This is a genomic window from Hymenobacter glacialis (assembly GCF_001816165.1).
In the GTDB taxonomy this organism is placed as follows: domain Bacteria; phylum Bacteroidota; class Bacteroidia; order Cytophagales; family Hymenobacteraceae; genus Hymenobacter; species Hymenobacter glacialis.
The window spans coordinates 1-57,671 of sequence record NZ_MDZC01000045.1 but is presented as its reverse complement, the minus strand read 5'-3'; the positions used below and the strand labels follow the sequence as shown (position 1 = coordinate 57,671).

48 protein-coding genes and 1 tRNA gene (1 of these 49 running past the window's edge) are annotated in these 57,671 nt (G+C 61.6%); 20 read left to right on the top strand and 29 right to left on the bottom strand.

All coding sequences use genetic code 11. The annotated features are described in order from the left end of the window. Positions 1-561, bottom strand: partial view of an SMP-30/gluconolactonase/LRE family protein gene (locus BEN48_RS04440; RefSeq protein WP_070733316.1) — the 5' portion only. It extends 297 nt beyond the left edge of the window; the window shows 561 of its 858 coding nt (coding positions 1-561); it begins with the start codon at positions 559-561; the stop codon falls past the left edge of the window. Positions 562-781: 220 nt separating this feature from the next. Here BEN48_RS04440 and BEN48_RS04435 point away from each other — a divergent pair, with 220 nt between their 5' ends. After that, complete coding sequence (locus BEN48_RS04435; protein WP_070733314.1) at positions 782-2,248, top strand: phytoene desaturase family protein; 1,467 nt, start codon at positions 782-784, stop codon at positions 2,246-2,248. 177 nt (positions 2,249-2,425) lie between these two features. Here the strand turns inward: BEN48_RS04435 and BEN48_RS04430 are convergent, their stop codons facing one another. Further along, on the bottom strand, positions 2,426-5,068 hold the full coding sequence (locus BEN48_RS04430; protein ID WP_241502173.1) for an alpha-L-rhamnosidase-related protein: 2,643 nt from the start codon (positions 5,066-5,068) through the stop codon (positions 2,426-2,428). Positions 5,069-5,298: 230 nt separating this feature from the next. Between BEN48_RS04430 and BEN48_RS04425 the strand changes: the two genes are divergently transcribed. Then, positions 5,299-5,727 carry a DUF4174 domain-containing protein gene (locus BEN48_RS04425; protein ID WP_158010098.1) on the top strand — a complete coding sequence of 143 codons (429 nt, stop codon included), beginning with the start codon at positions 5,299-5,301 and terminating at the stop codon, positions 5,725-5,727. 9 nt (positions 5,728-5,736) lie between these two features. Here BEN48_RS04425 and BEN48_RS04420 read toward each other — a convergent pair whose 3' ends face one another. The 3 genes from BEN48_RS04420 to BEN48_RS04410 form a co-directional block, all read right to left on the bottom strand. Continuing rightward, positions 5,737-7,650: a DUF294 nucleotidyltransferase-like domain-containing protein gene (locus BEN48_RS04420; protein ID WP_070733311.1), complete on the bottom strand. Its 1,914-nt coding sequence runs from the start codon at positions 7,648-7,650 to the stop codon at positions 5,737-5,739. 103 nt (positions 7,651-7,753) lie between these two features. Next, on the bottom strand, positions 7,754-8,467 hold the full coding sequence (locus BEN48_RS04415) for a 3'-5' exonuclease (RefSeq protein WP_070733309.1): 714 nt from the start codon (positions 8,465-8,467) through the stop codon (positions 7,754-7,756). 82 nt (positions 8,468-8,549) lie between these two features. Beyond that, positions 8,550-9,578, bottom strand: coding sequence for a LacI family DNA-binding transcriptional regulator (locus BEN48_RS04410; protein WP_070733307.1), 1,029 nt, complete (start codon positions 9,576-9,578; stop codon positions 8,550-8,552). Between the two features lie 327 nt (positions 9,579-9,905). Here BEN48_RS04410 and BEN48_RS04405 point away from each other — a divergent pair, with 327 nt between their 5' ends. After that, entirely contained in the window at positions 9,906-10,778 is an 873-nt protein-coding gene (locus BEN48_RS04405; protein ID WP_070733305.1) for a hypothetical protein, read from the top strand. Between the two features lie 117 nt (positions 10,779-10,895). Here the strand turns inward: BEN48_RS04405 and BEN48_RS04400 are convergent, their stop codons facing one another. Together BEN48_RS04400 and galK are read right to left on the bottom strand one after the other, a co-directional pair. Then, positions 10,896-11,948, bottom strand: coding sequence for a UDP-glucose--hexose-1-phosphate uridylyltransferase (locus tag BEN48_RS04400; RefSeq protein WP_070733303.1), 1,053 nt, complete (start codon positions 11,946-11,948; stop codon positions 10,896-10,898). A gap of 144 nt (positions 11,949-12,092) precedes the next feature. Further along, the gene (galK, locus tag BEN48_RS04395; RefSeq protein WP_070733301.1) at positions 12,093-13,274 is read right to left on the bottom strand and encodes a galactokinase; all 1,182 of its coding nucleotides are present in this window, start codon (positions 13,272-13,274) and stop codon (positions 12,093-12,095) included. A gap of 237 nt (positions 13,275-13,511) precedes the next feature. Here galK and BEN48_RS04390 point away from each other — a divergent pair, with 237 nt between their 5' ends. Both BEN48_RS04390 and BEN48_RS04385 read left to right on the top strand, forming a co-directional pair. Beyond that, the gene (locus BEN48_RS04390; protein ID WP_070733299.1) at positions 13,512-16,100 is read left to right on the top strand and encodes a glycoside hydrolase family protein; all 2,589 of its coding nucleotides are present in this window, start codon (positions 13,512-13,514) and stop codon (positions 16,098-16,100) included. Between the two features lie 75 nt (positions 16,101-16,175). After that, positions 16,176-18,584, top strand: a complete 2,409-nt coding sequence (locus BEN48_RS04385) for a glycoside hydrolase family 2 TIM barrel-domain containing protein (protein ID WP_083320755.1) — start codon at positions 16,176-16,178, stop codon at positions 18,582-18,584. 207 nt (positions 18,585-18,791) lie between these two features. Here BEN48_RS04385 and BEN48_RS04380 read toward each other — a convergent pair whose 3' ends face one another. The 4 genes from BEN48_RS04380 to BEN48_RS18015 form a co-directional block, all read right to left on the bottom strand. Further along, a complete protein-coding gene (locus BEN48_RS04380; RefSeq protein ID WP_070733295.1) occupies positions 18,792-20,327 on the bottom strand; it encodes a sensor histidine kinase in 1,536 nt (511 codons plus the stop codon). Further along, a complete protein-coding gene (locus tag BEN48_RS04375; protein ID WP_070733294.1) occupies positions 20,327-21,541 on the bottom strand; it encodes a PAS domain-containing protein in 1,215 nt (404 codons plus the stop codon). The genes BEN48_RS04380 and BEN48_RS04375 overlap by 1 nt, the downstream gene beginning before the upstream one ends. 253 nt (positions 21,542-21,794) lie before the next feature. Further along, the gene (locus BEN48_RS18020) at positions 21,795-22,979 is read right to left on the bottom strand and encodes a PAS domain-containing protein (RefSeq protein ID WP_083320754.1); all 1,185 of its coding nucleotides are present in this window, start codon (positions 22,977-22,979) and stop codon (positions 21,795-21,797) included. 15 nt (positions 22,980-22,994) lie between these two features. Continuing rightward, entirely contained in the window at positions 22,995-24,827 is a 1,833-nt protein-coding gene (locus BEN48_RS18015; RefSeq protein ID WP_083320753.1) for a CheR family methyltransferase, read from the bottom strand. Between the two features lie 263 nt (positions 24,828-25,090). Here BEN48_RS18015 and BEN48_RS04365 point away from each other — a divergent pair, with 263 nt between their 5' ends. Further along, a complete protein-coding gene (locus BEN48_RS04365) occupies positions 25,091-26,125 on the top strand; it encodes a chemotaxis protein CheB (RefSeq protein ID WP_083320752.1) in 1,035 nt (344 codons plus the stop codon). A 187-nt stretch (positions 26,126-26,312) separates the two neighbouring features. Here BEN48_RS04365 and BEN48_RS04360 read toward each other — a convergent pair whose 3' ends face one another. Together BEN48_RS04360 and BEN48_RS04355 are read right to left on the bottom strand one after the other, a co-directional pair. Next, entirely contained in the window at positions 26,313-26,558 is a 246-nt protein-coding gene (locus tag BEN48_RS04360; RefSeq protein WP_070733290.1) for an antitoxin VbhA family protein, read from the bottom strand. 74 nt (positions 26,559-26,632) lie between these two features. Further along, positions 26,633-26,986: a hypothetical protein gene (locus BEN48_RS04355; protein WP_070733288.1), complete on the bottom strand. Its 354-nt coding sequence runs from the start codon at positions 26,984-26,986 to the stop codon at positions 26,633-26,635. Between the two features lie 440 nt (positions 26,987-27,426). Between BEN48_RS04355 and BEN48_RS04350 the strand changes: the two genes are divergently transcribed. Further along, entirely contained in the window at positions 27,427-27,795 is a 369-nt protein-coding gene (locus tag BEN48_RS04350; RefSeq protein WP_070733286.1) for a DoxX family protein, read from the top strand. A 275-nt stretch (positions 27,796-28,070) separates the two neighbouring features. Next, the gene (locus tag BEN48_RS04345; RefSeq protein ID WP_070733285.1) at positions 28,071-29,852 is read left to right on the top strand and encodes an ABC transporter ATP-binding protein; all 1,782 of its coding nucleotides are present in this window, start codon (positions 28,071-28,073) and stop codon (positions 29,850-29,852) included. A gap of 894 nt (positions 29,853-30,746) precedes the next feature. On the opposite strand, the gene BEN48_RS04340 is transcribed toward BEN48_RS04345, so the two are convergent. Continuing rightward, positions 30,747-31,577, bottom strand: a complete 831-nt coding sequence (locus tag BEN48_RS04340) for a polyphosphate kinase 2 family protein (protein WP_070733283.1) — start codon at positions 31,575-31,577, stop codon at positions 30,747-30,749. Between the two features lie 111 nt (positions 31,578-31,688). Beyond that, on the bottom strand, positions 31,689-32,411 hold the full coding sequence (locus BEN48_RS04335) for a VIT1/CCC1 transporter family protein (RefSeq protein WP_070733281.1): 723 nt from the start codon (positions 32,409-32,411) through the stop codon (positions 31,689-31,691). Positions 32,412-32,536: 125 nt separating this feature from the next. Here BEN48_RS04335 and BEN48_RS04330 point away from each other — a divergent pair, with 125 nt between their 5' ends. Together BEN48_RS04330 and BEN48_RS04325 are read left to right on the top strand one after the other, a co-directional pair. Next, positions 32,537-33,247 (top strand): Dps family protein, encoded by a 711-nt coding sequence (locus BEN48_RS04330; RefSeq protein WP_083320750.1) that lies wholly within the window; start codon positions 32,537-32,539, stop codon positions 33,245-33,247. A gap of 174 nt (positions 33,248-33,421) precedes the next feature. After that, positions 33,422-33,503, top strand: a tRNA-Leu gene (locus BEN48_RS04325). Between the two features lie 184 nt (positions 33,504-33,687). Here the strand turns inward: BEN48_RS04325 and BEN48_RS04320 are convergent. The 5 genes from BEN48_RS04320 to BEN48_RS04300 all read right to left on the bottom strand — a co-directional run bounded on the left by BEN48_RS04320 (position 33,688) and on the right by BEN48_RS04300 (position 40,858). Then, on the bottom strand, positions 33,688-35,277 hold the full coding sequence (locus BEN48_RS04320) for an NFACT RNA binding domain-containing protein (RefSeq protein ID WP_070733279.1): 1,590 nt from the start codon (positions 35,275-35,277) through the stop codon (positions 33,688-33,690). 9 nt (positions 35,278-35,286) lie between these two features. Continuing rightward, on the bottom strand, positions 35,287-35,649 hold the full coding sequence (locus tag BEN48_RS04315) for a cupin domain-containing protein (RefSeq protein WP_070733277.1): 363 nt from the start codon (positions 35,647-35,649) through the stop codon (positions 35,287-35,289). 169 nt (positions 35,650-35,818) lie between these two features. Continuing rightward, a complete protein-coding gene (locus tag BEN48_RS04310; RefSeq protein WP_070733274.1) occupies positions 35,819-36,586 on the bottom strand; it encodes an MBL fold metallo-hydrolase in 768 nt (255 codons plus the stop codon). Between the two features lie 117 nt (positions 36,587-36,703). Continuing rightward, complete coding sequence (locus tag BEN48_RS04305; protein ID WP_070728497.1) at positions 36,704-37,090, bottom strand: response regulator; 387 nt, start codon at positions 37,088-37,090, stop codon at positions 36,704-36,706. Between the two features lie 54 nt (positions 37,091-37,144). Continuing rightward, complete coding sequence (locus BEN48_RS04300; RefSeq protein WP_070733272.1) at positions 37,145-40,858, bottom strand: PAS domain S-box protein; 3,714 nt, start codon at positions 40,856-40,858, stop codon at positions 37,145-37,147. 114 nt (positions 40,859-40,972) lie between these two features. Between BEN48_RS04300 and BEN48_RS04295 the strand changes: the two genes are divergently transcribed. The 4 genes from BEN48_RS04295 to miaA all read left to right on the top strand — a co-directional run bounded on the left by BEN48_RS04295 (position 40,973) and on the right by miaA (position 45,202). Continuing rightward, a complete protein-coding gene (locus BEN48_RS04295; protein WP_125932472.1) occupies positions 40,973-42,133 on the top strand; it encodes a glycosyltransferase in 1,161 nt (386 codons plus the stop codon). A 280-nt stretch (positions 42,134-42,413) separates the two neighbouring features. Then, on the top strand, positions 42,414-43,337 hold the full coding sequence (locus BEN48_RS20030) for an amidase (RefSeq protein WP_317043672.1): 924 nt from the start codon (positions 42,414-42,416) through the stop codon (positions 43,335-43,337). A gap of 22 nt (positions 43,338-43,359) precedes the next feature. After that, complete coding sequence (locus tag BEN48_RS20025) at positions 43,360-44,091, top strand: amidase family protein (RefSeq protein ID WP_317043671.1); 732 nt, start codon at positions 43,360-43,362, stop codon at positions 44,089-44,091. A 199-nt stretch (positions 44,092-44,290) separates the two neighbouring features. Beyond that, on the top strand, positions 44,291-45,202 hold the full coding sequence (gene miaA, locus BEN48_RS04285; protein WP_241502172.1) for a tRNA (adenosine(37)-N6)-dimethylallyltransferase MiaA: 912 nt from the start codon (positions 44,291-44,293) through the stop codon (positions 45,200-45,202). 92 nt (positions 45,203-45,294) lie between these two features. Here the strand turns inward: miaA and BEN48_RS04280 are convergent, their stop codons facing one another. Continuing rightward, positions 45,295-45,945, bottom strand: a complete 651-nt coding sequence (locus BEN48_RS04280) for a hypothetical protein (RefSeq protein WP_125932471.1) — start codon at positions 45,943-45,945, stop codon at positions 45,295-45,297. 113 nt (positions 45,946-46,058) lie between these two features. Further along, positions 46,059-47,030 (bottom strand): 6-phosphofructokinase, encoded by a 972-nt coding sequence (pfkA, locus tag BEN48_RS04275; protein ID WP_070733338.1) that lies wholly within the window; start codon positions 47,028-47,030, stop codon positions 46,059-46,061. A gap of 234 nt (positions 47,031-47,264) precedes the next feature. Here pfkA and BEN48_RS04270 point away from each other — a divergent pair, with 234 nt between their 5' ends. Next, positions 47,265-47,723 carry a tellurite resistance TerB family protein gene (locus BEN48_RS04270; RefSeq protein WP_070733267.1) on the top strand — a complete coding sequence of 153 codons (459 nt, stop codon included), beginning with the start codon at positions 47,265-47,267 and terminating at the stop codon, positions 47,721-47,723. 137 nt (positions 47,724-47,860) lie between these two features. Here the strand turns inward: BEN48_RS04270 and BEN48_RS04265 are convergent, their stop codons facing one another. The 4 genes from BEN48_RS04265 to BEN48_RS04250 form a co-directional block, all read right to left on the bottom strand. After that, on the bottom strand, positions 47,861-49,054 hold the full coding sequence (locus BEN48_RS04265) for an aspartate aminotransferase family protein (protein WP_070733336.1): 1,194 nt from the start codon (positions 49,052-49,054) through the stop codon (positions 47,861-47,863). 193 nt (positions 49,055-49,247) lie between these two features. After that, positions 49,248-49,742: a hypothetical protein gene (locus BEN48_RS04260; RefSeq protein ID WP_125932470.1), complete on the bottom strand. Its 495-nt coding sequence runs from the start codon at positions 49,740-49,742 to the stop codon at positions 49,248-49,250. 18 nt (positions 49,743-49,760) lie between these two features. Continuing rightward, positions 49,761-50,219, bottom strand: a complete 459-nt coding sequence (locus BEN48_RS04255; RefSeq protein ID WP_070733265.1) for a hypothetical protein — start codon at positions 50,217-50,219, stop codon at positions 49,761-49,763. A 313-nt stretch (positions 50,220-50,532) separates the two neighbouring features. Then, positions 50,533-51,081: an RNA polymerase sigma factor gene (locus tag BEN48_RS04250; RefSeq protein WP_070733263.1), complete on the bottom strand. Its 549-nt coding sequence runs from the start codon at positions 51,079-51,081 to the stop codon at positions 50,533-50,535. A gap of 251 nt (positions 51,082-51,332) precedes the next feature. On the opposite strand from BEN48_RS04250, the gene BEN48_RS04245 reads away from it, so the two are divergent. The 5 genes from BEN48_RS04245 to BEN48_RS18610 all read left to right on the top strand — a co-directional run bounded on the left by BEN48_RS04245 (position 51,333) and on the right by BEN48_RS18610 (position 54,421). Continuing rightward, positions 51,333-51,680 carry a DoxX family protein gene (locus BEN48_RS04245; protein ID WP_070733261.1) on the top strand — a complete coding sequence of 116 codons (348 nt, stop codon included), beginning with the start codon at positions 51,333-51,335 and terminating at the stop codon, positions 51,678-51,680. Next, positions 51,680-52,021 (top strand): DoxX family protein, encoded by a 342-nt coding sequence (locus tag BEN48_RS04240; RefSeq protein ID WP_070733259.1) that lies wholly within the window; start codon positions 51,680-51,682, stop codon positions 52,019-52,021. The genes BEN48_RS04245 and BEN48_RS04240 overlap by 1 nt, the downstream gene beginning before the upstream one ends. An 81-nt stretch (positions 52,022-52,102) precedes the next feature. Next, positions 52,103-52,462 (top strand): single-stranded DNA-binding protein, encoded by a 360-nt coding sequence (gene ssb / locus BEN48_RS04235; RefSeq protein WP_070733257.1) that lies wholly within the window; start codon positions 52,103-52,105, stop codon positions 52,460-52,462. Next, positions 52,459-53,544 carry a tyrosine-type recombinase/integrase gene (locus tag BEN48_RS04230; RefSeq protein ID WP_070733255.1) on the top strand — a complete coding sequence of 362 codons (1,086 nt, stop codon included), beginning with the start codon at positions 52,459-52,461 and terminating at the stop codon, positions 53,542-53,544. The genes ssb and BEN48_RS04230 overlap by 4 nt, the downstream gene beginning before the upstream one ends. A gap of 136 nt (positions 53,545-53,680) precedes the next feature. Next, the gene (locus BEN48_RS18610) at positions 53,681-54,421 is read left to right on the top strand and encodes a hypothetical protein (RefSeq protein WP_125932469.1); all 741 of its coding nucleotides are present in this window, start codon (positions 53,681-53,683) and stop codon (positions 54,419-54,421) included. 214 nt (positions 54,422-54,635) lie between these two features. Here the strand turns inward: BEN48_RS18610 and BEN48_RS04220 are convergent, their stop codons facing one another. The 3 genes from BEN48_RS04220 to BEN48_RS04210 form a co-directional block, all read right to left on the bottom strand. Beyond that, positions 54,636-55,592 carry a transketolase family protein gene (locus tag BEN48_RS04220; RefSeq protein ID WP_070733251.1) on the bottom strand — a complete coding sequence of 319 codons (957 nt, stop codon included), beginning with the start codon at positions 55,590-55,592 and terminating at the stop codon, positions 54,636-54,638. Between the two features lie 117 nt (positions 55,593-55,709). After that, positions 55,710-56,072 carry an endonuclease domain-containing protein gene (locus BEN48_RS04215; RefSeq protein WP_070733249.1) on the bottom strand — a complete coding sequence of 121 codons (363 nt, stop codon included), beginning with the start codon at positions 56,070-56,072 and terminating at the stop codon, positions 55,710-55,712. 119 nt (positions 56,073-56,191) lie between these two features. Next, entirely contained in the window at positions 56,192-57,580 is a 1,389-nt protein-coding gene (locus BEN48_RS04210; protein ID WP_070733247.1) for a vWA domain-containing protein, read from the bottom strand. Positions 57,581-57,671: the final 91 nt, after the last annotated feature.

The following is a 57,671-nucleotide window of genomic DNA, read 5'->3' as shown; positions in this document are numbered from 1 at the left end:
CTTGGTCCACTGCTGCCGGCTGCGGTCTTTGCTGAACAGGTGCAGCGTGTCGTTGTGCCAGAAAAACGCTTCGCAGTCGAAGTTGCGGCGGCTGCGGGGCGGCGGGAAAGCCATTTGGTCGGGGTAGCGAAAGGCAACGGTATCGATTACGGGATGGGCCGGGCCCGTCCGCAGCCGGTAGATGGCCAGGTCCTGCCGCTGGTTGGTGTTGTTGCCAAAATCGCCGATGTAGTAATACCCGACCGGGTCCTGGGCCAGGTCCTCCCAATCGGTATTGGGTTGGGGCGCCAGGTCCAGCACGCGCCGGACGGTGCCCGGCAGCGTGACGAGCGTGAGGCGGGCGGGCGTGCCGCCATCGCCGTGCACCCACAGGCCGCCCAGGCTGTCGGCCCGCGCCAGGCCCGAGCTTTCGCGCAGCGCCACCGGCAGCCGCCCCACCCGGTGCACGGCATAGCGGGCCCGGCCAAAATCCCCCCGGCCGTGGTTGGCAGGCGCCCCCAGCAACACCGTGTGCAGAAACACCAGCACCGGAAAAAGGGCATCGCGCAGCAGCTCGGGCATGGGCAGTGGGTTTGGTTGCGTTATAAAATGAAGCACCGGTAGAACGTAAGGCCACCGGAAAGTGACGAGAAATGGCGGGGTTTGCGCCACTATTCGATTTTCGCCCCCTATAATTCTGCTCTCCTTTATCACTTCCGGCCACAACAGACGCTGCGCGCAGTTTCTTTACGTAAACGAGTAGAATACCTGTTTCCTCTCTTCAAACCAGACAGCCCTCAGCTTGACGAAGCGCGATTTTGATGCGGTAGTGGTGGGCTCCGGCCCCAACGGCCTGGCGGCGGCCATTACCCTGCAACAGGCCGGCCTGTCGGTGCTGCTGCTGGAGGGCAAGGACACCGTGGGCGGCGGCCTGCGCACGGCCGAGCTCACGCTGCCCGGCTTCCGGCACGACGTGTGCTCCGCCATTCACCCGCTCGGCGCGGAGTCGCCGTTCTTCACCACGCTTCCGCTGGCAAAGCACGGACTGGAATACCTTTACCCGCCAGTGGCGGCCGCGCACCCCCTGGACAACGGCACGGCCGCCATTCTGGAGCAGTCATTGGCCGCCACAGCCGCCCGGCTGGGCACCGACGCGCCGGCCTACCAGCACTTGTTAGCGCCCGTGGTGCGCGACTGGGAGCGCCTCGCGCCGGCCATTCTGGGCCCGTTGCGGCTGCCCGAGCATCCACTGGTGCTGGCCCGGTTTGGGCTGAAAGGGCTGCTGCCCGCGCAGCTGCTGGCCAACCTTCACCTGAAAACGCCGGAGGCACGCGCGCTGTGGGCCGGCATGGCGGCCCACGCGCAGCTGCCGCTGGCCAATGTGGCCACGTCGGCCATTGCGCTGGTGCTGTTGGCGCTGGGCCACCGGCGCGGCTGGCCGCTTCCCAAAGGCGGCTCGCAGGCCATTGCCACGGCACTCACGGCGCATTTTATTGCGCTGGGCGGCAAGGTCGAAACCGGATTTCAGGTAACGTCCCTGCGGCAGCTGCCCTCGGCGCACGCGGTGCTGCTGGACGTGACGCCCCGGCAGCTGCTCACCATTGCGGGGCAGCAGCTGTCGGGGCTCTACCAGTGGCAGCTGCGGCGGTACCGCTACGGCATGGGCGTGTTTAAGATAGACTGGGCCCTGGCCGCGCCCATTCCCTTCACCAACCCCGACTGCCGGCGGGCGGGCACCGTGCACCTGGGCAACACGCTGGAAGAAATAGCCGCCGCCGAGCAGCAAACCTGGGACGGCCAGCACCCCGAGCGGCCCTTTGTGCTGCTGGCCCAGCAAAGCCTGTTTGATGCCACCCGCGCCCCCGCCGGCCAGCACACGGCCTGGGCCTACTGCCACGTGCCGCACGGCTCCCAGCGCGACATGACCGCCGCCATTGAGCAGCAGGTAGAACGCTACGCACCCGGCTTCCGGGAGCGCATCCTGGCCCGGCACACCCTCAACACCGCCCAAATGCAGGCCTACAACCCCAATTACATTGGCGGCGACATCAACGGCGGCGTGCTGGACATCGGGCAGCTGTTTACCCGCCCGGTGCTGCGCCTCTCGCCCTACCGCACGTCGGCCAAGGGGCTTTACCTGTGCTCCTCCTCTACCCCGCCCGGTGGCGGCGTGCACGGCATGTGCGGCTACCACGCCGCGCGCCGCGCGCTGAAAGACGTTTTCGGCAAGCGCGTAGAGCTGCCCGATATGGTGCCGCTAGTTCAGTAGGCTGGAGGCCGATATTGGCTGGCGCGCGTCTGCGACGCGTGCTGACTGGCTTCGAGCCTGCGGCTCGCCGGTGAACGACGAGCGACCGTGCTTGGAGAACATTCATACCCGAGCCACAGGCTCGAGGCCAGTGGGCACGCGTCGCAGACGCGCGCCAGCCAGTCGCTAGCAACGGTTCTAATGGGCTTTTCTCACCCGCAGGTAGTCAAGCATGGCTTGATTCACTTCGCCGTTCATGTTCGCATTGGCGGGCTCGTAGGCCAGCGTGAGCGAAGTAGTGCCTTTTTCGAGGCGCACGAGTACGGCGTTGGAGAAGCCCCAGTTGGACCACTCGTCTACGCCGCGCTGGGGCAGCACCACGGTGCCGAGCAGCTCCGGGCCACGGCGCAGGGTGCGCATGGCGCATTTGTTATCCGTGTTGATGGGGCCGTTGCCGTTGGCGTAGCGGAAATCAACCGCGTAAAGGCCGCTTTCGGCCACGGTGACGGGGATGGTCAAGGACTTGTTTTTGGTGAGCGTGATTTCGACGAAGCCCTGCCCGGAGTATCCCTTGTAGGGCTGCGTGCTTTTGGCGGCTACAGTTTCGAGCTGCACTTGCCCGCTGGCCGCGGCGACACCGTATTCCAACGGCTCGCTGGCAAAAGACTCGTGGCCCGCCGCGTTCACGGCCACCACCTGGTATGTCACAAAGCCCGACGCAGCGGGAGGCACCGGCAGTTGCAGCTCCGTGGTTTTGCTGAGAAACCGGCCGTTTTTCAGCACCCGGTATTCCGTGGCACCGGCCACGGCGCCCCACTGCAGCACGCCAGAGGCGGCGGGCGAGGCGATGACCGGCGTTTCGGGCGCAAACGCATTGGCTACACGGTTGACGGCCAGCGCCGGGGGCGCCACGCTGCTAAGCAGGATTTTGACCGTGTGGCGGCCGGTGAGGCTGCCCGGAATGGCCGCGCCCGCCAGGGGCTGGCCGTCGAGGGTGATGCTGCTGATGGCGTTGCCGAAGCCCTGCATGTCGACGTCCAGCACGGCCCGGCGGTACTTGAAATTGCTGAGGCGGCGCTGGCCCTGAAACGCCTGCGGCACAAACGGCCGGAACACCAGCCGGTCGGCCTCCCAATCCATACCAAACAACACCTTGTACACCAAACTCAGGCTGCCTGACAAGCTCCAAAGCATGTTGCTCGAGTTGATTTGGGTGCCGGCGTAGTCGCCGTTTTCGGCCACGTAATTCTCCTTGTTGGTGAGGAACAGCGCGGCGGGCCGGTAGATGGCCGCCATGCTCTCCGTCACGGCCTGCTCGTTGCCGGCCCGGGCGGCGGCCAGAGTCCAGAAGCTCTGCACAAAGGGCCACACGGCATTGTTGTGATACGGCGGAATGCCCGTAATCTGCGGATAGATGCAGGGAATGCCGAAGGCCGTGATGGGCGTTTTGGCCACTACTTGCTGCGCCCGCTCGCCCTCGGCTACGCCAAACAGCACGCTCAGCGCCTCGCCCAGCGCCTCGGCTTTGGGCGAGAGCGTGAGGGCGGTGCGGCCGTAGAGGTACTGGCCGTAGTAGCCTTTTTCGGGCTGCCAGAGGTGCTCGTTCATGGCGTCTTTCAGGTCCTGGGCCTGGCGCTTGTAGCGGGCGGCCGCGCCGGGGTCGCCCAGCTTGCCGGCCATCTGGGCCAGCACCACATGGGCCTGGTAGTGCACGGCGTTGGTGCCCAGGCTTTGGGAGAGGTAGATGTCCACGGGCTGCATCCAGCGCGGGTAGGTCTGCTCGCGCCAGTCCAGAAACGACGACTCGCCGCGCAGCAGGCCGGTGGCAGGGTCGTAAGCATTCTGGCGGTCATCGGCCACGGACTTTTTGATGATGGGGTACACTTTGCGCAGCCAGACTTCGTCGCCGGTAGCCTTGTAGATTTCCCACGCCGCCGCGGCCCACACCACGCGGTCGGTGGAGCAGGGGTAGGCACCGCCCGTGCCCGTGTCCTGAATAATGCGCCCATCGGCTGACACCTTCCGCAGCAGGCTATTCATGGCCACGTTGGGCTGCAGGGTGGCCTGCGCCAGCATGATGCTGTAGCTGATGTCGCGCGTCCACACACCGGCCCACTCTTTACCGGTCCGGAAGGTGCTGTCGGGTTCCACGGCGCGGCGGGCCTCCTCCAGGGCCAGGTTGTAGAGCGCATCGGCCAGCGGATAGTCCGAGGTGTACTGCGGCAGGTCGGCGGTATCAACGGTTTGTTTCCATTGGCTAGCGGTGGTTCGGGCGGCCTGGGGCTGGTTGAGCACCAGCGTCACCTCGTAGATGCCGTCGCCGTCGGGGTCCTTTAGCTCCAGCTCGGGCCGGTTCACCAGGCTGTCGAAATCCCAGCTCAGGGGCGCGGTGCCGCCGGCCACGTACACGTGCCGGAAGTCCTGCTGATAGATTTTATCGCCCTTCACCGTGGTGAAATAGCCTTGTTTTTTGAACGCCGCCAGCACCGGCCGCAGGTCCAGGCGCAGCTTTACGGGCGTGTTGGGGGCCAGGTAGGTGTTGGCGGGCACGAGCCGGCTGTTTACGTAGCGCTGGCCGAAGGTGATGAGCGGCACCTCCACGGCACCGCCAGGCGTGGCCGGCAGGGCCTTCAGCACGTGGTTCAGGCCCGGGACTAGCTCATTGTCCTTGCCATTGAGGCTGAATTTGAACTCAACTTCCGGGCTGGCGAAAGAATTAGCGGGGCTTTGGTAGTCGGAAACCAATTCGGTGGCCGAGATGGCCCGGGCCTCGTACTTGCCCTGCACCACCCGGTCACGGTAGAGCGTATAAGCATCAGATTGCCAGATGGGAGTAGTCATAGCAGCAGTGGCGCCGACCGGGGGATTGGCGGTACTGCACGCAGCCAGCAGACTGGTAGTCAGTAGGCAATAGATGGTCAGACGGCAAAAGGACATACGGAACGGAAAAAGACAATGCGGACTTATGGGGTGCAAATAACAGCAGTATTCTGGCTGCTGTGCCGGTCAGCCAGGCACAACATGTGGGGTGCCTTCTTCTCTCAAATGCCTGCCGGTGCCCAAATTTTTGTGTGCAATATTCCCTTACTAAACCGCGTGCTCTCCTACTGCTAAGCCTGCTGCCCCTGCTGGGTGCCCAGCAATACGGGTCCGGCAGCCTCGAGCAGACGCTGCGCCGCCACCACTGGCAAAAAAGAGTGCTGCTGGTGGCCGCCCCCACCCCCGCCCACCCCGATTTCAAGGCGCAGAAAGCCCTGCTGGCTACTCGGGACTTCCTCGTGCTTGACGTGGTTTATACCCGGCTCAGTGACGCCGACAAGCAGTTTCTGGCGCAGAAAACCGGCGTGTCGCCCCGGAGCTTTTCCGCCGTGCTCATTGGCAAAGACGGCGGCGTGAAGCTAAAAAGCGCCCGGCCCATGGCCCCCGCCACGCTCTTCGGCACGGTAGACAAAATGCCCATGCGCCGGCAGGAAATGCGGCGCGGCGTGGTGCAGCACTAGCGGCCACCCTCAGCCCAGGCTTTTGGTGAAGCTCACCTTAATCTTGAGCTGAAAATCGGCAATCACCTTGAATATTTCCTTGAGCGTGACCTGCTCTACTTTGGTCAGGCTTTTGGGGTCGAGGTAGTTATCGGGCGTCGCGTTGTCGTTGATAATCTGGGCAGCCTGCTTTTTCAGGCGCACGCCCATGAGGTAGTAGTAGGACTGCAGCAGCTCCTGCGCCTCGCGCTCCGTGAACACGCCCAGGGCTTTGAGGGCCTCCAGCCGCTCGCCGGTGTTGGTGGCAAAAATGCGGTGCTTGAGGGCGTACATGCGCACCAAATCCACGATGGGCGACATGGTTTTCTTGAGGTTGAAGACCTGCTGGGTGCCGTGGGCAAAGGTGCGGATGTTGTTGAAAAACGTGAGCGGCGGCTCGTACTGCAGCGCGTTCACGGCCATGTAGTGGAAAAACCGGTCCGTCGGCTTTTCCAGCTCCACGGCTAGGAATTCGTGCAGCTCGTCCATGATGGTGGCGTCGCCGTAGAGGTGGCGGCAGTCGAAGGAAGCCGCGAACTGCATGCCGGTTTCGGGGTTCGAATCGGCCATCCACTGCACGTAGTTGCGCTTCCAGTGCGAAAGCGAGTGCGTCCACTTCGGGTTTTTGGCCATAAAGCCGCCCTCGCAGTAGCTGAACCCGATTTCATGCAGGCGGTCACTCACGATTTCGGCGAAGCGCAGGAAGTAGGCGCGCACCAGCTCGCGCTGCTCGTTGGCCTTGTCTTCGTAAATAATGGCGTTGTCCTGGTCCGTGAGCAGGGTTTGCTCCTTGCGGCCCTCGCTGCCCAGCACCATGTACACGAACTTGGCCGGCGGCGGGCCCAGCTCCCCTATCGTGTCCTCAATCACGCGCAGGGCAATGGTATCGGACACGGTGGTGATGACCTGGTTCACGATTTCGGGCTTCACGCCGCGGTTCAGCAGCTGGTACACCATTTCCGGGACCTGCTCCCAGCGGCGCTTCAGCTCCGGCACGGCCTGGGCCTGTTTCACCGACTGGATGAAGATGAACGGCGACTGCGCCTGGTCGTCGGTCAGGAGCTTGTTGCGGCTCAACATGCCCACGTATTCGCCGTCGGTTTCCACCAGCAGGTAACGGGTTTTGGTTCGGAACATCAGCAGAATGGCCTCGTACACAAACGCCCGCGAGCTGATGCTTACCACCGGCGCATCCACAATAGTTTCGACTGGCAGCCGGGCGTCGGCCAGGCCGGCCACCACCTTGTCGCGCAGCGTAATGTCGGTGACGTAGCCAATGATGTGGCCGTTTTCGTCGGCATTGGTAATGAAGTAGCAGCTGGTGCGGGCCGCCGCCATGCGCCGGGCTACTTCGTGAATGGGCGTGTAGGCCGCGCACAGCACCACGGGCCGCATTTCAATGGTTTCGAGGCGCCGCGAAAACAGCTGGTCCGATGCCAGGTAGCTGGAGCCGGCGCTGGTGGCCGGCCGCACAAAGTGGGCGTATTCCTCATTCAGCATGCGCTGCCCGTAGCGCGCCGTGAAGAAGTGAAAGAAGCTTTCGTAGCCCTGGCACAGGGCCAGAAAATCGCGGCGGTGCAGGAAATACACGCGGGTATCGCGCCGGGTCAGCACCGTGCGCAGGGACTTTTTCTTGTTCAGCAGCAGCGAGATGCCGCCGTAGCACTCGCCCCGGCGGCTATGTTCCACCACGCGGCGGTTCTGCTGGCTGTCGTAGAAAAAGGTCTCGTATTCGCCGTCCACGATGATGTCCAGGCCGCGCAGCTTGGTGGTATCCTGGTGGTAAATAATGCTTTCGCGGGGGTGGTGGACTTCCTGCAGTCCTTCGGCTACTTCGGCCAGCACGTCTTCCGGCAAGCGGTCGAAGGGCTTCACGGTGCGGAGAAAATCGAGTGATGCGGACATGGGATGACGGGTAGTAATCGGTATAATGCGGTTGTCTGAACGTCATGCTGAGCGCAGCCGAAGCATGACGTTCAGATTTTGCGTTGTTTTTTGGCTTATTTATTCATCCAATCAATAAAAAAGCCAGCAGCACCAACGCCAGGCCAGCAATGAGCAGCCACGCCCCCACCCCCACCTTTATTCGTCGCTTGCGCAGCTTAGCACTACTGATGCTTTGCAGGCCCTGCAGGGCCACGGTTTTGGGGGTGATGGTGCCCTGGCGCTGCAGCTCGAAGAAGCAGCGGGCCGTGGCGTAGGCGTCGGCTAAGGCATCGTGCTGCCGGGGCTGGGGCTCGTGAAACAAGCGCTGGTGCAGCTCGCTCAGGCGCAGAAAGCCTTGGTTGGCGTGGCGCACCAGCGGGCCCGTGGCCCGCATGGTGCAGAAGGTGGGCAGGTGCTCCAGCGGGTTTTGCAGGCCCGCGCGGTAAAACCCCACGCCCACCATGTGGAAATCGAGCTGCAGGAAGTGCGCCACCACCAGCGGGTGGTACTGCAGCAGGTCGCAGTGCAGGCGCTGCATCACGGCGTGGCGGGGCTTGCCGTGCTCCCGCAAAAAGCCCAGCGTGAGGCCGTGCACGCTGCCCGAAGCCGGGCTCATGTCGTAGTCATTGGGCTGGATGTAGTGGTTCTCGGCCTTCACTTCCTGCCCGTCTTTGGTGTACACTACCCAGGCCAGCTGCGCGATGTGCGGCCAGTTGTCGCGGCTGGAATACGGCTTGTTCCAGTCGCGCGGAATGCCCGAGGTTTCGGTATCGACGAACAGCAGGTATTCTCTCACGGGGCCAGTAGTAGTGAACAGTGAACACGCTAACCCAAATGAACGTCATGCTGAGCTTACCGTTCATTACACAGTTTGGCCCCTACTCCTGCCGACAGCGCGACGACTCGCGCACCACCAGCTGGGGCTGCAGCAAAATTTTACGGGGCGATAGCTGCGTGGGCCGCTCCTGCACCATTTCCAGGAGCAGGCGCACGGCGGCCCCGCCCATCTCCTCGCAGCGCTGGTCGACGGACGTGAGCATGGGTTCGGTGAACGAGGCGAAGGTTTCGTTGCTGAATCCCGTCAGCGCAATATCCTGCGGTATGCGCAGCTGGTGCTGCTTGAGCACCTGCAGGGCCCCCACGGCCGAAAAGTCGCTGGCTGAAAACACGGCATCGGGGCGCTGGGGCAGCTGCAGCAGCTCCGTCATGCTGCGCATGCCGTCTGCCAGGGTCATGTCGCCGAACACCACCAGCTCCTGGTCGAAGGGTACGCCGTGGTCGTGCAGCGCCTGGCAGTAGCCGGCGTAGCGGTTTTTGTAAATATTGAGGTGCTGCGGGCCGCCAAAGTGGGCAATGCGCCGGCAGCCCTGCTCCAGCAGGTGCTGCACCGACTGGTAGCCGCCCTGGTAGTCGTCCAGCACCACCGCGCTCACGTTCACGCCGTCCAGAATGCGGTCGAAAAACACCAGCGGAATGTCGCGCTTGCGCACCTTCTCAAAGTGCTTGAAGTCGTGCGTGGTGCGCGCCAGCGACACCAGAACGCCATCGACCTGCGCGTTCATCAGCGTTTCGATGTTCTTCTGCTCGTGCACGTAGTCTTCGTTCGACTGGCACAGCATCACGTTGTAGCCGGCCTTGTTGGCCACGGCCTCCACGCCCTTTATCACCAGCGCAAAAAAATGACCGTCGATGTGCGGCACAATGACGCCCAGCGTATTGCTGCGGCCCTTGCGCAGGGCGGCCGCCAGGTGGTTGGGCTGGTAGTTGAGCTTTTCGGCCAGCTTCCACACCCGCTTGCTGGTGGCTTCGCTGATGCGGGAATGGCCGCTCAGCGCCCGCGACACGGTGGAAACGGCGAGGTTCAGCTCCTTGGCAATGTCCGAGATGGAAGTGCGTTTCGTGGCCAAAGGAGTAAGGTGAAGCGGGTGTAAGTGCTCAAAAGTACTGGTAACCGAGCGGGTGTGGGCACGGCAGCATGCGTGCTTGTAGGCCGACGTATAGTTGGCAGTATTTGGCCTACAGCTGGCCGCAGTCTAAGCGCAGCGGCGACTGCGCGCCAATCGTGAATCGAGTTTGCAACTCGCCTTGCCGGTAGCATCCCTGCGGGCGAGTTGCAAACTCGCTTTCATTGACGGCACGCAGTCGCCGCTACGCTTAGACTGCGGCCAGCGTGTAGAGCAAAGGGAGTTTACCTTGCCACCTTTAAATTGCCCTTTTGTCTACCTTGAATGTAAATGTATTTATTAATCAATTACGCATCAGCCGCTACGACTGAGTATACCCCTGATGTCTTTCTGTTGGCAGCCTCTTGCTTACCGCCCGACCGACACCAAGAGGCCGTTGCAATCGATGGCCTGCGAATGATTTTTCAGACTCTAGAAGAAGCTTCTATTCGGCTTGACAGCAAGTTGTCAGAGCTGAAAACCAACCCCTTTACAAAGGAGCCTAATATGACAATTTCCCATGAAGAGCAGATTGCTTATACCTCCATCATGGCCGAGGTGTGGATAGTCATTGATAATATCAGGCGAATTGAGCTTTTAATAAAGTTCATTCCCAATGTTGCTACTTCTCTCGCAGGAGCTGAATTCCAAGAGGTTCTCAAGGAAATAAAAGATTTACGGGATTCTTTGCATCACATCAACGAACGGGTAAATAAATACTTCGCGGCTAGAGGGGAATCAATTGTTGGGAATATATTTTGGCGCTATCGCAAAGCTCCAGGCATCACAGAGGAATTAAACTGTTTGATGTCTGGCATCCGACGCATTAACGTTGGCACCATTCACATGGGACAGCCTCAGGAAGAGCGTTTTTTAGAAAGATTGGGTAATTATGACTTGCGGATATCCTACGTTAGGGACCCGTGGAATCCGGTCACTAAAAAACGAACTGGAAAAATTGAGGAAGTCGAAGTCAATCTCGAAAATGCTATTCAGGTTGTTAACCGACTGATACTTTTTGTTCACCATAAGTACATCAAATTCTGCCAAAAGGCCCTTGCAACTCCAGGGTTCAAGACAACTGCCATAATGTTTCCAACAGTTGTTGGTATCGGATTGAGGCAAGAAGCGTGGGATGCAAAAAACCCTCCAGCCGTCAAATAGACTCGATGCAGCGGGATTAGGCTGCGATAGGGAAAGGCTTTCACTTTCATTGGTGGCACAAAGTCGTCGCTGCGCTTAGACTGCGGCCAGCTATACGGCCGGTCTGTGACCACTGCGCTACTCCGCCGCGCCCTTATAATGCACTTCCGACAGTCCGCGCAGGCGCTCGGCGCTGAACTCCGGGGTGATGTCGCGTTGCGGGTCGCCCAGCATTTCGTAGCCCACCATAAATTTGCGCACCGTGGCCGAGCGAAGCAGCGGCGGGTAGAAGTGCATGTGCAGGTGCCACTCCGGGTGCTCCTCGCCGTCGGTGGGGCGCTGGTGCAGGCCGGACGAATACGGAAAGGAGATGTTGAATAGGTTGTCGTAGCGGATGGTGAGGCGGCGCACGATGTCGGCTAGGCCGTCGCGCTCCTCGGCCGTAAGCTGGGCAATGTCCTGCACCGGGCGGCGCGACACCACCAGCGTTTCGAAGGGCCACACCGCCCAGAAAGGTACCAGCACCACGAAATGCTCATTTTCGAGCACCACCCGCTCCTGCTTTTCCAGCTCCAGCTTCAGGTAGTCGCTCAACAGGGTGCGGCCATGCTCCTGGAAGTAGGCCAGCTGCTGCGCGCCTTCCTTGGCGGGCTCGCCGGGCACGGTGCGCTGGGCCCAAATCTGGCCGTGCGGGTGCGGGTTCGAGCAGCCCATCACCGGGCCCTTGTTCTCAAAAATCTGCACGTAGTTGATGTCCGGCCGGGCGCCCAGAGTTTGAAATTCCTCCACCCACAAGTCCACCACGCTGCGAATGGCGGGCACCGTCATTTGGGGCAGGGTGAGGTCGTGGCGCGGCGAGAAACAGATGACGCGGCAGATGCCCGACTCCGCTTCGGCCCGCAGCAGTCCGCCTTCGTTGATGCCGCCGGTGGGCACATCGGCCTGCAGGGCGCCAAAGTCGTTGTTGAAAACGAAGGTGGATTCGTACGCGGGGTTTACCTCGCCGCCCACGCGGCTGTTGCCGGGGCAGAGGTAACACGTGGGGTCGTAGGCGGGGCGGTCATCCGGCCCGGTTTCTTCTTCCTGGCCCTGCCAGGGCCGCTTGGAACGGTGCGGCGACACCAGGACCCATTCGCCCGAAAGGGCATTGAAGCGGCGGTGAGGGTGTTCGGTGGAATCGAAGGAGGACATAGGCAAAGTGTGTTTATTGCGATAAGAGAACGTCATGCTGAGCTGGCGGCTGTCATGCTGAGCCTGCGAAGCATCCTGTCACCGACGAACATTTGTGCTGACCTGATAAGGTCCTTCGCTACGCTCAGGATGACAGACGCCAAATCAGGCCTGCACTACCGCCACCGGTACCACCCCCACCCCGCTCACAATGGTAGTCTGGTAGGTCTCTAGTTTCAGGCCCAGCTGCTGCTGGTAGGCGGCGCTCACGCTGGCAATGAAAGCATCCACGTGCTCGGGTGCCACCAGGTTGATGGTGCAGCCGCCGAAGCCGCCGCCCATCATGCGCGAGCCAAACACGCCGGGGGCTGCCTTGGCGGCTTCTACCAGCACGTCCAGCTCGGCGCAGCTCACTTCGTAGTCGTCGCGCAGGCCGGCGTGGGAGGCGTACATCTCCTGGCCGAAGGCGGCCAGGTTGCCGGCTTCGAGGTGGCGGCAGGCGTTTTCTACGCGGGCGTTTTCCTGCACCACGTAGGCACAGCGGCGGAATACCGTGGGGTCGAGTTCGGCGCGGTGGGCTTCGAGTTGGACCAGGGTGGCGTCGCGCAGGCTGAGCACGGCTGGGTAGTGCCGTTGCAGCGTTGCCACGCCGCGCTCGCACTCCTGGCGGCGGGTGTTGTAGGCCGTGCTGGCCAGGCTGTGCTTCACGCCGGAGTTGCAGAGCACGATGCGGGCCGCCGTGGTGTCAAAGGGAAAATATTCGTAGGCCAACGAGCGGCAGTCGAGCCGCACCACGTGGCCCGCGCGCCCAAACAGGCTGGCAAACTGGTCCATGATGCCGCACTGCACGCCGGCGTAAGTATGCTCGGCTTGCTGGGCCATGCGGGCCAGCTCCAGGGGCTCCAGGCCCGTGCCCAGCAACTGGTTGAGGGCAAACGCCAGCCCGCACTCAAGAGCCGCCGACGACGACATGCCCGCCCCGATGGGAATGGTGGCGCCAAACACACAGTCGAACCCCGGCACCGCAATGCCGCGCTGCTGGAACTGCGCCGCCACGCCCAGCAGGTAGTTGGCCCAGTGGGTGTCGCTGGGGCTGATTTCGGCTGCGTTGACCAGCTCCAGCGTCTCGCCCAGGTCGTGGGCTACCAGCCGGATGCGGCTCCCACCGTTCAGGCCCACGGCGAAGCAGGCTTCTTTGTCGACGGCGGCGGGCAGCACAAAGCCGCCGTTGTAGTCGGTGTGCTCCCCTATCAGGTTCACGCGGCCGGGCGCTCGCACCAGCAGCGGCTCGTAGCCGAAGCGCTGGGTGAAATCAGAGTGAATGGCGGGCAGCAGGGAACCGGACATGGCGACAGTTGAGGTTAGGAACAATGACAAAACCCGGACAAGCAACGCTTATTTAAAAATACGGGATTTTGAGCGAAGCGAGCAGCCTGGGTGTGATGACGGCCGAAAAGTAGCACGTAACTTTGAAAACTGCGCAAACGTTTGCCCTAAAAACCATGAGCGTTTCCGGGCAAGGGCTAATCGACTTTGGCCTGCTACTTTTCGTTTCCTCCATCGCCCGTTAGCTCCCTGCTACTTATGTTGTTTCGCTGTGCCTGCCTGCTGCTTGCTTGCCTGCTTCACCATGCCATTGCGCCGCAATCTTTGCGGGCCCAGCCCAGCAGGCCGGGGCCGGGCGGCAACGTGGTGGTGGACAAAAACGGGGTGCTGCGCTGGGAAAAGGGCCGGCAGGAAGTGGCCCTGTTTGGGGTGAACTACACCACGCCATTTGCCTACTCCTACCGGGCCCTGCAGCGGCGGGGCGTGTCTCACGAGCAGGCCATTGCGCAGGACGTGTACCACCTCTCGCGCCTGGGCGTGGACGCGTTTCGGGTGCACGTGTGGGACGTGGAAATCACGGACACGGCCGGCACCCTGCTGGAAAATGAGCACCTGCGGCTGCTCGATTTCCTGGTGAACCAGCTCAAGCAGCGCGGCATCAAAATCATCCTCACCCCCATTGCCTACTGGAACAACGGCTACCCGGAGAACGACACGGGCACGGGCTTTTCCAGCATCTATTCCAAAACGCAGGCCTACACCAACCCGCGCGCCATTGCGGCGCAGGAGCGCTACCTCAGGCAGTTCCTCAACCACCGCAACCCCTACACCAGGCAACTCAACCGCGAAGACCCCGACATCATTGCCTACGAGGTGTGCAACGAGCCCAAATACAGCCCGCCGCTGGCCCCCATCACCAGCTTTGCCAACCGCATGGCGGCGGTCATTCGGGCCACGGGCTGCCGCAAGCCGATGTTCTACAACATCTCGGAAAACCCCGACGTGTACGAGGCCGTGCTCAACGCTAAGGTCGACGGCCTCACCTACCAGTGGTACCCGCAGGGGCTGGTGAGCAACCACACGCTGCGCGGCAATTTCCTGCCCTACGTAGACCAATACCCCATCCCGTACCGCACCGACAAGCGTTTCACCAGCAAAGCCAAGATGGTGTACGAGTTTGAGTCGGCCGACATTATTCAGCCGGTGATGTACCCCTTCATGGCCCGCAGCTTCCGCGAAGCCGGTTTCCAGTGGGCCACACAGTTTGCCTACGACCCGCTGGCCATTGCCGACGCCAACACCGAGTACCAGACTCACTACCTCAACCTGGCCTACACGCCGGCCAAGGCCCTGAGCCTGCTCATTGCGGGCAAGGTTTTTCGCAACGTGCGGCGCGGGCAGCAGTTCCGGCGCTACCCGCAGGACTCCGTGTTCAACGACTTCCGCGTGAGCTACCGGCAGGGGCTGAGCGAGATGAACACGCCCGAGGAGTTTTACTACACCGCTACCACCGGCACCGTGCCCCGGCAGGCCAGCAAGCTGCGCCACGTGGCGGGCGTGGGGTCGTCGGCGGTGGTGCGCTACGGCGGACTGGGGGCGTATTTCCTCGACCGCCTCGCGCCCGGCGTGTGGCGCCTGGAGGTGATGCCCGACGCCGTGGCCATCCGCGACCCGTTTGAGCGCGCCTCGCTGAGCAAAGCCGTGACCCAGATTTTGTGGAACGAGCAGCCGCTGGAAATCTCCCTGGCCGATTTGGGCCAAAGCTTCACCTTGAAAGGCCTGAACGAGGGCAACACCGCGCAGGCCCAGGCCACCAATGGCCGCGCTACCGTGCGGCCCGGCGTGTACCTGCTGGCCGCGGCGGGCAAGGCCACGGCGGCCTTTACGCCCCAAACCGTATTCAACCACCTCAAGCTGGGCGAGTTTGCGGCCCCGGCGCCCTCCCAGCTGGGCCCGCAGGTGCGGCACACGCCCGCCGCGCAGGCAGCCGCGGGCCAGCCGTTGAGCATCACGGCCACCCTCACCGGCCTGGCCCCCGGCGACAGCGTGTTTCTGGTAGCGCAGCACTACTACGGCCGCACCCGCACGCTGCCCATGAGCATGCCCGCCTACGCCACCGTGGCAGCCACCGTGCCCGCCGACCTGCTTTACGCCGGCCAGCTCCGCTACTGGCTGGTGCTGAAGAAGGGCGCGCAGTCGCTCACGTTTCCGGGGGGCTTTGTCGGGCAGCCGCGCGACTGGGACTACGCCCACCCGGAGCATTACGAAGTACCAATTGTGGCTTCCGGCACACCCCTGCCCCTATTCCGCGCCCACCTCGACCAAGAGCGCATTGAGGCGCGCGGCATTGCCCCTACCGCCTGGACCGACTACGTGACCACGCCCGCCGGCACGCTGGCCCTGCGCCTTGTGCAAGGCCCGCCGCGCTCCGGCCAGCCCGCTCCCACCGGCCCGGCCGCCTCCCTGCGCGCCTATTTCGGTGACGACCTGGCCGGGCGCCAGACGGATTTGGCGGGCTTCCGAGAAGTGGTGGTGCGGGCCCGTAGCAGCCAGCCGGGCGCGCAGGTGAAGGTGGTGCTCGTGACGAAAGACGCCGTGGCCTACTCCGCCCCCCTGCCCGTCAGCGCCGAACTGCAGGACGTGCGCATTCCGCTCAGCGCATTCCAGTCCGAGGCCCTGCTGCTGGTGCCGCGCCCCTACCCCGGCTTCCTGCCGCTGCAATTTCAGCCGGCTGCGAAGCCCGCTTTCAACATCACCGATACTGAGGCGGTGCAGGTGGTGTGGGACGCAGCAACCGCTGTGAGCAGCCCGCTTAGTGTTGATATTGAGTCTATTTCTTTCCAATAATGCTGAAAATTGGGGCTAAGAACGCCTGGTTCTAGTCCAGTCTTTTAGTCGATTTTGCTTCCTAACGCCCGCTAAATGGCTGCACTTTCTTCCCTTCCCACTGTTGCGATGCGTGCCGGCAGTGGCCTGTTGCTGCTGGCCGCGCTGAGCCACTGCACGGTGCCATCAAAGACCGATACTAAGCCAGCAGCGGCGGCCTTGGACTTCAACCAAGACTGGCAGTTTGTGAAGGACGTGGACACCACGGTTACGGCTTCGCTTTTCACCAAAGCGGCGGCGCCGGCTACCTGGGCGGCGGTGTCGTTGCCCCACACGCCCCGCCTGGAGCCCGTGGTGACGGAGCAGCCGCAGTGGCAGGGCATCAGCTTCTACCGCAAGTTTTTCCGGGTGCCGGCGGGTGGGCCCGGCCCCCGCGTGGCCGTAGAATTTGGCGCCGCCATGCACACCGCCGACGTGTACCTGAATGGCCGGAAACTGCAGCGGCACGTGGGCGGCTACCTGCCGTTTACTGTGGATATTTCGCGGCAAACGAAGTACGGGGAGGAAAACTGCCTGCTGGTGCGCCTCGACAACCGCGACAACCCCGTGGTGCCCCCCGGCAAACCACTCAAGGGCCTCGATTTCAACTTCTACGGCGGCCTCTACCGGCCCGCCCAGCTCATTCTCTCCGACCCGCTGCACATTGCCGATGCCGTGCAGGCGGGCCGCACGGCGGGCGGTGGCCTGCTGCTGCACTACGAAAACATCAGCCCCCAGGCGGCCACCCTGCACGTGCAAACCGAGCTGCAGAACGACGCCCCGCAGGCCCAAACGGCCCAAATCCGGACTACGCTACTAAACGAGAAGGGCCAGGAAGTAGGCCGCACCACAGGCGAAGCCGGCAGCATTGCACCGGGCAGTTTTGGGCGGGTGCAGCAGCAGCTCACCATCCGGCAGCCGCAGCTGTGGTCGCCGGACCAGCCCTACCTCTACCGCGTGGTGGTGGAAGTGCTGCGCGATGGCAAAATCATCGACCGTCAGGAAACCACCACTGGCGTGCGCAGCATCCGCTTTGCGGCCAAATCCTTCCTGCTCAACGGCCAGCCGCTGCGCCTGCGCGGCACCAACCGCCACCAGGAATACCCCTATCTGGGCTACGCCATTTCGGACAATGCCCAGTACCGCGACGCCTGGAAAATCAAGGAAGCTGGCTTCAACTTCGTGCGCTGCTCACACTACCCGCCCTCGCCGGCCTTCCTGCAGGCCTGCGACGAGCTGGGGCTGCTGGTGATGGACTCGGTGCCGGGCTGGCAGTTTTTTGGCAACGATGAGTTTGCCAGAAACGCCCTGCAGAACGTGCGCGACATGGTGCGGCGCGACCGCAACCACCCCAGCATTGTGCTGTGGGAAGCGGCCCTGAACGAAACCGACATGCCCAGGCCCTTTATGGACGCCGCCCACCGCGCCGTGCACGAGGAGCTGCCCTTTGCCGAAAACGTGTACACCTGCGGCTGGCTCGACTACGCCTACGACGTGTTTGTGCCGGCCCGGCAGCACCTCAAGGCCCCCGATTATTTCAACACCTACGCCAAAGACAAACCGCTGCTGCTCTGCGAGTACGGCGACTGGGAATACTACGCCCACAATGCCGGCTTCAACCAGGCCACCTTCGCCGGGCTCAAGGAATCGGAGCGCACCTCGCGGCAGCTGCGCGGGCAGGGCGAGCGGGCGCTGGCCCAGCAGGCCCTCAACTTCCAGGAAGCCCACAACGACAACTTCCGTGGGCCGGCCGTGGGCGACGCCAACTGGCTGATGTTTGACTACAAGCGCGGCTATGCCACGGACATTGAGTCGTCGGGCGTCTCCGATATTTTCCGGCTGCCCAAATTCGCCCACTACTTTTATGCCAGCCAGAATGGCCCCGTGGCCGGCCGCAACGGGTTCGGCCAGCCCATGGTGTACATCGCCAGCTACTGGCAGCCCACGTCCGGCAGGCAGGTGGTGGTGTACAGCAACTGCGAGGAAGTGGAGCTGCAGCTCAACGGCCAAACCGTGGCCCGGCAGCGCCCCGACCGAACCACCAGCGCCGACCGGCTGGCCCATGCGCCGTTCACGTTCACGGTGCCGGCCGTGGTGCCGGGCACGCTGCGGGCCGTGGCCTACCAGGCCGGCAAACCTGCCGCCACCACCGAGCGGCGTACGCCCGGCGCGGCTCACCACCTGCAGCTGCGCTACGACCGCAGCGGCCGCGACGCCCGCGCCCACGACGTGCTGTTTGTCTACGCTTCGGTGGTGGATGCGGCAGGCACGGTGCTGCCCGAAGCCACGGCAGCGGTTCGCTTCGCAGCAGCCGGTGGTGCCGAGCTCATCGGCGACAACCCCGTGCGGGCTGAAGCAGGAATCGCCACGATGCTGCTGAAAACCGGGGCGAGCCCGGGCGCAATTCAACTCACCGCTACGGCTGATGGCCTGGCACCCGCCAGCCTGAAAGTCCCCGTTAGATAACCAGCGCGGCCTTATGAAAAAGCATTGCCTCTGCTAAGAGCGTGTTTGGGATTTTGATTTTCGTGTCATGCTGAGCTTGTCAAGCATCTCTCCTGCTTCGTTGAATCATTGATTACTACTGCGGGAGAGATGCTTCGACAAGCTCAGCATGACAGCCAATTTTTAGTATCTATTGCTAATTCAGGAACACGTCTAATAGCTAAGCACTTACTCGGCTATGTCAAAGCTAATGATGGTGCCGCGGCCCAGCTGCGAGTTTATCTGCAGCTGCCCGCCCAGCAGGGCCACGCGGTTGCGCACCCCCGACAGGCCCATGCCCGCCAGGGGCTGGTCGGTGAGGGTGTGCGGGTCGAAGCCGGTGCCGTTGTCTTCCACGCTCACTTCCACGCGGCCGTTTTCGCGGACCACGTGCACCACCACCTCCGTGGCCTTGGCGTGCTTCATGGCGTTGTTCAGCAGCTCCTGCACAATGCGGTACACGGCTATCTCCACCTGCGGCCGCAGGCGTTGGTCCAGGTTATACAGGTGCAGGTTCACCAGCAGGCCCGCCGGCGTAATGCGCTTGCTGAGTTCCTCCAGGGCCGTGCGCAGGCCAAAGTCTTCCAGAATGCCGGGCGTGAGCTTAAAGGAAATGGTGCGGGTGGTCCGGATGGCTTCGTGCAGCAGCTTGAGGGCGGCGGGGGCGGGCGCAGCGCCAACTCCGCTTTCCAGGCTGAGCTTGGTGGCGTAGAGCAGCTGGCCCAGGCCGTTGTGCAAGGCCTCGGCAATGCGCTTGCGCTCGTTTTCCTGGGTGGTGAGAATGGCCGAAAGCAGGTCCTGCTGCTGGCGCAGGCGCAGCTGGGTGGCTTCTTCGGCCATGCGGTCGCGCTCGGTCACGTCGCGGAACATGATAAGCACCCCCGTGATGCTGCCCTCCTGGCGCAGGGGCACATGGTGGGCGTCGTAGTGCCCGATGCTGTGCGCGAAGGCCTGGCCTTGCAGCACCACCTGCTCGCCGGCCAGCACCCGAGCCAGCACCTGCCGGTTTTCGTCGCAGTCGAGCTGGGGCAGGATTTCGGCCATGGACCGGCCCAGCGCGGCCGCCGCCGAGTGGCCGAAATAGCGCGTGGCCTGGCTGTTCCAGGCCGTGATGTTGCCGGCACGGTCAAGGGCCACAATGCCATCTACGCTGTTTTCCAGCAGGCTTTCGGTGAATTCCTTTTCGGCTTCCAGCTGCTTTTTCTGCTGCACGGCCTCGGTCACGTCCACCGACAGTACCACGCCCTGCTCGCGCTGCTCGTCAAAGAAACCGAAGTTCTGAAACGCCAACGGGTGCTCCTCGGTACCTACCTCGGCCATGAAGTTTACAGACTGGCCGCCCAGCACCTGTCGCATGTATTGCCCAAGGGACGCAAACGCCTCAAACACGTTGCGCCCCACCAGCTCGTTGTCCTGCAGGCCCACGGCCCGCAGGCCCGCTCCCACCGCCTCCAGGTAGGTGCCATCGGGCTGGAAGCGGGCCAAGACCATGGGCATGTTGCCGAGCAGGCGTTCGAGCACCAGGGATTTGTAGTGCAGCTCCTCTTCGGCCGCGTACAGGGCCGTCACGTCGCGCAGCACGCCCGCAAAGAACGAGCCTTCCCCCGGCTGCTCCACGCTCCGCCCCGCCGACGACACGTGGTGCACCGAGCCATCGGGCCAGACAATGCGGTAATCGACGGCCAGCGGGGCGCCCGTGGCAATGGCGTCGTTGGTAGCCGCCATCACCGGTCCCGGTCCTCGGAGTGGAAGCGTTCCATCAGCAGCTCCGCTGCCACGGGCTGGGGGCTGTAGGGATGGCCAAAAATGGCCTGGGAGCGCGCATCCCACACCAGCTGGTCGTTAGTTACGTCCCAAGTGAAGACGCCGGTTTCCGACGCATCAAGGGCCAGGCTCAGGCGGGCTTTGCTTTCGCGCAGCTGGGCGGCGGCTTCGCGGTCGGCGGTCACGTCGCGCCACAAAATGTGAATCAGCGGGTGGGCGCCTTCCTGCCCAATGGGCGTGAGCACGGCTTCTACCCATATTTCCTCGCCCGTGATTTTGCGCATACGGGCCGTGCAGCGGCGCGAGCCCGTGCGCAGGGCCTCCTCCAGAGACTCGCGGAAGAGACTGGCCGTGGTGCGGCCATCGGGCTGCACCACCGGCGCGTGCGCGGCCATGCCCCGACCCACAATCTCGCTTTTGTGGGTGGCGCCCAGCAGGCGCAGGGCCGCGTTGTTGCAGTCGATGTAGGCCTGGCCCTGCAGCAGCACCACGGCATCGTTGCTCTCGGCAAAAAGCCGGCGGAAGCGGGCTTCGCTGGCGGCCAGGGCGTCGGTGGCGTTGCGGCGGGTGGTGGTGTCCAGCACGGCTAGGCGGCAGTGGGGCCGGCCAGAAGCGGTTTCGGGGGCGCCTTCCACGCGCAGGCCTTCCATTTGGGCGTAGAAAGGGGTGCCGTCTTCGCGCAGCAGCACCATCTCGGCGCTCACGGTGCGGTCGGTGGTGAAGATGCGGGCCAGGAACTGCCCGAATTCCGGGCGGGTCTCCATTGGCACAAACAGCGCGAAGCGCCGCCCCACCAGGCGCTGGCGCACGCTGCCCAGCATCTGGCTGCCGCACAGGTTAAGCTGGTGAATGAGGCCTCCGTCGGTGAGGGTGAAGTAGCCCACCGGCGCAAAATCGTAGAGGTCAACGTACTGAGCACGCGCGTTCTGGGCCTCGGCCTGGGCCAGCAGCAGCTCTTCGTTCTGCATTTCCAGCTCTATCTGGTGCACCTGCAGCTCCTGCATCAGGCGCTGCACGTCCTGCGGGGTCTGGCTGTCGGCGGCGGCGTGCGTCACGAGGTAGCGCCGCCGCTCCGCCCGCGACTGCAGCGAAGCGAGCGCCGCGTGCACATCGGCCGGGCGCTGGGCGGGGTTGCCCGGCGGCGCGTCCATGTCGGCGTCATAATCCGTGTCCATAGCTTGGTGCAGGGTTAGGCTGCAGCCCGCAGGCCCAGCAAGGGAGCCAGCAGGATTGACAAAGTGGAAGAAAGCTGCCCCACAATGTATGGCTTATAAATTCAAGTGAAGGCCAGCCAATCGGTGCATTTTCGGAGCGACAGGCTACCTAAACCGAGTTGTTTAATTCTTTCAAACCGAATAAACAGCGGCCCAAAGCTCCCTTATTGATTTAAAACATAAACAAATATAATTTTAAATATACAAACAGGTTTTACTCAGGCGTCACGTCCTTTATTCCCAGCAGCAGCTTGCTGCTGAGGGCGCCGGTACTCACTATGCAGCGGCCGTACACCAACAGCTCGCGGTGCCCGGCCTCAGGAAATTCGGCGTTAAAAATGTAGTCGTCGAACGTGGTGGTGGGGTCGCGCAGCACCGCCTCCATGCGCTGGCGCAGGGCCGGCTGCTGCCAGGTGCCGCCGTCGAGGTCGGCCAGGAGCTTGCCCTTGGCCTGGGCGGCATCGAGGCGGAAGAGTTCGGCAAAGGCGTGGCTCACGGCCAGCACCCGCAGCTGGTTGTCGAGCACGAGCAGGGGCTCGCGCACGGTTTCCACCACCACTTCGGCCATGCGGCTGCTTTCCTGCAACTGGCTGGTGAGGATTTTGAGGGCGGTGATGTCGGTGAAGGTGATGACCGCGCCGCTGATGTAGTTGTCGAAGGTGCGGTAGGGCATGATGCGCATGGCGTACCACTCGTTGCTGGTGGTCTGGATGTTGGTTTCGATGCTCACCAGGCGGTCTATCACCAGGCGTACGTCCTGGGCCAGCTTTTCGTGGCGCAGGTTGCTGGCAAAGTGCGTGATGGGCCGGCCCACATCGGCCGGCAGCAGCGCAATAATGCGGGCCACGGGCGGCGTAAACCGCTTTATCACCATGTCGTTGTCCAGGAAGATGGTGGCGATTTCGGTGGCGTCGAGCAGGTTTTTCATGTCGTTGGCCGCCAGGCTCAGCTCCTCGGTTTTGCTCAGGTACTGCATGTTGAGGGTCATGAGTTCCTCGTTGAGGCTCTGCATTTCCTCCTTGTTGGTCATGGCTTCCTCGTTGGTGCTTTGCAGCTCTTCGTTGGCGCTCTGCAGCTCCTCGTTGGTGCTTTTGAGCTCTTCCAGGCTGCTTTCCATCTCCTCAATGGTGGTTTGGAGGCGGTGCTTGGTGTACTGCAGCTCTTTTTGGAGAGCGGCCACGGCGGCGGCGCTGCCCAGCTCGGCGGCGGGTGCGGCCTTGCCCAGGCGCACCTTGCGGGGCGTGGGCTGGTCCTCAAACACCACCAGCAGCAGGCCGGCCAGCTGGTCGGGCTCGTCCAGGCACTTCACCGTCACGCGCAGCAGCTGCACGCCCAGCTCGGTTTTCAGCTTCACGTTTTCGGCCACGGCGTCCTGCCGGGTGGTGGTGGCCTTGTGCACTGCCCCGCTTATCTCTTAGTTCAGCTCCTCGCGCGCCATCTCGAAGATGTTCATGCCGCTCAGGCCGGGGGCGGGCTCCAGGTAGCGCCCGGTGCGCCCGTTCACGTACAGGATTTCGCCTTTGGGGTTGATGACCACCGCGGGCGGCGTGTACTGGCGCAGCAGCACCCGCTGCACCAGCGTGGCAAACAGACCGTCTTTGCGGGAAGAAACTACATTCATGGTACTGGCGGAAGGAGACGCGCTGGCTTGCTGCCGGGCCATCGAAAAAGGGAAGCTGACAATGCGGTTGAGGGTGGACGCGGCGTCGGTGCGCCGCGAGATTTTCCACTTGATGTCCAGCGGGGCAAACAGGTCCTGAAAGCCGGTGAGGGTTTCGCTGGGCCCCAGCATGAGCACGGCCCCGGGGTTGAGGGCGTAATGAAAGACGGGAATGATGTTTTTCTGCAGCTCGGCGGAGAGGTAGATGAGCAGGTTGCGGCACACCAGCAGGTCGAGCTTGGTGAAGGGCGCGTCCTTGGTGAGGTTGTGCACGGCAAAAATCACCACGTCGCGCACCTCTTTCTTTATCTGGTACTGCCCGTCGGCGTGGGTGAAAAACCGGGCCAGGCGCGCGGGGCTCACGTCGGCCTCAATGGTTTCGGGGTAGCTGGCGGCCCGGGCCACCTCAATGCCGTCGCTGTTGATGTCAGTGGCGAAAACCTGAATTTTGAGGTAGTTGCGCGGCGCCATGCCTTCCAGGCACTCCAGCAGGCACATGGCCAGGGTGTAGGCCTCCTCGCCGGTGGAGCAGCCGGGGGCCCACACCCGCACCACGCTCTCGGCGGACTTGTGGCGCAGCAGGGGCAGCAGCTGCACCTTGAGGAGTTCAAAGGCCTCGGGGTCCCGGAAAAACTTGGTTACCCCAATCAGCAGCTCCTGGAACAGGGCTTCCACTTCGGCGGGGTTTTCCTGCAAAAACCGCACGTAGTCGGTAAACTCCTTAATCTGGTGCGAGTTCATGCGGCGCTCGATGCGGCGGAACACGGTGTTGCGCTTGTAGAGTGAGAAGTCGTGCCCGGTCTGGGCCCGGATGAGGATGAAGATTTTCTGCAGGGCGTGGGCCGGCTTCGCGTCCGACTCGGGCAGCTCGCGGCGGGGCCGGTTGAGCAGCGCGCGGGCCGTGTACTCCAGCAGCTTGGCGGGCAGCTGCTCGGCGGGCAGCACGTAGTCTACAAACTCGGTGGCCAGGGCCGAGCGCGGCATCGAGTCAAATTCGGCCGTTTCGGGGGCCTGCACCATCACCATCCCAAAATTCTCCATCACCATTTTCAGCCCAATGGTGCCATCGGCCCCCATGCCCGAGCAGATGATGCACACGGCCCGCTCGCGCGCGTCCTTGGCCAAGCTCTGAAAAAAGAAGTCGATGGGCAGGCGGCGGCTCGGCGGCTGCGTGGGCGCAAGCAGCAGCAGCGTGCCGTGCAGGATGCTCATGTCGCAGTTCGGCGGAATCACGTACACGTGGTTGGGCCGCACCCGGAGGCCGTCGGAGGCTTCCTGCACCGGCATGGCGGTGAAGTGCTGCAGCACCGCCGCCAGCTCCGATGCCTTGTCGGGCACCAGGTGGGTGATGACCACGAAGGCCATGCCGCTGTCGGGGCGCATGTGCCGGAAGAACTGCTCGAAGGCCACGAGCGAGCCCGCCGAGCCTCCCAGGGCTACCAGCGGAAATTTCTCCTTCGGCCCGTCCTGCTGCTGCGCCAGGCGCACCTGCGCCGGCGAGGCCGGGCCATCGTGCGGCTGGGCGGCAAGGGGCGTCACGAGCAGGGCGGGCTCGGGGGCAGAAGAGTCGGACGGGGTGGGAGTCATTGAAAAAACAAAAAGCAAACGCGCCACCGCAAAGAAACGGCCTGGCCGCTTTGGTCGCCCCGGGGCCGGCGTGCGCCGGGCAGCAAGCTGGGCCGCCCAGCCCGGACAGGTACTGACGGCCTTGCTGCTGGCGCTATGGCTTATTCATCGGTCACCACCCCGGCTATTCGAAATTACGCAGCAATCGTGGCCAGCAACACCCTATTCACTTTTCATCCCGTATTACCACAGGTCTTCTTTCGGCTTTCTGTTTTACTTCTGCCGTGCCGGTTCCTTCCCGTCTCATCGTAATCGGCACCTCGGCTGGCGGTATGCCCGCCCTGGTGCGCTTGGTGGCCCAGCTGCCGGCGTCCTTTCCCGCGGCGGTGCTGGTGGTGCAGCACTTTGCGCCCGATTCCAACGGCCAGCACCTGGTAGACCGGCTGGCCCGGCACACCGGCCTCGCCTGCCACCTGGCCACCAACGGCCAGGTCCTCGAAGCCGGCGCCCTCTACCTGGCCCCACCCGACTGCCACCTGCTGGTGAAAAACCACGAAACTCCCTACGCCCTGGTGACCAAGGGCCCGCGCGAGAACAACTACCGGCCCGCCATAGACGCCCTGTTCCGCTCGGCGGCCGTGGCCTACGGGCCGGCCGTGGTGGGCGTGGTGCTCACCGGCATGCTGCACGACGGCACCGCCGGCCTGGAGTACATCAAGCGCTGCGGCGGGCTGGCCGTGGTGCAGGACCCCCACGATGCCGAACACCCCAGCATGCCCGAAACCGCCCTGCGCAACGTGGCCGTGGACTACGTGGTGCCCCTGAGCGAGATGGGCGCGCTGCTCGAAAAAATTACGCGCAGCCCCCTGCCCGCTACCACTCCCAGCCGCATTCCCGAAGACCTGACCCAGGAAGCCGCCATTGCCGAAAGAGTGGTGGGAAACGTTGACGAAGTAGCGCGGCTGGGCCACCTGGTGCCCCTCACCTGCCCCCACTGCGGCGGCAACCTCTGGGAGCTGGAGCACGGCGCCGTGCTGCGCTACCGCTGCCACACCGGCCACGCCTTCACCGGCGACACCCTGCTGCGCAACTCCCAGCAAAACCTGGAGGAAACCCTGTGGGTGGCGTTGCGCATGATGGAAGAACGCAAAAACCTGCTCACCAGCATGGCCACCTGCGAGCCAAGCCCCCTTGGCCTGCAGCAGGCCGAGCGCATTGAAGAGTTGAAAAAGCACGTCAACCGCCTGCGGGAGTTCCTACTCAACAGCACGGCACCCGGGGCACCGGCCACCCCTGCCAGCCAGGAAGTGAGCGAGTAAAATTCTGTCCGAACAGCGCCTGTCATGCAGAGCGCAGCGACGACAGGATGCTTTGCAAGGGAAGCCGGATGGGCATAATAGCTTCACCCGAATACGCTCTAAAAAGTCGTTCAGAAATGAACAGCTTGCTGGTTATTTGTCTGCTGGTTATTGTCTAAAAATTCATTATTCGGCCCAAAGGCTTGGCTCACACCATGCTGCTGCCGCGGTTGAGGTACTGCCGGAAGGCGGTGTGCTCCTGGGCCATTTGCTCCCGCACCTGCCCAATGGCTTTGGCCAGGGTGATTTCGCCGCGCACGTAGCGCTGGAAGTAGCCAATGGTTTCCTCGTTGGGCTCGGTGCCACCCAGGGCTTGAATGGCCAGGGTATTTTCGGCCGTGCGCTGGCGGCGGAGCCAGTCTTTTTGCTGGTCTTCGTTGAGGAGGTTGGACATCTGCGAAAAATTAGGAGTTGGCATCATTGCTAACAGGCTGTTCTTCACCAGCGCGTGCAGCAGCCACCGGGCTCTCATGCTGCCAGGCGCTGGCTACTGTGCCAGGCCGCGTCGATGAGGGTAGGCGCAAAGCACAGGCTGGGGGCCAGCTGCCAGCTAAGCAGCGCCTGCTTTACGTCGTCGGAGGCGTGCACCACCACCAGCTGCTTGTGCTCCTCCTGCAGCTTGAGGTAGTAGTCGCAGAGCGTGCGGGCCGCTTCGGGGGAAAGGACCAGCAGCAGCCCACAGTCGACCCACACGGCGGTTTTACCGCTGCGGCACGCGCATCGCAACGAAAAGTCGAGGGAAAATTGTGGTCCCGTTGGGCTGCCGGGCGTGAGGAGCAGCAAGTAACTTTCGGGCAGCGTTTCGTGGAAAACAGTAGTCATAGCTCGGAAGGAATAGAGTAGACAGAAGTAAAAAGGCAGCCCTTGCAACTCCCTGTAACAGCCAGCTATAAAGTGGCTACCAGGACAGCGTTCTACAAAGTTCACCTCACTACTTTCAGAAACACCCGGTAGAAGTACTGAATTTGTTTACGTACTTATACAAATAATCCATTCGTACAAAACATTGATTTCCTAATCGTTGCCTCCACCAAAGGCCCTGAGCTACGCCCGCCTGCCGCCGCTGCTGCCGGCCGCATTGGAAAACCTGCGCCGCGTCTACTGTCGTAAGGTCTTCTGATATTCAGATTATTGAGCGGCGCAGTGCTAGCTTGGGCCGGCAGCCGCCGTGAACACGGCCGGGCCATTGCCCTATTTCGTCCGGGCCCGACCGGAATGCTTTTTTGTAGCCCCTATTTTTTTCACTTTTTTTTCCCCAACCCATGAGCCCTTCGGTACGCAACATCATTGCCTGGATTCTGCAAGTCATCCTCGCCATTCTTTTCATTAAAGCAGGCGTCGACAAGCTCCGCGACATCGACGGCATCACGAAAATGTTTGAGGGCCTCGGCTTTCCAGGCGTGGTGGGCATTGTGGTGGGCGTGGCCGAGCTGCTGGGCGGCATCGGGCTGCTCATTCCGCGCACGGTGCGCCCGGCCGCCATTGGGCTCGTCATCATCATGGTGGGGGCGATGGTAATGCACGCCACCAAAATCCCCGGCGGCATTGCCGGCGGTGCTTTTGCGGCCGCGCTGCTGCTGGGCCTCATTGTGGTGCTGCTGCTGCGTCGCAACACGAGCACGCGGGCCTAGCCCCACCGGAACCCGGGAAGGCTGGCCGCCACGTAACGTAACAGCCAGCCCTCCCGCACATCCACCGCCCACGGGCCCCACCAAAACCGCTGCTCAATGCGTTGGGCAGCGCTTCGGGGCCGTGGGGCGTTGAACAAGGCAGAGGACAGCAGCCCCAGGTGCAGCTACTTTCCCGGCCCCTCAGGTGCACACGCCACACGGCGCGTTGCAACCATTGGCGCGTGGCCGGGTTGCTACCCCGGCCCCGCCTTCACTTCGGGCCGTTACTTTGCTTCATGAAAATCCTTTATAGCTACCTGCGCAACTATTGGGGCCTGCTGGTGCTGGCCCTGGTGCTGGCCACCGTCAACCAGGTATTCTCGCTGCTCGACCCTTATATTTTCCGCAAGCTGGTTGATAAGTTCGTGCCCAAAAACGGCGACCTGGGCGGTATCCTGCAGGTGCCGTTCTGGCCGTTTTTCCGGCGGGCCATCCCCTACATCGGCATGATGCTGGGCGTGGCCATGGTGTCGCGCATCGCCAAAAACTTCCAGGACTACTACGTCAACGTCATCACCCAGCGCCTGGGCGCCAAAATGTACTCCGACGGCCTGCGCCACTCCCTGGAGCTGCCCTACCAGGTGTTTGAGGACCAGCGCTCCGGCGAAACCCTGGGCAAGCTCCAGAAGGTGCGCATCGACGTGGAGAAGCTCATCCAGGGCTTTGTCAACGTGCTGTTTACGGCGCTGGTGGGCATCATTTTTGTGATGTGGTACGCCATCACGGTGTACTGGCCCATTGCGGCCGGCTACTTCATCACCATTCCGCTGCTGGGCGTGTTGAGCTACGTGCTCAGCAAGCGCATCAAGGTCATTCAGAAGACCATTGTGGCCGAAACCACGGCCCTGGCCGGCTCCACCACCGAAAGCCTGCGCAACATTGAGCTCATCAAAAGCCTGGGCCTGGCCCAGCAGGAAACCGAGCGCCTGAACGCCACCACCGACAAAATCCTGAAGCTGGAGCTGCGCAAGGTGCGCTACCTGCGCTCGCTCTCCTTCGTGCAGGGCACCTTTGTGAACCTGCTGCGCAACGTCATTGTGCTGCTGCTGCTTTACCTGCGGGTGCAGAACCACATCAGCCTGGGCGAGTTTTTCTCGTTCTTCATCTACTCGTTTTCCATCTTCGGGCCGCTGCAGGAGCTGGGCAACATCATCAGCATCTACCGCGAAACCGAGATTTCGCTGGCCAACTTTCAGCAGATTCTCGACACACCCAAAGACCGGAAGCCGGCCCACCCCAAATCGGTGGCGCACATCGAAAACCTGGCGTTCGACAACGTTACCTTCAAGCACCTCACGGCCAACGCCCCGGCGCTGAGCGGCATTTCCTTCACCACCAGGCTGGGCGAAACCATTGCCTTCGTGGGCCCCTCGGGCTCGGGCAAAACCACGCTCGTGAAGCTGCTGGTGGGCCTCTACCCGCCCCTCGCGGGCCAGATTCTCTACAACGGCATCCCCGGCTCCGAAATCGACCTCGACGAGTTGCGCGAGCAAATCGGCTTCGTGACCCAGGACACGCAGCTGTTCTCCGGCACCATCCGCGAGAACCTGCGCTTTGTGGCCCCCCACGCCACCGACGAAGAATGCCTGCGCGCCCTGCACCAGGCGGCGGCCACCACGCTCCTCTCCCGCGCGCCCCAGGGCCTCGATTCGGTTATCGGCGAAGGCGGCGTGAAGGTGTCGGGCGGCGAAAAGCAGCGCCTCAGCATTGCCCGCGCCCTGCTGCGCAAGCCCACCCTGCTGGTGTTCGATGAGGCTACTTCGGCCCTCGATTCGCTTACCGAGGAAGAAATTGGCAAGACGGTGCGGGAGCTGTCCGGCTCGCGCCAGCACATGACCATCCTCATTGCCCACCGCCTCAGCACCATCCTCCACGCCGACCGCATTTTCGTGCTCGAGCGCGGCCACATTGCCGAGCAGGGCCGCCACGAGGAGCTACTGCTGCAAAAAGGCCTCTACTACGCCATGTGGCGCCAGCAGATTGGCGAGCGCAAGGAGACCGCGGCCGTGCTGGCGTAATTGAATTTATACTGTGGGAAGCATGCCGATTTGGTATGCTTCCCGCTATTTACCTGCGCACTAAGAAGAAGTACTCGCTATTCGGGCAACCGATGAGTAGCGGGTATCTTAATGTTGGGCGCAAGCAGAAAAAACATTCCACATTAATATGACTTTGCCGGACTACATCAAAAAAAGAAATGGCGTATCACTTGGAGGTTCTAAATCATTAAGAAATAATCTTTATCGTTCATTTGGCTCCAAAAATTTTTCTACATTTTGGAAATATTGGAATCCGATATTCGGATATTACTTGGGAAAGTTCATATTCAAGCCTATAAAGAAAATTTTTCCTGTTTCCATTGCCTTAATATTGACCTTTATTTTCTGTGGCATCATACATGATATTGTTACTACAATCTTTCGTCGAGAAATATCATTTTTCTTTTCAATTTGGTTTTTCTTTATGGGTCTTGCGGTTTTGATAACTAACTGTTTCAAACACAATTTTTCAAGGCGAGTTTGGGTAGTGCGGGCATTTATTAATTTGAGTATAATAAGTATCTGTTTAGCATTGACAATTTATACTAATAAATTTTTAACGATTGGATTTTGAAATGAATTTGATTGTAAAAGCAAAAAAAATCAGAATTAAGATTTTCTAAAACCTAATTTTGGAAAAATCCTGCGCCCAGCATCGGGTTTGCCAAAATACGAGCTTGACAAATTTATCTTCAGCAGCGGTATTTCTACTGTACTTAATGTCGGGGCTGGACGAATAACTATTTGGCTTTTTGTTGTCAACTTCAACTTCATATTTTAAATCCGCAGCGGTTCTGGGCTGGACGGATTACTACTGTCCGTAGTTCGGCAAGCACTGCCCGTTACAAAGAACGCTGACGCTATACCCATCCGCTACTCTACCACCTGCGCCGCCACGTCAAATGTTGCTTTGGGCGGCTGGGGGTTCATGGCCTCCAAAGCGGCTACCACAATTTCCGTAATGGCCAAATCCCGCGCCCACTTTTGGTTGGCCGGCACCACAAACCACGGCGCGTGGGCCGGGGAGCAGTGACGCATGGCGTCCTCGTAGGCTTGCTGGTAGGCCGGCCACAGCTTGCGCTCCTTGATGTCGTTGGGGTCGAATTTCCAGTGCTTGGTGGGGTTATCGAGCCGGGCTTGCAGGCGTTCGGCCTGTTCGGCTTTTGAGATGTGCAGGAAGAACTTGAGCACCACCGTGCCGCTGTTAGTCAGCAGCGCTTCGAAGTTGTTGATGTCCTCGTAGCGTTGTTTCCAGATTTTCTCCTCAATCAGGCCGTGCACGCGGGTGATGAGCACGTCTTCGTAATGTGAGCGGTTGAACACCCCGATGTGCCCCCGCTTGGGCGTTTGGGCGTGCACGCGCCACAGGAAATCGTGGCTCAGCTCATTGGTCGAAGGCGCTTTGAAAGCGGAAACGTGCACGCCCGCCGGGTTCACCCCGGACATCAGGTTCTGAATGGCGCCGTCCTTGCCACCCGTGTCCATGGCCTGAAACACGAGCAGCACGCTGCGCTTGTGCTCCGCGTAGAGCAGCTCCTGCAAGTCGCTTAGTCGCTGCCGCAGCACCAGCAGGCGCGGGCTGGCCTCGCGCTTGTCGTCGGCGCCGTAAACGAAAGGGGTGATGTCGTCGGGGTCCACCTGGGCCAGCCGAAAGGACTTGCCAGACACCTGAACGGCGGGAGTTTGGGGAAGGTCGAATTTCATAAGGACAAAAAATAGCTTCTGGGCGTGGCAATTTATAATCCTACGCAGCCAACGGGATAAAGCTGCCTGCTGCAAACACCACCTGAACAGGCAGGCGCCGGCCTGAAACCCCTACTGCGTGATAAGCCGCGCCACGCCAAAAGCCGCCGAGGCCGCCAGCGCGCCCACAAACGCCATTTTTAAGGCGCCGGCCACGGCCGGCTGGCCCGTCATGCGGCTTTTGAAATAGCCGAACACCAGCAGGCACACCAACGTGATAGCCGCCGACCACGCCAGCCCCTCCGTGGGCGTAGCAGTGAAGAAATAGGCCGTGAGCGGAATCAGACCGCCCACGGCATAGGCCGTGCTGATGGTGAAGGCACTTTTGGGCGCCTGCCGGGGGTCGGGCTCTTCCAGGCCCAGCTCGTACTTCATCATAAAGCGCACCCACTGCTCGGGGTCAGACGTGAGCTCGGCCACGGCGGCGGCGCGGGTGGTTTCCGAGAGGCCCATCTCGGCCAGCAGCTCGTCTACTTCGGCGCGCTCCACGTGCGGCAGCTCCTGCACTTCGCGGTGCTCGCGGGCCAGCTCGGCGGCGTAGTGCTCCACCTCGGTGCGGCCCGCCAGGTAGCCGCCCAGGCCCATGGCAATGCTGCCGGCCACTATTTCGGCCAGGCCGGCCGTTATCACCAGGGCCGAGGAATCGACGGCGCCACTCAGGCCGGCAGCCAGCGCAAAGGGCACGGTGAGGCCATCGGAAAGGCCAATGACGATGTCCTGCAGCATGGCCGAGCTGCTGAGGTGGTGCTCGGCGTGCGAGCCAAGGTGCGGCTCTACCAGGGCGGGGTCGTTCATAGGTAAAAAGTAGTGGCTAAAAGCTCCAAAAGATTAACTCGGCGTCCTGCTTTACGTACGCTGGAATAGAATTTCCTGCCCGATTTATTTCGGCTATTCCTTTCACCTCACCCGATTTCAGAATTATGGCATCTCCCGCCAAAGCCGCTCCCAAGAGCGCTGCTCCCAAAAAAGCCGCAGCCCCCGCTCCCAAGAAAGCCCCCGCAGCAGCCAGCAGCAACGGCAAAAGCACCGCCGCGCGCAAGCACGCCGGCAGCAACGCCGCCGTCAACATCCTGCCCAACATCAATCAGCAGCAGAACGCGCCCTCCCCTACCCAGCGCTACGGCACCGTGAGCCAGCGCCTGCCCATTGGCCTTAGCGAAGACACCCGCCAAAGCAGCGTAACCATGCTCAACCAACTGCTGGCCGACACCATCACGCTGCGCGACATGTACAAAAAACACCACTGGCAGGTGGTGGGTCCCACGTTCTACCAGCTGCACCTGCTGTTTGATAAGCACTACGAAGAGCAGTCCGTGCTGGTCGATTCCATTGCCGAGCGCATCCAGGTGCTGGGCGGCGTGGCCATTGCCATGGCCCACGACGTGGCCGAGCTAACCAGCCTGCCCCGCGTGCCCCGCGACCGCGAGGAAGCGCCCGTGCAGGTGTCGCGCCTGCTCGACGGCCACCAGCGCATTCTGAAGAACTGCCACGACTACGCCAGCAAGGCCGATGAAACCGGCGACGACGGCACCAACGACCTCATCGTGAGCGAGCTAGTACGCACCAACGAGCTGCAAGTGTGGTTCGTAGCCGAACACGTAGTGGACTCGCCCCTCACCCAAGCCGAGTAGTTTCAGCCGGTGCTTGACTTAAAAAGGCCGCCCGTCTCACGATGAGCGGCTTTTTTTATGAAAATTGCGGCCATTAGGTTGCGGGTGCACGGCAGGCCGGCTATCTTTGCACCCGCTTCACCGCCTCAGTGAAGCCGGTTTCGGCCGCATTACCCAGGTTTAGTTGCTCTATTTGCGCACGTGGTGAAACTGGTAGACACGCCATCTTGAGGGGGTGGTGCCTTCGGGTGTGGGAGTTCGAATCTCCCCGCGCGCACGCAAACGAAAAGCCCGTTCCATTTACTTGGAACGGGCTTTTTTGCTTTTTAATTCGAGCCCGACAGTTCCGGTCACGCTTTGCGGTCAGACCGGTCAAAGAACCACCACGGCAGCCCTGACGACAACCGTCTGACCGCCAAAGGCGGTCGGACCGGAGTGTACGCTTGCTTATACGCCACTACTTACAGCCCGTCGGGGCCATTAAACGGGTTGCCGGGCTTCACCAGCACCACCCGCTCCCGCTCCACCACTACCTGGCCCGGCAGCGCACCCTTGGGCTTGCGCACAAACTTTTTGGGCGTCACGGTCACGGGGCACAGCGAGTCGTGCTGGCGGCGGGAGTACCAGCCGGCCAACTGCGCGGCGTGCTCTACCACGGGCTCGGGCACGGGCTGCCCGGCCTTGTGCCGGATAACCACGTGCGAGCCGGTCACGTCCTTGGCGTGCAGCCAGAGGTCGTCTTTGTGCGCGTATTTCTGCGTGAGCAGGTCGTTGTTTGCCGCGTTGCGGCCCACCAGAATGGTGAAGCCCCGGTCCTCGAATACCTTAAACGGCAGCTCGGTGCCGGCTTTGGCGGCGGCAGGCTTGGGGTCGAGGCCGTGCTGCTTGCGCCAGGTGCGCAGGCCGCGCAGCTCCGCCAGCGCGGGCAGGATGTCCATTTCTTCCAGTCGTTCTAAGGCAGTCAGAGCCTCCGTTTCGCGGCGTGTAATGCGCTCGGCAAGCTGGCGCTCTTCGATTTGCTGGTTTTTGCCTTTGCGGTAAAGGTTTTCGGCAGTGAGTTGGGGCTTTTCGGTGCGCTTCAGCTTGATGAGCTTGGGCTGATTAGTGTAAAAGTCCAGCACTTCGATTTGGGTAGCCCCGGCCGGAATGTCGTGCAGGTTGGCCATGATGAGGTCGGCGGTGTGGCGGTAGCCGGCTTCGTGGGCCAGGGCGTGCAGGCGCTGGCGGGCGTGCGTAGCGGCGGCGCTGGCTTCGTCGGCCCGGCGCTCCAGCAGCTGGCGCAGCTGCTTGGTTTCCATTTCCAGGGCGCGACGGCCCAGGGCCATGGGCACAAAGCGCCGCAGAGCCGCCACGGGGTCGTCGCCAGGGAAGGTTTCCAAGATTTCGCCCAGCGGCAGCAGACTCAGGCGGGTGCGGCCCTCCAGCTGCGCGAGGTAGTAATGCGCAGGCTTTTCCAGCTGGGCCAGCACCTGGTTTACCAGGCGGGTGCTGTTTTCCGGAGCGGCGGCGGGGTCGTAGCCGTGGAGGCGCAGGTAGCGGGCAGGCAAGTCGGCCAGGGGCGGCGGGAGCTTGGCCGGAGCGGCGGGCTGGTCGGGTTGGGTAGTCGGCACGGGCGGCGCTGGTTGCGGGCGCAGCTCGCCATCGGCCAGCAGCTTTTGCTGGAAGAGCTGGGCCACAGCTTCGGAGCCTGTGCGAAAAATGGCGTTCGGACGTGGCCCGTAGAGCTTAAACACCAGCCGCGCTCCGCTACGAAAGTTCACCTGCAGCACCCGGTCCTGGGGCCACGCCGCCACGGTTTCCACCTGCTGGCCCAGCATGTCGGTAAACAAATCCGCGGAATTGGTGCGGGCGCGCTGGAAGGTTTCGGGCAGGGCCAGGGCCGGAAAGGTGGCGCCCAGCTGGGCTTTCAGCCAAAACTCTGCCGTGCCGTTGGTGAGCCCCACCACCAGCTCATCCTTCTCCTGCGAGAAGCACACGGCCACGCGGTAGCCCCGCAGCCGCTCGGTGAGCGCGGGGGCCAGCTGGCGCAGGAAATAGTAGTTGGTGTGCACGGCCGGGGCTTAAATGCGCGGCAGCTCGTGGCGGGTGAGGGCGTGCTCCACGGTACCGGTGTGGCGGGTGGCCTGGGGCTCTACCAGCATAATCCAGGTTTCTTCGCTGGCGTGCGGGCGGTGCTCCACCCCGCGGGGCACCACCAGGATTTCGCCGGGGTTGATGGTGGCGGTGTGGTCACGAAACTCAATGTGCAGCTGGCCCTTCACCACCACAAACAGCTCGTCTTCGGCCTCGTGGCTGTGCCACACAAATTCGCCCTGCACCTTGGCCAGCTTCACGTGCTGGTCGTTGAGGTCGGCCACTACGTGTGGGTGCCACTGCTCGGTAAAGCGGCCAAATTTTTCTTCAAGGTTGATGACGGAGGGCATAGCAGACAGGAATTAGCCAATGGAATGTGAAAGACTACGCAGCATACGCTTTGTTGGATGAAGACGCCCGGCCGCGCGGTTATTTCAGCCCCCGGCCCAAGCATCAGGGCGCAGCAACAGAACTCGACCGACGCAACAACCCTGGGCTGCGGCGGGGCGCTGCTACAAGCTACACCTCTACCTTCAACCCGTCGTACGCCAGCCGAATCCAGGACGGCAAATCGGCCTCTACGGCTTGGTGGCGGCCCAGCTGGTGGCTGATGTGCGTGAGGTAGGCCCGCTTGGGCGCGGCATCCTCCAATACATTGATGGCCTGCGCCAGCGTGAAGTGCGAAATGTGCTGCTCGTGCCGCAGCGCGTTGAGCACAATTACATCGGCGCCGCGCAGCAGCTCGCGCGTTTCCAAGCCAATGTGGTTGGCGTCGGTGAGGTAGCAAAAGCCGCCGATGCGGTAGCCCAGCACGGGCAGCTTGTGGTGCATGGCCCGCAGGGGCTGCACCGGCACGCCCAGCACGTCAAACGGCACGTCGTCGCGCTCAATGGGGTGCAGGCGCACGCGGGGCACGCCGGGGTATTTGTGCTCGGCAAAAATGTAGGAAAACTCCTGCTGCAGCTGCGCCAGCACGCGCGGCTCGCCAAAAACCGGCATGTCGGTCTTCTGCCGGAAGTTGAAGGCCCGAATATCGTCGAGGCCGGCGGTGTGGTCTTTGTGCTCGTGGGTGAAGAGCAGCGCGTCGAGGTGCGTGACGTGGGCGCGCAGCATCTGCTGCCGGAAATCGGGCCCCGAATCAATCACCAGGCTGCGCCCGTCCACCTGCACGTGCACCGACACCCGCAGGCGCTGGTCGCGGTGGTCAAGCGAGCGGCACACCTCGCAGGTGCAGCCTATCATGGGCACCCCGGAGGAGGTGCCAGTACCGAGAAAGGTGACTTGCACTTTTTTGAATTAATAACCAGAAATTAGCAATTAAGAATTATCCGCATCCGTCCTTGCGCCCTACAGCGAGCCGGATCATTGAATTTCTAATTCTTAATTACCAATTCTTAATTCAAGCTACCCCACGTACTGCTTCACCACGCGCACCAGGGCGTCGAAGTCGAGCGGCTTGGGCAGGTAGTCCGTCACGCCGGCCTCGCGGAACTGGTCCATGGAGTAGTTGTTGGCGTTGCCGGTGATGGCGATGATGGGCAGGGCGTTGATTTTGGGGTCGGAATGGGCCCGGATTTCGCGGGTGCATTGCATGCCGTCTTTCACCGGAATGTTAATGTCCATCAACACGCAGTCGATGTGGTTATTTTCCAGTTGCTTCAGCACTTCGCCACCGTTCTTAGCCAGCAAAATCTTATACTTCTGCAGTTCGAGGATTTTGCGGGTAAGATTCAGAATAACCGAGCTGTCCTCAGCAATCAGAATGGTTTTGGCTTGGGTATCGGTGGACATGAGCGTAGATTTTGGGATTGATTCGGGGTAGAATGGGAGGGTAGAACGCGGCTATTAAACCGCGGAGGGATTGGCAACTCGTTCGACGGCGCTGGGGTATTCGCCAACGAAGTGTGCAAAGTAATGTTCTAGAAGTTGAAAACCTATTGCCCCATCATTCGTCTGCCCGGCTTTGAACTCGTGTTCCAAGTGCCGGGCCTGGGCGGCCAGGGCCAGGCCGCCCAACGTAGACGCCGTGCCTTTGAGCTGGTGCAGCATAGGCAAAAGAGCCGGAAAATCGGCCGCAGCTATCACGGGAGCGGCCTCGCGGAGCAAATCGCCGACTTCCTGCTCAAACTCCTGGTACAGCTCCAGGGCAAATTCGGCCCCGCCCAGGTCTACCAGTTGCTTTAGCACCGATTCGTCCAGGGTAACTTCGCCGGCAGCGGTATCGGTGGCTGCCTCTGCCCCTGCCGCAGCCTGGCCAGCGGCTACCTCTTGGGCCGGTGAAACGGCAACCGATTTTTTCCCAGCTTCCAGCACAGTGGCTGGCACCAGGGTTGTTCCTGCGCTTTGTTCGGAGCTGGCCCGGCCCTGGCGCGGGCGCAGCCAGCGGTGCAGCACTTCGTAGAGGTGGCGGCTTTTTACGGGCTTGCCCACGTAGTCGTCGAGGCCCTGGCTCATGAAGCGGCCGGCGTCTTCCTGCATGGAGTAGGCCGTCATGGCCACCACGGGGGGGCAGTCGGCGCCCAGCACCTCGCGAATGGCCGCCGTGGCCGCCACGCCGTCCATTTCGGGCATCTGAATGTCCATGAAAATAATGTTGTACCCGGCGTGGGGGGCGGTGGCCAGGGCAATGGCCTCGGGGCCGCCGCCGGCCACGTCTACCTCGCAGCCCAGCTTGGAGAGCAGGCGCTGGCCCACTTTCTGGTTGATGGCGTTGTCGTCGACGAGCAGCACGCGGGGCACGGCCGCAAACGGCTGGAACACGGCTTCGCGCACCGACGGCACGGCCGGCAGGTCCTCTGCTCGCGCCTCGCAGGCGCTGATGGTGAACCAGAACACGCTGCCCTCGCCCTCGTCGGAGAGCACCCCGATTTCGCCGCCCAGCAGCTCGGCCAGCTGCCGGCTAATGCTCAGCCCCAGGCCGGTGCCGCCGTAGGCCTTGCTGGGGGTGGTGTCGAGCTGGGTGAAGTTGGTAAACAGCAGGCTGGCGTTATCACTCGAAATGCCGATGCCGGAGTCCTGCACCGCGAAGCGCAGGGTGTGCAGGTCGCCGTCGGTGCTCACGCTGCTCACAATGATGGCCACCGTGCCCTCGTTGGTGAACTTGATGGCGTTGGCCACCAGGTTGGACAGAATCTGGAGCAGGCGCACCTCGTCCGTCACCACGTAGCGGGGCGTGTGCGGCGTGATGTGGTAGGTGAAGCGGATGTTCTTCTGCTCGGCCCGGTAAATGAACAGGGCGCGGATGCGCTCCATCACGGCCTGCAGCTCCAGGGCCGTTTCGTGCACCTGCAGCTTGCCGGCCTGTATTTTCGACAAATCGAGGATGTCGTTCAGGATGGTGAGCAGAGCGTCGGAGCTTTTGCGCAGCGTGTCCACGTAGTCGAGCTGTTCGTCGGTTTCCACGGTCTGGTCGAGCAGGTCAATCATGCCAATAATGCCGTTCATGGGCGTGCGCAGCTCGTGGCTCATGTTGGCCAGGAACTGGGTTTTGGCTTCCAGGGCGGTTTCGGCGGCGTCCTTGGCCTGGCGCAGGTCGTCCTGCATCTGCTGGATTTCAGTCACGTCGCGGGCAATGCCCTCGGTGCCGTAGTCGCCGCTGCTCGACATCCGGGCGTTCACGAGCACGCTCACGGGGTAGCCGTCCTTGTGCCACATCTGGGTTTCGAAGTTGCGCAACCCGCCGTTGCGCTCAATTTCGGCGTTGGCCTTGGGGTGGTCGTCGGGCAGTACGTAGTAGTTGGTCACGGGCGTGCCCAATACTTCTTCCGGCTCGTAGCCCAGCACCTCGCGCACCGAAGGGCTCACAATGGTGAGCAGCCCGTCTTCGTCGGTGCGGTAGTAGATGTCCTGAAACGACTCGAAAATGGAGCGAAATTTCTCTTCCTGGGCTTCGAGGGCCAGCTGAGCCCGTTTCTGCTCGGTGATGTCGTGGGCAATGGCCGAAATTTCCTCAAAAGAGCCGTCGCCCAGGTAAATGGGGTTGAGGTAGATATCGGTCCAGACCTCGCTGCCGCGCGAATCGAGCAGGCTCATCTCGAAGCGCTGGGCCTGGCCTTTGGCGGCGGCTTCGTAGTAGTGCACGAAGGTGTCGCGTTCCACCTCGGGCATGTAGGCCAGGTCCGTCTCCCAGAGGTTGATGCCCCGCACCGGGTAGGTGCCGTTGCGCCGCAGAAACAGGGCCGCGTAGTTGCGGTTGAAGTTCATGAGGTTGGCGCGGGTGTCCACGGTCCACATCACGTGCGAGCCGCTTTCGAAAATGGCGTTCAGACGGGCAGTCTGCTTGCCAATCTGCTCCTCGTTGCGCTTGCGCTCAATGGCCAGCGCCACTTGGTTGGAGATGAAGTGCAGCACGTCCAAATCGCCGGGCGTGTAGGCGTCGGCGCGGTTGTAGTCCTGCACGGCCAGCACGCCAATGATGCGGTCGCCGATGCTCAGCGGCGAAGCCAGCATCACCTCGGGTACCAAGCCATAGGCCGTGATGGTGCCGTTGCGAATGAGCTGCTGGTAGTCGCCCTGGGTGAGGTAGCGCGGCTGCCCGCCGGCAATGATGTACTCCGAGACCCCCCGGGAAAACGGCATGGCTCCCTGGGGCCGGTGCTGGGGGTGCTGGTCGACGTGGTAGGCAAACTGCAGCTGCGTGCGGGCGTCGTCGCAGAGCGCAATGAACAGGTTGCTGGTTTCAATAATCTTGCTCAGCTCGCGGTGAATGGCTCCGTAGAGGCTGGGCAAGTCCTTGGCCGAGATGGCCAGGTTGGCGATGCTGTAGTATACCTTTTGCAGGCGCTCGGCCTTGATGCGGTCGGTGATGTCGTGCAGAATGGCGCGGCTGCTCACCGGCTGGCCTTCCTCGCGCACCACACTCATGCTCCCGATGAGGTGCACGGGCTTGCCCACGTTGGTCATAAACACGGTTTCTACCTTGTTCACGGGCTCCCCGTCGTAGAGGTTGCGCAGCTGGTAGAGCAGCTTGGCCTTGTAGTAGGGGTGCACCACATCGGCCAGGGTGCGGGTGGCCAGCTCGGCATCGGTGTAGCCTAGTTTTTCCTTCCAGGCCTTGTTCACAAACAGGAAGTTGTTGTCGGCACTCAGGTGCTGCACCAAGTCCTGGGCGTTGTCCAGGAAGTCCTGCAAATGGGTGCTGTTGCCGGTGAGCGTGGGCGTGGCCATGCTGCTGAGGCTGGGCTCCTGCCCTATCATCCAGACGCCGGAGATGGCACCGCCCTCGCGCGTGAAGCCGGTTCTCCAGTGAATGAGGCATATGTGGCCGCCTTCCACCAGCACGGGCCGGTCGTAGGAAGGGGCCAGGGTTTCGGTCGCAATCATGGCCGCGAATTGCCGCTGCCGGTTGGCGCGGTCGTTTGGCGGCGTGAACATATCGAAACTGCGTTGTCCCAGCACCTGCTCCCGGGCATAGCCCACCATCGCCAAAAAAGCGTCGTTGGCTTCAATAACGTTGCCCTGCACGTCGAGCAGCACGTACATCTGGCCCAGCTGGTCGAGCAGCGTGGCCAACGGCGGCGCCACCGGCTGAAGCGGGGAAAGAACTGGAGTCGAACTCATAAACCGATGCGTAATACTGCAAATATTCTTGCCAAGGTAACCACGCGCAGCGGGGTCCCGGCTTAAATTTGACCAAAATATACGCCCGCCTGCTGCAGGGCCCCATTTACTTCCTTGCCTCCCCTCCCGTCAGCGCCGCGGCTGCTTTTCGCCGTCACCACCGATTTGTGCTTCGACCAGCGCATGCAGCGGATATGCGGCAGCCTGGCGGCGGCCGGCTACCGCGTGCAGCTGGTGGGCTGGCAGCGGCCGGGGTCGCCCCCGCTTACGGCCCAGCCCTACGCGCAGTTCCGGCTGCGCGGCTGGTTTCAGCGCGGCAAGCTGTTTTACCTGGAATATAACCTGCGGCTGTTTGTTCACCTGCTGGGCCAGCGGGCGGCCGCGTGGTGCGCCGCCGACCTGGACACCGCTTTGCCCGTGTGGCTGCGGGCCCGGCTGGGCGGCCAGCCTTTTGTGTACGATGCCCACGAGCTGTTTACGGAGGTGCCCGAGGTGGTGGCCCGGCCCGCCGTGCAGCGCGTGTGGCGCTGGGTGGAGGGCTTTGTGGTGCCGCGGGCCCGGCTGGCTTACACGGTGGGGCCGGCCCTGGCGCGGGTGTTTGCGGAGCGGTATGGCCGCCCGGTGGCGGTGGTGCGCAACGTGAGCCGCCTGCAGCCTCCGGAGCCGCTGCCAGCCGCCTCATTGGCGGGCAGCTACATTCTCTACCAGGCGCCTGACATGGGCCGCGGCCTCGAAAACCTGCTCGACGCCATGCCGCAGGTGGCCGGCCGACTGGTCATATGCGGCGAGGGAGACCTCTCGGCGGCGCTGCGGGAGCGGGCCAGCCGGCTGGGCCTCCTGGCGTCGCACTCGTGCCCGGAAGGCAAGGTGGAATTCAGGGGGTTTGTGCTGCCCGAGGCGCTGCGCGAAGTGACCCGCCACGCCGCCGTGGGCATCATGCTGCTCGAGAACACCGGCCTGAGCTACTACTACTCGCTGGCCAATAAGTTCTTCGATTACGTGCACGCCGGCATCCCACAAGTCCTCATCGACTTTCCGGAGTACCGCGCCCTCAACGAGCAGTTCGACGTGGCCGAGCTGGTGGCTGACCTCCAGCCCGCCACCCTGGCCGCCGCCCTCAACCGCCTGCTGCCCGGCGGCGAGCCCGCCCGCTACCAACACCTGGCCGCCAACTGCCGCCGCGCCGCGCCCCAGCTCAGCTGGCAGCACGAAGAACGGGAGCTGCTGCGGCTGTGGGCCGGGGTGGTGCCTCTTGGCATTAAGCCGCCGCAATAAGCCGCACACGGACCGGTTTATGAATGGCTGCCCCGGATTCTGGCTTTTGTTTGGGCCCGAATTGGGTATCTAAGCGGGCAGGCTATTGCAAGCTGTTTGAGTAGCTAAATGAGGGTATGTTCATTGGACGTTGGCGCAGTAGAAGCATAGTGGCGGCGCAAGTGCAACGCCTGCGCTTGCGCTTGCAGCTATTCGCATGGTGCAGAAATGCGCCACCCCAGCAGCGCAGTCCCGCCCCTGCTGGTGTAGCTTTGTTGCGTAGCTTTTATCACCCTACCACATGAAAAAAATCCTCCCCGCCCTGCTGCTCGGCACGGCCTGTTTCGCCGTAGGCTTTGTGGCCCGGCCCACGGCCCCAGACGAAATCACAGTGCCTATGCTGCGTTCGGCGCAGCAGCTGTTTGGCCTGAGCTTCACCGACGCGCAGCTCGACTCCACGCGCCGCAACCTTACGGGCTACCGCGACAGCTACGAGGCGCTACGCAAAATCAACCTGCTCAATAGCGTATCTCCCGCTGTCGGCTTCGACCCCCGGCCCCTGCGCATGCGGCAAGCCATGGTGATGGCTCCCAAAGACAACGCGGGCAAGCTGCCCGCTACGCCCAAGCTGAAACTGCCCACCAACCGCAATGACCTGGCGTTTTACACCGTGCGGCAGCTGGGCGAACTGCTGCGCACCAAGCAAGTTTCTTCCGAGGAGCTCACCAAGTTTTTCCTGGCGCGGCTGCAGAAGTACGACCCCAAGCTGCACTGCGTCATCACCCTCACCGAAGAGCTGGCCCTGCAACAAGCCCGGCAGGCCGACCAGGAAATAAAAGCCGGCAAGTACCGCGGCCCGCTGCACGGCATTCCCTTCGGCGTGAAGGACTTGTTTAGCGCCAAAGGCTACAAAACCACCTGGGGCTCGGTGCCCTACAAAGACCAGACCCTGGACGAAGACGCCGCCGTGGTAGAGCGCCTGCGCGCCGCCGGGGGCGTGCTGCTGGCCAAGCTTACGCTGGGCGAGCTGGCGCAGGGCGACGTGTGGTTTGGCGAGAAAACCCGCACGCCCTGGGACATCACCAAAGGCTCCAGCGGCTCGTCGGCGGGCTCGGCGTCGGCGGTGGCGGCGGGGCTGCTGCCGTTTGCCATTGGCACCGAAACGCTGGGCTCCATAGTGAGCCCCAGCACGGCCTGCGGCGTAACCGGGCTGCGGCCCACCTAGGCCGCGTGAGCCGCGCCGGCGCATGGCCCTGAGCTGGACCATGGACAAAGCCGGCCCCATTGCCCGCTCGGCCGAGGACTGCGCCCTGGTGCTGGCCGCCCTCACCGCCGCCGGCCCCGATGCCCGCGACGCCGCCACCCTGCTGGCCCCCAACGCCTTCCGCTATGCCTTCGACACCAATGTAAAAAAGCTGCGCGTAGGCTACCTCAAAACGGCTTTCGACCAGACCTACCCCACCAAGGCCAACGACCTGGCCACCCTGGAGGTGCTGCGCAAGCTGGGCGTGGAGCTGGTGCCCATTGAGCTGCCCGCCCTTGCGCCGGGGTCTATGCGCTTCGTGCTCACCGCCGAAGGCGCGGCCGCGTTCGACGACCTGACCCGCTCCGGCCGCGACGGCCAGATGGTGCTGCAAAACCGCTCGGCCTGGCCCAACACGTTCCGTTCCTCGCGCTTTATTCCGGCCGTGGAGTACCTGCAGGCCCAGCGCGTGCGCAGCCTGCTCATCGAGCAAATGGACGAGAAGCTGCGCGGCTTCGACCTCTACATTGCGCCTTCCTTCGGACCGAACCTCACCCTCACCAACCTCACCGGCCACCCCGCCATTGCGCTGCCCAACGGTTTCACGGCCGCCGGCCTGCCCACCACCATCACCTTTATGGGCCAGCTCTACGAGGAAGGCAAGCTTCTGGCGTTAGCCAAAGCGTACCAGGATGCCACGGAGTTTGATGAGAAACACCCGGATTTGAATTTTTAAAGATTGTTTGGATAGGAACGTCATGCTGAGCGCAGTCGAAGCATCTCTACCGCAGCAGTAAATGAATTACTAGCACGGTAGAGATGCTTCGACTGCGCTCAGCATGACGTTCTTGTAGACACGTTAGAGATGCTTCGGCTGGCTCAGCACGACCGTTATCCACTCAACATTCAACCCTCAGAACTCAACCCTTCTACGATTGCTGCCTCCTGCTATTCTTGCCCAGCTTGCTCCCACCGCTGCCGACCCGCGGCCGGTGCTGCTCACCATTGCCGGCCCCACGGCCGTGGGCAAAACGGCGCTGTGCGTGCACCTGGCCCAGCAGCTCGGCACCGAAATCGTATCGGCTGATTCGCGGCAGTTTTTCCGGGAGCTGAGCATTGGTACGGCCAAGCCCACGCCCGCGGAAATGCACGGTGTACGGCATCTTTTTATTGACAGCCACAGCATAGCAGAAGACTACAGCGCCGGCCGCTTTGCCACCGACTGCCACGCAGTGCTGGTGGAACTGTTCCAGAAATTTCCGGTGGTCATCCTCACCGGCGGCTCGGGCCTCTACGTGCAGGCCGTGACCGATGGGCTCGACGAGTTGCCCACCGTGCCGCCCGACGTGCGCGCCCAGCTGCACGCCGAGCTGGCGGCCCACGGCCTCGCGCCCCTGGTGGCCGAGCTGGCCGAAACCGACCCCGTAGCCCACGCCCGCATCGACCAGCAAAACCCGCAGCGCGTGGTGCGGGCCCTAGAAATCACGCGGGCCACCGGCCGGCCTTTCTCCAGCTTCCACACCCAAAGCCCGCCCGCCGAAAACCCGCTTTTCCGCAACGTGAAAGTGGCCCTCACCCGCGAGCGGGAAGTGCTGTACCAGCGCATCAATCTGCGCGTGGAGCACATGCTGGCCGCTGGCCTGCTGGATGAGGTGCGCGGCCTGCTCCCCTACCGCCACCACCACGCCCTGCAAACGGTGGGCTACCAGGAAATCTTCGGCTACTTGGATGGCGAATACGACTGGGACGAAGCCGTGCGCCTGCTGCAGCGCAACACCCGCCGCTACGCCAAGCGCCAGCTCACGTGGCTGCGCCGCGACCCAGCCTACCAGTGGGTGGAGATGTAGGAACACGCCTCGGCGCGTTCCTACGCTAAACAACACGGCCCGGCAACTGGAAAGCTGCTAAGCCGTGCGCTACAAGAAATTAAGCCCCGGCGCTAGAAGGCGCGACTAAGTTGGAACTGGCCGCCGGGCAGGATATTGGCGCGGGTGTCGTTTTGCAAAGCCAACCGCCCCCCCACCCGCCAGGTACGGGCTTCATCCAGTGCAAAATCCACGTTAAGAGAGCCGATATAGCCTACGTTGAAGCCTTTTTCATTGGCAGGAATAAAGCTGAAAGACTGGTTTCCATTCAAGTCGGCAGTGTTAAATCCAGCCTGAGAAAAGCCCTTCTGCTTAGAATAGCCGACAAAAGCCCCAATTCCTAAGCTAAATTCCACGGTTTTGTTGAGACCAAATGGAAGCCAGTATACTTCCTGCTCCAGGTTCAGGGCACGGTACGACTGCGGCGCTGTGTAGCCGTACCCGAAATCACTGGGCTGTGAGCCGCCGATGTACGCCAGCCGCGAACCCAGCCGGCAGTACCGGCCGAACTGCGGCGCATATTCCACATGCGCTTTGAGCACGGAATAATCACCCGAACCGTTCACGCTAGAGCCTAGGCCCAACCGCACCAGGGCCGGGCGGCGGGCGGCGGAAGCAGCCACAGTAGCGCCTGGCATTTCAGCTTGGGACAGGTCCTGAGCTTGCACCGCCGAGCAGATAAGTGCCATTGGCAAGGCCGATAATAGGGGATAAAATTGTTTCATAGCAGAAAAAGAGAAATAACCCGTCTAACGAACTCGCTGGTAGGGCATGGCACCAGCAAAAGCGGGGCAAGATGGGGATATTCTCTCTCTTTCATTGTATCTGTTCAAAAACCCTACACACTCAGAATTTCTACCATGCGCATGAAGCTCTGGTTTATGAGCTTTTTCTTATTCACGGTGTCGGTGAAGGGGGTGTAGACGAGCTTTTTGTCTACGATGCCGGCCATGACGTTGTGCATGCCGTTCATGAGGCCCTCCACGGCGGCGATGCCGATTTGGGAGCCCAGCAGGCGGTCAGCTGCAGTGGGCGAGCCACCGCGCTGGATGTGCCCAATAACCGTGACGCGGGTGTCGAGCTTGGGAATGGCTTCCTTGACGCAGGCGGCCACGTTGGTGGCGTTGCCCTCCTCGTCGCCTTCAGCTACGATAACGATAAAGGATGTTTTGGAGCGTTTCCAGCCCGTCTGCAGCGTGTCGACCACCACGTCGGTGCTCATCTGGGTTTCGGGAATCATCACGATTTCGGCCCCGCCGCCAATGGCGCACGGGATGGCGATGTAGCCGGAGTCGCGGCCCATCACTTCCACAAAAAAGCAACGGTCGTGCGAGTCGGCCGTGTCCCGGATTTTGTCGATGCATTCCAGGGCCGTGTTCACGGCCGTGTCGTAGCCAATGGTGTAGTCGGTGCCGTAGAGGTCGTTGTCGATGGTGCCGGGGATGCCCACGGTGGGAATGCCAAATTCCTCCTCAAAAACCATGGCGCCGGTGAAAGTGCCGTTGCCGCCAATGGCCACGAGGCCTTCGATGCCGTTGTTTACCAGTTGGTCGAAAGCCTCCTGACGGCCTTCTTTGGTAGTGAATTTCTGACTGCGGGCCGATTTTAAAATAGTGCCGCCCTTTTGCACCGTGTTCGACACCGAGGCCGAATCGAGGCGCACGAACTCGCCCTTAATCATGCCGCTGTAGCCCCGCATGATGCCGTACACTTCTATGCCATGGTACGTGGCCGTGCGCACCACGGCGCGGATGGCGGCATTCATGCCCGGCGAGTCGCCGCCGCTGGTAAATACTCCGATTCTCTTCATCTTATCTTTCTTAAAACAGGCAGGCACGCAAATGGCGCCCAAACCTCGCAAAGTTGGCGAAAGGAACGCAAACGCCCTACCGCTCCACCATAGTACCCGCAATGCCGTGGTTATCTTTTTATTGTGCTTCGCGTATTTCAGGTGTAGCAAGTAGTTGTTTTTTCGCCTACCTTACCTGTTGAAACGTTTCCCACGGCTGCTAACTCACTCCTCATCACTCAATTCCCACTTTCTATGTTCGGTTTTTTCGAAAATGAGCAGGCCAAAAAAGTCAAGGGCCATTTGCTGAATCTCGCGGCTCTGGCAAAAGCCGATGGGCACATCGATGCGCGAGAAATGAATTTTATCGTCGCCGTGGGCAAGAAAAACGGTATGAGCTCGGCCGAAGTGCAAGCCCTGGTTTCCGCAGACAAAGGCGACAACACCGAGCTGCCCACCAACGACTCTGAGCGGTTTGACCAGATTTTTGACCTGGTCGACATGATGCTCGCCGATGGCGTGGTGGACGAAACCGAAATGGATTTCTGCATCGTGATGGCTGAGAAGCTGGGCTTCCGCAAGGCCATTGTGGGCGTGCTGGTGCGCAAGATTTCGCAGGGCGTGAAAGACGGCATTCCCCGCGAGCGCATCAAAGAGGAAAGCACTTCCTTCCTGAATTATAACGAACTGCCCCGGCCGAACGTGACTGTGTAAGCAAGCATACCTGGTAAGAAAGCACGTCATGCTGAGCGTAGCCGAAGCATCTCTACCGCAATACTAAAACTGATTAGTTGCGCAGTAGAGATGCTTCGGCTGCGCTCAGCATGACGTGCTTTTTTGCTTTATTACCCTTACCCGCCCACTACCGCATCAATAGCCCGCAGCAGGGCCGCGCAGGCCTCGTCAATTTCGGCTTCGGTGATGGTGAGTGGTGGGGCCAGGCGCAGGGAATTGTCGCAGAACAGGAACCAATCGGTGAGGATGCCTTCGTGCGCCAGGGCATGGTCGATGATGGGTTTGAGGACTTCGAAAGAATCGAATTCCACGGCCATCAATAGGCCGCAGCCGCGCACGTCCCGAATGGCCGGGTGGTGCAATTGCGCGCGGAACCGCGCCGCTTTCTCCGCCACGCCTTCAGCTAGTCTTTCGTCCTGCATCACCTGCAGGGTGGCCAGGGCGGCCGCGCAACTCACCGGGTGGCCTCCAAATGTGGTGCAGTGACCCAGAATGGGATTGGTTTTGAAACCGCTCATAATTTCGGTGCTGGAAATGAACGCGCCGATGGGCATGCCGCCGCCCATGCCCTTGGCACACACCAGAATGTCGGGCTCGATGCCGAACTGCTCGAAGGCCCACATGGTGCCGGTGCGCCCGTAGCCGCACTGTATTTCGTCGAGGATGAGCAGGGCGCCCACTTCGCGGCAGCGGCGGCGCAGGGCCGGCAGGTAGTACTCGGAGGGCACGCGCACGCCGGCTTCGCCCTGCACGGTTTCAATGACCACGGCGGCCGTGCGCTCGGTGATGAGCAGCAGGTCGGCGAAGTCGTTGTGGCGGATGTGGCGCACGTCGGGCAGCAGCGGGCGGAAGCTGTTTTTGAAGCCCTCGGAGCCGGTGATGGACAGGGCGCCGTGCGTGGAGCCGTGGTAGGCGTTGAGGCAGGAAACAAGCTCGGTGCGGCCGGTGTGGCGCTTGGCCAGCTTGAGGGCGCCCTCAATGGCCTCGGTGCCGGAGTTGGTAAAGTACACCGAGTCGAGGTGGGCGGGTAGGGTGCGGTGCAGGGCCTCGGCCAGCTGGGCGGGCACGGCCTGCACCAGCTCGCCGTACACCATCAGGTGCAGGTACTTGTCGAGCTGGGCCTGGATGCCGGCCAGCACGCGCGGGTGGCGGTGGCCCACGTTGCTCACGCCGATGCCCGAAATGAGGTCGAGGTAGCGGCGGCCGTCGGGGGCGTACATGTACACGCCTTCGGCCCGCTCAATTTCCAGCAGCAGCGGGAAATCGGAGGTCTGGGCCTGGTGGCGCAGGAATAGCTGGCGGGGTGTCAGATGCACTTAAGGAATAGGTTAGTTTCGCGGGGCTGCCATCTGTCATCCTGAGCGCAGCGAAGGACCTTGCTACGTGATAAGGTCCTTCGCTGCGCTCAGGATGACAGATGGTTTTGATTATGCCACAAAAGTAACGAGGCCGCTGCGGGGGGGCAGCGGCCTCGAAGTACCGATGGGCGGGGCCGGGGCCGGGCTAGTTGTCGTCGTTGGCGCCGGCTGGTCCGCGCATGCCGCCCTGCCCGGCCACGCGCCTTATGACTTCTTTGGTGAAGTCGCGCTCGGCCATGAACAGCTGCGCCACCTGGCGCAGGGAAATCACCTTCTGGAATTTTTCGAAGTACTCCTTTTCCAGATTCAGCTCCTGCTGCCGCTTGGTGAACGACTGGGCGTAGTTCTCGCGAATCTGTTGGTCGGTCATGGCATCGGTCACGTCGCGGCGCAGCAGGCGGCCGTTGCGGTTGAGGTCGCGGCGCTTGTCGGTGAACTCGTTGTAGAGGGGCCAGAACTTCTGGGCCTGGTCCTGGGTGAGGGCCACGCGGGTGGTGATGAAGGCAATTTTGGCGTTTTCGAGCTGGCCCAGGCGCTGGCCGCGGCGGCCACCGCCCTGCTGGGCCTGGGCACTGGGGGCCAGCACCAGCAGCAGGGCAGCCAGGCTGAACAATCGGAAGAGGGAGGTAGCAACAGACATGATACGGGAGGGTGTAGATTATAAATAAAGAAGTTCTTCGGACGGCTGGGCGTCGAGGGCGTCGGTCAGCTCGGCTTTGGTGGCTTGCAGAAAGCCCTTGGCCAAGCCGGGGTGGGCGGCGGCCAGTACGGCCAAATCGGTATTTTCGACGCGGGCGCCGCTCGTGAGCAGGTAGCCCACCAACTCGGTGCGCGGCACGGCATCGAGGGAAGCGGTAGTGGCCACCGCCGGGGCGGCCGCCCCGGCGCCGCTCAGATAAAAGGAAGCCGCGAAGCTGCCCAGCACGGCCACCGAGGCCAGGCCGGTGCGCAGGGCCGGCGAGAGCCAGGCCAGCCAGCGCCCACCAGGCGCGGCATTGTGCTGAGGCAGCCGGGCCATGATGCGCGTGGGCAACTTATCGAAGTAGTCAGCCGGCGGCTCGCTCAGCAGCGGGCGGGGCCGCCGGGGGTGCGCGTCGAGCTTGAAGGGAGGTGTCATGGCAGTTGGATGGAAATGCGGGGGCGGCGTTTAATTCTGCGAATAAAAAATTAGACTTGCTCCTGGATAGTAGGAAATCGTGAAGCTGATGGTCATGCTTATATGGCGTCCGCGCAGTCGAGCCAGCTTCACTGCACCATTTGTCATCCTGAGCGTAGCGAAAGACCTTATCACCCAAGTACGAGTCGCTCAAACGTGATAAGGTCCTTCGCTACGCTCAGGATGACAGCAGGCGCGGTAGAGATGCTTCGACTTCGCTCAGCATGACGTTCTTTTTTTTCTGATTCGGGGAAAAGTCTATTATTCTGCGTGCTTAGTCGGCGGTGTGGCGGGTGACGTATTCTTCTACTTTTTTCACGGCGTGGTGGTAGCTGGCTTTCAGAGCGCCTACGCTGGTGCCGGTTACTTCGGCCATTTGCTCGTAGGGCATCTCGTCGTAGTAGCGCAGGTTGAACACGAGGCGCTGCTTGTCGGGCAGGCGCAGAATGGCTTGCTGCAGCTTCAGCTCAATTTCATCGCCGGCCAGGGCGGGGTCGGCTTCGGCTTTGGCCATGAGCTCGGCGCTCACGTCGGTGAGGGGCAGCATGAACTTGCGCCGCTTGCTGCTCAGGAAGTTCAGGCACTCGTTGGTGGCAATGCGGTATATCCAGGTGAAAAGCTGGGCGTCCTGCCGGAAGTTCTCCAAATGCTTCCAGACCTTGACGAACACGTCCTGGGTGAGGTCGTCGGCGTCGTCGTGGTCCACCACCATTTTGCGCACATGCCAATACACCTTGCTCTGGTACTTGCGCACGAGCTGGTTGAACGCCAGGTTGCGCGAAGCGGGGTCCTGAAACTTGAGCAGTATTTCGTGGTCTTCCAAACGGCGAAAAGGTACGCCAGGGTGGCGAAAGCAGTGGTTGGAGGGCAAAGCCGGGTTCGCGTTTAATGGGCATTGCCAAAAAAGCCGCTACTACTTGGTAAACAGTAGCCTTGCTTTCGTTGTAGTGAACGCAGCGGGGCCGGCCGGCAACCTGCGAAAGTGAGAAGTTCTGGCTTGCCGCTGTGTGCGCCGAAACCGTCCTCCCGTCCTCCCGCCCATGGGCAGCCACCCTCAAACGTCCCCCCTGCCCCATGCACACCTACGCCGCCATTGCCCAGCTACTCGTTGCCCTGTCCGTGGGCTTTGTGTGGATATTCCGATTCGACAACATCGTCAGGGAATTTAAGCAGTACGGGCTGAGCGACCAGACCCGCACCCTGGTGGGCAACGCCAAAATTATCCTGGCCACGCTGCTGGTGGCCGGCATCTGGTACCCGGCCCTGGTGCTGGTTCCGGCCGTGCTCATGGGCCTGCTGATGGTGGCCGCGCAATACTTTCATTTCAAGGTGAGCAACCCCTGGAGCAAGCGCCTGCCCTCGCTGGTGCTGCTGGGGCTGTGCGTGTTCATCGCGGCCTCGGCGCTCAACTACGTTTCCTAATGAGCTTACTTCCTGCCCTGGTGCTGTTCTCCAGCCTATCGTTTTTGGGCTACGGCATTGCGTATTTCAAATCGCCGAACATGAAAAGCGAGTTCAAGCGCTTCGGCCTCGAAAAGCAGGGCCTGCTGGTGGTGGTGCTGGAGATACTGGGCGCGCTGGGGCTGCTGGTGGGGCTGGCCCTGAACCCCATTCTGCTGCTAGCGGCGGGCGGCCTGGCCCTGCTCATGCTGCTGGGCGTGGCCGTGCGCCTGAAAATCGGCGACAGCGTGCTGGTTACCCTCCCGGCATTCGCCTTCATGGTGCTGAACGCCTACATTGTTTACCTGGCCCTGCCGCGGTAAGGAATTACGGGCCGGCGGGCACTACATTCGGGCAGTGCAGGCCGTTGGTACTCAATAGCGGCTGCTTCACTACGCTTCCTTATGCGCGGCCTCAACAAAGTCACCCTCATCGGCAACCTGGGCAAAGACCCGGGAATTAATGTGTTGGAGGGCAACGTGCCGGTGGCCCGATTCTCGGTGGCCACCACCGAAACCTGGCGCGACCGAGCCGGCCAGTCCCAGAGCAGCACCGACTGGCACACCGTGGTGCTCTGGCGCGGCCTGGCCGAGCTGGCCCAGGCCTACCTGCGCCGGGGCAGCTTGGTGTACCTGGAAGGCAAACTGAAAACGCGGCACTACGACGATGCCGCCGGGGTGCGGCACTACGTGACGGAAATAATAGGCGAGCAGCTGCTGCTGCTGGACAAGAAAACCGGCGAAGCAGCGCCCCTGGCCCCATGAAGGCCGCCCTCTCCTTCCGCCTGCGCCCCTGCCGCACCGAGTTTCAGGCCTATTTCCCGTATTCCAACGAGGCCGTGCGCCACGCGTTGCTTGCGGCCGGCCTGCGCTACGACGCCACCGCCAAAGGCTACCTGCTGCCCGTAGAGGCCGAGCTGGTGGCGCGCGTGCAGGCCGTGTGCCAGCAGCTGGGGCTGGGCTTCCACCTGCCCGCCACGCCCGCCCTGGCGGTGCCGCTGCCCCCGCCCACCCCGCAGCAGGTGCTGCTCACGCGCTACTGCCAGTTCATTGCCCTGAAGCGCTACAGTCCGGCCACCCTCAAAAATTACCGGGGCGCGTTTCTGCAGTTTCTGGCGCACCACGCCCCGTGCCTGCCCTTGGAGCTAAGCCGCCAGCAGGTGCTGGACTACCTGGCCGAGCGGGTGGCCGCAGGCGTCTCCGAATCGTACCAGAACCTGCTCATCAACGCCATCAAATTCTACTACGAGCAGGTGGAGGGGCAGCCCCGGCAGTACTACGAGGTGCCACGCCCCAAACGCCCGCAGCTCAACCCCAAGGTGCTGGCGCAAAGCGAGGTGAAGGCCTTGCTGCAGGGCACCGAAAACCGCAAGCACCGCGCCATGCTCATGCTGGCCTACGGCCTGGGCTTGCGCCTGGGCGAAGTGCTGGCGCTCACCCCGCAGGACATCGACAGCCGGCGCATGGCCCTGTATGTGCGCGGCGGCAAAGGCAAAAAAGACCGCGACCTGCCATTGCCCGAGTCGGTGCTGCTGCTGCTGCGCGAGCAGTTCCGCGAGTTCCGGCCCGCTATTTATATGTTTGAGGGGCAGCATCCGGGCGAGCCCTACAGCGCCCGCAGCCTGCAAATGGTGGTGAAGCAGGCGGCCGACCGCGCCGGCATCCAGCGCCCTATTTCGCTGCACATGCTGCGCCACTCTTATGCCACCCATCTTATGGAGGCCGGCACCGACACCCGTATCATTCAAGACTTGCTGGGCCACAGTAGCATCAAAACCACCGAAATTTATACCCACGTGGCTCAACGTGCCCGCCCCGCCTCCCCACTCGACAGCTTGGGGCTCTAACCGGCGAGTTGCGGCAAGCACGCCAATTTGGCGAGTAAAACGCAACTAAGTTGCGTACTAAGGTCAGATTGCCGCAACTTGCCGGAGCTGCGAGTTGCGGCAACCCTAATGTTAGGTTCAACCATAGACAACGACAATGAAACGACTACTATACATAATATTTTCTTTGACTTTTTTAGGTTGTGGTGACAACACTAAACAAGCTGACAACAACAATGTGGCTGACACTATTAGCACCAAAAATGAAGTTATTGATGAAACAGACCAAAGTGACTATAAAATTTTTCCTATTGACGAAAGCGAAAGTGACCCGACTTTAGTTGAATTTATAAATAACTTGGAAAAAGTTGTATCAAATAAAGACACTTCAGGACTTTTTCAATCATTAGACACTGCAATAATTGTGAGTTACGGTGGAGGAGTTTATGGAATAAAAGAGTTTTCAAAAAATTGGCAACTTTACAAGCCCGACAAATCAGAATTATGGACAATTCTAAACCGAATTTTAAGTATGGGCGGAACTTGGGAGAATGACGAAGACAAATATTTTTGTATTCCTTACGCCCAATCAAACAAAGCGTTTAGCAAATATAAATATGGCTTTGACTGGTATTTTACAGCCGTTTGTATTTCACCTAAAGTGACAGTTTATCAAGAACCCAAAACAACTTCCTCAAAACTTGCTACCTTAACCTATGACATAGTAGAAATGGACCCTGAGTTTATGAATGCAGACTTTACAAAAATTCATACCATTGACAAAAAAGTTCAAGGTTATGTAAAGACAACGGACTTGATTTATTCGGCAGACCAACATTTAGTAATTAAAAAGATTGACGACAAATGGAAAATAACAGCGTTTGCACCATTCGACTGACAGAAATGGCAGTACCTAACAGGCGTTTGGCAAAAGTGGCGGTTCAGTGCTCCGCAGACGCATTTGTGGTTAATCAAACATTGGTTCTCCGCATCAACATTTATGGTGAAAATCGCCACCTTCGCCAAGCTCCAAAACGTTAGCTGAATATCAAGCAACAAAAAGCCCCCGCAGCTGCTAGCGTTGCGGGGGCTTTTTGTTGCTTGATAAGCGGTTACTTCTTCCGCTTCATCACTGCTTCTACGGCGGCCACGATGGCGGCATCGGTGAGGCCGTATTTCTCCATCAGCTGGTCGGGGGTGCCGCTTTCGCCGAAGCTGTCGCGCACGGCCACCATTTCCAGGGGCAGGGGCTCTTCGCGGGCCAGCAGCTGGGCGATGCTGTCGCCGAGGCCGCCGTTCATCTGGTGCTCTTCGGCCGTGACCACGCAGCCGGTTTTGCGGGCCGAAGCCAGAATAGCCTGCGCATCGAGCGGCTTGATGGTGTGGATGTTGATAATTTCGGCGTTGATGCCCTTTTCGGCCAGGAGCTTGCCGGCCAGCACGGCCTTCCACACCAGGTGGCCGGTGGCGAAGATGCTCACGTCGGTGCCTTCGTTCAGCAGCACCGCTTCGCCGATGACAAACTGCTGGTCGGCGGGCGTGAAGTTGGGCACCACGGGGCGGCCAAAGCGCAGGTACACCGGGCCTTCGTGGTCGGCAATGGCAATGGTGGCAGCTTTGGTCTGGTTGTAGTCGCAGGGATTGATAACGGTCATGCCGGGCAGCATTTTCATCATGCCCAGGTCTTCCAGAATCTGGTGGGTGGCGCCGTCTTCGCCCAGCGTGAGGCCGGCGTGCGAGGCGCAGATTTTTACGTTCTTATCGGAGTACGCAATGCTCTGCCGAATCTGGTCGTACACGCGGCCGGTGCTGAAGTTAGCAAACGTGCCCGTGAACGGGATTTTGCCGCCAATGGTGAGGCCGGCGGCCACGCCCATCATGTTGGCCTCGGCAATGCCCACCTGGAAAAACCGTTCGGGAAAGTCCTTCTTAAAGGCGTCCATCTTGAGCGAGCCGGTGAGGTCGGCGCAGAGGGCCACCACGTTGGGGTTGGTTTTGCCCAGCTCGTGCAAGCCGGCGCCGAAGCCGCTGCGGGTGTCCTTGGATTCGGTGTAGGGGAAATCTTTCATGGGGGATGTAAAGGAGTTTTCGTTAGAACAAACTCCCCTCCTTTTTTAAGGAGGGGACGCTTACGCGAAGCGTAAGCTGGGGTGGTTGCGTTCGTTGAACGGCTCGCACCAGGGAATTTAAATAAGGTGAAACTTACTTTCTATCGTCTGCAGCACACTCTCCAGCGCCGACCAAATCAACTTGTTCTCAAACCGAATCACCCGAATACCCAATGTATTGAGGTAGGCCGTACGGGCGGCATCGTGCTGGTTACCTGACACTGTATAGTGTCCGGCCCCATCAAGCTCAATGGCCAGTCGTTCTTCGGGGCAGTAGAAATCCAGGATATAAGCGCCGGCACTGTGCTGGCGACGAAACTTGCGGCCGGTCAGCTGGCCGCCTTTCAGGGCTTTCCATAGGGTTGCTTCAGCTGGGGTGAGGGTGTTGCGCAGGGTTCGACGGATTTCTTTCTTTTGCGGCAGGTTGTGGTAGTTGTCCATGACGAATCGGTGAAAAGGGCTTTTGTGGTGCTAGTCGTTCAACGAACGCAACCACCCCAATTTTCACTTTGTGAAAATGTCCCCTCCTTAAAAAAGGAGGGGAGTTTGTCGTTCTTACCTTATTTTCCAAAAATGGCTACTGATGTGGTCTGCCCACTTCGGATAGTAAAATTGCGCACGTCCGTAAATTTACTCCCGATGCTGGTCTTCGTGCGGAACACCAGGCGGTAGGCGCCGGGCTGCATGGGCAGGTTGACTTTGCTGCTGCCGCCATGCGGCAGGTCGTAAATCCAGGTCTGCGACTCGTCGTCGTTCAACTGATAAAGGCTGCCGTAGCCTTTCAGGTCGGTGGTGATGTTGAGGGTGCCGGGCGCGGCGTAGGTGAGGGCCAGCTCCTGGCCCTGCTTCACCGAAATGCGGCGCGTGCTGCGGGGCAGCGTGAGCAGCTCCACTTCGTAGTTGCCGGCCAGCAGCTTTTGGCGGGTGCCGAATGGGAAGCCGGCCACCGTGGCGCCGGCGGGCGTGCGCACCACGGCCTGCACCGTGCCGTAGGGGTTGGGCGTGAGCTGCGGGCTTTGCAGCCAGAGCGTGCCCTGAGGCGTTTTGAAGGTGAGCACGTTGGCCCGGCCGGGGCGAATGGCCAGGTTGGCATGGCGCACGGGCGGCACGGTATTTATCACCAGGTCGTAGCTCTGCAGCGCGTCGATGTCGAGCACGTCGGCCCGGCCCTGGGCATCGCGGTAGTGCACGTAGTTGTACTCGGGCTGCCCGGTCACGTTGTTCACGAAGGTCATGTTCACGTTGGTTTCCGTGGGGCGGCCGTCGGCGTCGGTCAGGTTCACGCTCACGGTGGTTTTGCTCAGCGTCTGGGCAATCACGTCGTCCATCACGGTGCGGAAGGTCTTCACATCGGCCGCGTTGTAGTACTGCCCCAGGCATTCGAGCTGCCGCCCAAAGTCTTTTTCGGCCCCGATGCCGATGATGAACGGCTTGAGGAAAATGTGCTTGCGCTGCAGGGCCAGCGACGATTGGCAGGGGTCGGCAGCGCAGGATTCCAGGCCGTCGGTAATGAGCAGCAGCACGTTGCGCGAGGCCTTATCAACGGGAAAGTCGTTGGCCGACTGTTCCAGCGAATAGGTAATGGGCGTGTTGCCCTGCGCCTTGAGCGTAGCCAGCCGGGCCTTGATGGCTTTGGCGTTGCGCGGCGCAAACGGCACTTCCAGGCGCGAGTCCTGGCAGTTTTTCTCGCTGTTGGGAAACTGGTGGCCGTACACGCGCAAACCCAGCTCCAGGTTGGGGTAGGCGTTCAGCGAATCCACCATTTTGCTCAGCATGCGCTTGGCCACGTCCCAGCGGGGCTGGCCCTCCCACGGCGCCATCATCGAGCCGGAGGCATCGAGCACGAAGAGAATGCGGGTGACCTTGGGCTTGTCGGGTGGGGCGTTTTGGGCGTGGGTTTGGAAGGCGAAAAGAAGCAGTGCGAACAGTATTGCCCAACGCAACCTCACGGGACCCCTCCGGGGCAGACCCCCTCTCCAAAAAAGAGGGGGAACCGGATTTGCTTGCCGCAGAATCGTCAGGTTCCCCCTCTTTTTTGGA

Excerpts from the sequence above, each read along its gene's own strand:
- BEN48_RS04390 (WP_070733299.1), top strand. The coding sequence starts at position 13,512 with ATGTTGTTTCGCTGTGCCTGCCTGCTGCTTGCTTGCCTGCTTCACCAT.
- BEN48_RS04230 (WP_070733255.1), top strand. The coding sequence starts at position 52,459 with ATGAAGGCCGCCCTCTCCTTCCGCCTGCGCCCCTGCCGCACCGAGTTT.
- BEN48_RS18610 (WP_125932469.1), top strand. The coding sequence starts at position 53,681 with ATGAAACGACTACTATACATAATATTTTCTTTGACTTTTTTAGGTTGT.
- BEN48_RS04260 (WP_125932470.1), bottom strand. The coding sequence starts at position 49,742 with ATGTCTGTTGCTACCTCCCTCTTCCGATTGTTCAGCCTGGCTGCCCTG.
- BEN48_RS04330 (WP_083320750.1), top strand. The coding sequence starts at position 32,537 with ATGGCATCTCCCGCCAAAGCCGCTCCCAAGAGCGCTGCTCCCAAAAAA.
- BEN48_RS04270 (WP_070733267.1), top strand. The coding sequence starts at position 47,265 with ATGTTCGGTTTTTTCGAAAATGAGCAGGCCAAAAAAGTCAAGGGCCAT.
- BEN48_RS04405 (WP_070733305.1), top strand. The coding sequence starts at position 9,906 with ATGTATTTATTAATCAATTACGCATCAGCCGCTACGACTGAGTATACC.
- BEN48_RS04240 (WP_070733259.1), top strand. The coding sequence starts at position 51,680 with ATGAGCTTACTTCCTGCCCTGGTGCTGTTCTCCAGCCTATCGTTTTTG.
- BEN48_RS04380 (WP_070733295.1), bottom strand. The coding sequence starts at position 20,327 with ATGGCGGCTACCAACGACGCCATTGCCACGGGCGCCCCGCTGGCCGTC.
- BEN48_RS20025 (WP_317043671.1), top strand. The coding sequence starts at position 43,360 with ATGGCCCTGAGCTGGACCATGGACAAAGCCGGCCCCATTGCCCGCTCG.
- BEN48_RS04245 (WP_070733261.1), top strand. The coding sequence starts at position 51,333 with ATGCACACCTACGCCGCCATTGCCCAGCTACTCGTTGCCCTGTCCGTG.
- BEN48_RS04220 (WP_070733251.1), bottom strand. The coding sequence starts at position 55,592 with ATGAAAGATTTCCCCTACACCGAATCCAAGGACACCCGCAGCGGCTTC.
- BEN48_RS04335 (WP_070733281.1), bottom strand. The coding sequence starts at position 32,411 with ATGAACGACCCCGCCCTGGTAGAGCCGCACCTTGGCTCGCACGCCGAG.
- BEN48_RS04430 (WP_241502173.1), bottom strand. The coding sequence starts at position 5,068 with ATGACTACTCCCATCTGGCAATCTGATGCTTATACGCTCTACCGTGAC.
- BEN48_RS04385 (WP_083320755.1), top strand. The coding sequence starts at position 16,176 with ATGGCTGCACTTTCTTCCCTTCCCACTGTTGCGATGCGTGCCGGCAGT.
- BEN48_RS04360 (WP_070733290.1), bottom strand. The coding sequence starts at position 26,558 with ATGTCCAACCTCCTCAACGAAGACCAGCAAAAAGACTGGCTCCGCCGC.
- BEN48_RS04300 (WP_070733272.1), bottom strand. The coding sequence starts at position 40,858 with ATGAGTTCGACTCCAGTTCTTTCCCCGCTTCAGCCGGTGGCGCCGCCG.
- BEN48_RS04350 (WP_070733286.1), top strand. The coding sequence starts at position 27,427 with ATGAGCCCTTCGGTACGCAACATCATTGCCTGGATTCTGCAAGTCATC.
- pfkA (WP_070733338.1), bottom strand. The coding sequence starts at position 47,030 with ATGAAGAGAATCGGAGTATTTACCAGCGGCGGCGACTCGCCGGGCATG.
- BEN48_RS04345 (WP_070733285.1), top strand. The coding sequence starts at position 28,071 with ATGAAAATCCTTTATAGCTACCTGCGCAACTATTGGGGCCTGCTGGTG.
- BEN48_RS04215 (WP_070733249.1), bottom strand. The coding sequence starts at position 56,072 with ATGGACAACTACCACAACCTGCCGCAAAAGAAAGAAATCCGTCGAACC.
- BEN48_RS04255 (WP_070733265.1), bottom strand. The coding sequence starts at position 50,219 with ATGACACCTCCCTTCAAGCTCGACGCGCACCCCCGGCGGCCCCGCCCG.
- BEN48_RS04315 (WP_070733277.1), bottom strand. The coding sequence starts at position 35,649 with ATGCCCTCCGTCATCAACCTTGAAGAAAAATTTGGCCGCTTTACCGAG.
- BEN48_RS20030 (WP_317043672.1), top strand. The coding sequence starts at position 42,414 with ATGAAAAAAATCCTCCCCGCCCTGCTGCTCGGCACGGCCTGTTTCGCC.
- BEN48_RS18015 (WP_083320753.1), bottom strand. The coding sequence starts at position 24,827 with ATGACTCCCACCCCGTCCGACTCTTCTGCCCCCGAGCCCGCCCTGCTC.
- BEN48_RS04420 (WP_070733311.1), bottom strand. The coding sequence starts at position 7,650 with ATGTCCGCATCACTCGATTTTCTCCGCACCGTGAAGCCCTTCGACCGC.
- BEN48_RS04375 (WP_070733294.1), bottom strand. The coding sequence starts at position 21,541 with ATGGACACGGATTATGACGCCGACATGGACGCGCCGCCGGGCAACCCC.
- BEN48_RS04340 (WP_070733283.1), bottom strand. The coding sequence starts at position 31,577 with ATGAAATTCGACCTTCCCCAAACTCCCGCCGTTCAGGTGTCTGGCAAG.
- BEN48_RS04400 (WP_070733303.1), bottom strand. The coding sequence starts at position 11,948 with ATGTCCTCCTTCGATTCCACCGAACACCCTCACCGCCGCTTCAATGCC.
- ssb (WP_070733257.1), top strand. The coding sequence starts at position 52,103 with ATGCGCGGCCTCAACAAAGTCACCCTCATCGGCAACCTGGGCAAAGAC.
- BEN48_RS04280 (WP_125932471.1), bottom strand. The coding sequence starts at position 45,945 with ATGAAACAATTTTATCCCCTATTATCGGCCTTGCCAATGGCACTTATC.
- galK (WP_070733301.1), bottom strand. The coding sequence starts at position 13,274 with ATGTCCGGTTCCCTGCTGCCCGCCATTCACTCTGATTTCACCCAGCGC.
- BEN48_RS04355 (WP_070733288.1), bottom strand. The coding sequence starts at position 26,986 with ATGACTACTGTTTTCCACGAAACGCTGCCCGAAAGTTACTTGCTGCTC.
- BEN48_RS04305 (WP_070728497.1), bottom strand. The coding sequence starts at position 37,090 with ATGTCCACCGATACCCAAGCCAAAACCATTCTGATTGCTGAGGACAGC.